60 protein-coding genes, 3 pseudogenes, 1 riboswitch and 1 other annotated feature (1 of these 65 running past the window's edge) are annotated in these 55,928 nt (G+C 48.8%); of the genes and pseudogenes, 33 read left to right on the top strand and 30 right to left on the bottom strand.

The features are described 5' to 3' along the window. Positions 1 to 91 precede the first annotated feature (91 nt). Positions 92 to 1,414: a hemolysin family protein gene (locus tag BBB58_RS01265; protein ID WP_074035003.1), complete on the bottom strand. Its 1,323-nt coding sequence runs from the start codon at positions 1,412 to 1,414 to the stop codon at positions 92 to 94. Between the two features lie 189 nt (positions 1,415 to 1,603). On the opposite strand from BBB58_RS01265, the gene BBB58_RS01260 reads away from it, so the two are divergent. Beyond that, positions 1,604 to 2,401 carry a glucose 1-dehydrogenase gene (locus tag BBB58_RS01260; RefSeq protein ID WP_015880438.1) on the top strand — a complete coding sequence of 266 codons (798 nt, stop codon included), beginning with the start codon at positions 1,604 to 1,606 and terminating at the stop codon, positions 2,399 to 2,401. 33 nt (positions 2,402 to 2,434) lie between these two features. On the opposite strand, the pseudogene BBB58_RS15595 reads toward BBB58_RS01260, so the two are convergent. Further along, positions 2,435 to 3,841 (bottom strand): annotated as a pseudogene (locus BBB58_RS15595) (HAMP domain-containing sensor histidine kinase). Positions 3,842 to 4,579: 738 nt separating this feature from the next. Here BBB58_RS15595 and BBB58_RS01250 point away from each other — a divergent pair. Together BBB58_RS01250 and BBB58_RS01245 are read left to right on the top strand one after the other, a co-directional pair. Next, positions 4,580 to 4,900, top strand: a complete 321-nt coding sequence (locus tag BBB58_RS01250) for a PadR family transcriptional regulator (protein WP_074035001.1) — start codon at positions 4,580 to 4,582, stop codon at positions 4,898 to 4,900. Continuing rightward, on the top strand, positions 4,897 to 5,928 hold the full coding sequence (locus BBB58_RS01245) for a DUF4097 family beta strand repeat-containing protein (protein WP_074034999.1): 1,032 nt from the start codon (positions 4,897 to 4,899) through the stop codon (positions 5,926 to 5,928). Before BBB58_RS01250 ends, BBB58_RS01245 begins: the two co-directional genes overlap by 4 nt. Before the next feature lie 36 nt (positions 5,929 to 5,964). Here the strand turns inward: BBB58_RS01245 and BBB58_RS01240 are convergent, their stop codons facing one another. The 4 genes from BBB58_RS01240 to BBB58_RS01225 all read right to left on the bottom strand — a co-directional run bounded on the left by BBB58_RS01240 (position 5,965) and on the right by BBB58_RS01225 (position 10,309). Then, on the bottom strand, positions 5,965 to 6,657 hold the full coding sequence (locus tag BBB58_RS01240; protein WP_074034997.1) for a LutC/YkgG family protein: 693 nt from the start codon (positions 6,655 to 6,657) through the stop codon (positions 5,965 to 5,967). After that, positions 6,657 to 8,057, bottom strand: a complete 1,401-nt coding sequence (locus BBB58_RS01235; protein ID WP_074037851.1) for a LutB/LldF family L-lactate oxidation iron-sulfur protein — start codon at positions 8,055 to 8,057, stop codon at positions 6,657 to 6,659. Before BBB58_RS01235 ends, BBB58_RS01240 begins: the two co-directional genes overlap by 1 nt. A 2-nt stretch (positions 8,058 to 8,059) precedes the next feature. After that, positions 8,060 to 8,797: a (Fe-S)-binding protein gene (locus BBB58_RS01230; RefSeq protein ID WP_074034994.1), complete on the bottom strand. Its 738-nt coding sequence runs from the start codon at positions 8,795 to 8,797 to the stop codon at positions 8,060 to 8,062. Between the two features lie 228 nt (positions 8,798 to 9,025). Continuing rightward, on the bottom strand, positions 9,026 to 10,309 hold the full coding sequence (locus BBB58_RS01225; RefSeq protein ID WP_074037850.1) for an NCS2 family permease: 1,284 nt from the start codon (positions 10,307 to 10,309) through the stop codon (positions 9,026 to 9,028). Between the two features lie 245 nt (positions 10,310 to 10,554). Between BBB58_RS01225 and BBB58_RS01220 the strand changes: the two genes are divergently transcribed. The 5 genes from BBB58_RS01220 (at position 10,555) to BBB58_RS01205 (ending at position 13,363) form a co-directional block, all read left to right on the top strand. After that, positions 10,555 to 10,788 (top strand): hypothetical protein, encoded by a 234-nt coding sequence (locus tag BBB58_RS01220; protein ID WP_015880447.1) that lies wholly within the window; start codon positions 10,555 to 10,557, stop codon positions 10,786 to 10,788. A 9-nt stretch (positions 10,789 to 10,797) separates the two neighbouring features. Further along, the gene (locus BBB58_RS01215) at positions 10,798 to 11,757 is read left to right on the top strand and encodes a LacI family DNA-binding transcriptional regulator (RefSeq protein WP_074034992.1); all 960 of its coding nucleotides are present in this window, start codon (positions 10,798 to 10,800) and stop codon (positions 11,755 to 11,757) included. A gap of 67 nt (positions 11,758 to 11,824) precedes the next feature. Then, on the top strand, positions 11,825 to 12,106 hold the full coding sequence (locus tag BBB58_RS01210) for a HesB/YadR/YfhF family protein (RefSeq protein WP_074034990.1): 282 nt from the start codon (positions 11,825 to 11,827) through the stop codon (positions 12,104 to 12,106). A 97-nt stretch (positions 12,107 to 12,203) separates the two neighbouring features. After that, a complete protein-coding gene (locus BBB58_RS15540) occupies positions 12,204 to 12,338 on the top strand; it encodes a hypothetical protein (RefSeq protein ID WP_015880450.1) in 135 nt (44 codons plus the stop codon). A gap of 95 nt (positions 12,339 to 12,433) precedes the next feature. Continuing rightward, positions 12,434 to 13,363, top strand: coding sequence for a manganese-dependent inorganic pyrophosphatase (locus BBB58_RS01205; RefSeq protein ID WP_074034988.1), 930 nt, complete (start codon positions 12,434 to 12,436; stop codon positions 13,361 to 13,363). Positions 13,364 to 13,453: 90 nt separating this feature from the next. Here BBB58_RS01205 and BBB58_RS01200 read toward each other — a convergent pair whose 3' ends face one another. Genes BBB58_RS01200 through BBB58_RS01190 form a run of 3 tightly spaced genes read right to left on the bottom strand, consistent with a single transcriptional unit; the run spans position 13,454 to position 16,821 of the window. Next, complete coding sequence (locus BBB58_RS01200) at positions 13,454 to 14,578, bottom strand: DUF418 domain-containing protein (protein ID WP_074034986.1); 1,125 nt, start codon at positions 14,576 to 14,578, stop codon at positions 13,454 to 13,456. Between the two features lie 20 nt (positions 14,579 to 14,598). Next, a complete protein-coding gene (locus tag BBB58_RS01195; RefSeq protein ID WP_074034984.1) occupies positions 14,599 to 16,152 on the bottom strand; it encodes an ABC-F family ATP-binding cassette domain-containing protein in 1,554 nt (517 codons plus the stop codon). Between the two features lie 60 nt (positions 16,153 to 16,212). Then, positions 16,213 to 16,821: an NAD(P)-dependent oxidoreductase gene (locus tag BBB58_RS01190; RefSeq protein ID WP_074034983.1), complete on the bottom strand. Its 609-nt coding sequence runs from the start codon at positions 16,819 to 16,821 to the stop codon at positions 16,213 to 16,215. A gap of 126 nt (positions 16,822 to 16,947) precedes the next feature. Then, positions 16,948 to 17,049, top strand: a riboswitch (purine riboswitch). Positions 17,050 to 17,125: 76 nt separating this feature from the next. Between BBB58_RS01190 and BBB58_RS01185 the strand changes: the two genes are divergently transcribed. Genes BBB58_RS01185 through BBB58_RS01170 form a run of 4 tightly spaced genes read left to right on the top strand, consistent with a single transcriptional unit; the run spans position 17,126 to position 20,079 of the window. Next, the gene (locus BBB58_RS01185; protein ID WP_074034982.1) at positions 17,126 to 17,707 is read left to right on the top strand and encodes a xanthine phosphoribosyltransferase; all 582 of its coding nucleotides are present in this window, start codon (positions 17,126 to 17,128) and stop codon (positions 17,705 to 17,707) included. Then, positions 17,704 to 19,008: a nucleobase:cation symporter-2 family protein gene (locus BBB58_RS01180; RefSeq protein ID WP_074034981.1), complete on the top strand. Its 1,305-nt coding sequence runs from the start codon at positions 17,704 to 17,706 to the stop codon at positions 19,006 to 19,008. The genes BBB58_RS01185 and BBB58_RS01180 overlap by 4 nt, the downstream gene beginning before the upstream one ends. Before the next feature lie 34 nt (positions 19,009 to 19,042). Continuing rightward, positions 19,043 to 19,690, top strand: coding sequence for an NAD(P)H-binding protein (locus BBB58_RS01175; protein ID WP_074034980.1), 648 nt, complete (start codon positions 19,043 to 19,045; stop codon positions 19,688 to 19,690). Then, complete coding sequence (locus tag BBB58_RS01170; RefSeq protein WP_074034978.1) at positions 19,687 to 20,079, top strand: RDD family protein; 393 nt, start codon at positions 19,687 to 19,689, stop codon at positions 20,077 to 20,079. The genes BBB58_RS01175 and BBB58_RS01170 overlap by 4 nt, the downstream gene beginning before the upstream one ends. A gap of 21 nt (positions 20,080 to 20,100) precedes the next feature. On the opposite strand, the gene BBB58_RS01165 is transcribed toward BBB58_RS01170, so the two are convergent. Continuing rightward, complete coding sequence (locus BBB58_RS01165; RefSeq protein ID WP_074034977.1) at positions 20,101 to 21,366, bottom strand: purine/pyrimidine permease; 1,266 nt, start codon at positions 21,364 to 21,366, stop codon at positions 20,101 to 20,103. A 73-nt stretch (positions 21,367 to 21,439) separates the two neighbouring features. On the opposite strand from BBB58_RS01165, the gene BBB58_RS01160 reads away from it, so the two are divergent. Further along, the gene (locus BBB58_RS01160) at positions 21,440 to 22,144 is read left to right on the top strand and encodes an alpha/beta hydrolase (RefSeq protein WP_074034976.1); all 705 of its coding nucleotides are present in this window, start codon (positions 21,440 to 21,442) and stop codon (positions 22,142 to 22,144) included. A gap of 35 nt (positions 22,145 to 22,179) precedes the next feature. Here BBB58_RS01160 and BBB58_RS01155 read toward each other — a convergent pair whose 3' ends face one another. The 3 genes from BBB58_RS01155 to BBB58_RS01145 all read right to left on the bottom strand — a co-directional run bounded on the left by BBB58_RS01155 (position 22,180) and on the right by BBB58_RS01145 (position 25,947). After that, positions 22,180 to 23,358 carry an MFS transporter gene (locus BBB58_RS01155; protein WP_074034975.1) on the bottom strand — a complete coding sequence of 393 codons (1,179 nt, stop codon included), beginning with the start codon at positions 23,356 to 23,358 and terminating at the stop codon, positions 22,180 to 22,182. A gap of 117 nt (positions 23,359 to 23,475) precedes the next feature. Beyond that, complete coding sequence (locus BBB58_RS01150) at positions 23,476 to 24,267, bottom strand: endonuclease/exonuclease/phosphatase family protein (RefSeq protein WP_074034973.1); 792 nt, start codon at positions 24,265 to 24,267, stop codon at positions 23,476 to 23,478. A 51-nt stretch (positions 24,268 to 24,318) separates the two neighbouring features. After that, entirely contained in the window at positions 24,319 to 25,947 is a 1,629-nt protein-coding gene (locus BBB58_RS01145; protein WP_074034972.1) for a PTS transporter subunit IIBC, read from the bottom strand. 221 nt (positions 25,948 to 26,168) lie between these two features. Between BBB58_RS01145 and BBB58_RS01140 the strand changes: the two genes are divergently transcribed. The 3 genes from BBB58_RS01140 (at position 26,169) to BBB58_RS01130 (ending at position 28,030) form a co-directional block, all read left to right on the top strand. Beyond that, positions 26,169 to 26,933: a TrmH family RNA methyltransferase gene (locus BBB58_RS01140; protein WP_074034971.1), complete on the top strand. Its 765-nt coding sequence runs from the start codon at positions 26,169 to 26,171 to the stop codon at positions 26,931 to 26,933. Further along, positions 26,905 to 27,450 carry a GNAT family N-acetyltransferase gene (locus BBB58_RS01135; RefSeq protein WP_074034970.1) on the top strand — a complete coding sequence of 182 codons (546 nt, stop codon included), beginning with the start codon at positions 26,905 to 26,907 and terminating at the stop codon, positions 27,448 to 27,450. The genes BBB58_RS01140 and BBB58_RS01135 overlap by 29 nt, the downstream gene beginning before the upstream one ends. An 88-nt stretch (positions 27,451 to 27,538) precedes the next feature. Further along, positions 27,539 to 28,030, top strand: a complete 492-nt coding sequence (locus tag BBB58_RS01130) for a TenA family protein (RefSeq protein WP_074034968.1) — start codon at positions 27,539 to 27,541, stop codon at positions 28,028 to 28,030. Positions 28,031 to 28,056: 26 nt separating this feature from the next. Here BBB58_RS01130 and BBB58_RS01125 read toward each other — a convergent pair whose 3' ends face one another. Next, positions 28,057 to 28,554 carry a hypothetical protein gene (locus BBB58_RS01125; protein WP_074034967.1) on the bottom strand — a complete coding sequence of 166 codons (498 nt, stop codon included), beginning with the start codon at positions 28,552 to 28,554 and terminating at the stop codon, positions 28,057 to 28,059. A 110-nt stretch (positions 28,555 to 28,664) separates the two neighbouring features. On the opposite strand from BBB58_RS01125, the gene BBB58_RS01120 reads away from it, so the two are divergent. Beyond that, complete coding sequence (locus BBB58_RS01120; protein WP_074034966.1) at positions 28,665 to 29,321, top strand: TVP38/TMEM64 family protein; 657 nt, start codon at positions 28,665 to 28,667, stop codon at positions 29,319 to 29,321. A 30-nt stretch (positions 29,322 to 29,351) separates the two neighbouring features. On the opposite strand, the gene queF is transcribed toward BBB58_RS01120, so the two are convergent. Genes queF through queC form a run of 4 tightly spaced genes read right to left on the bottom strand, consistent with a single transcriptional unit; the run spans position 29,352 to position 31,646 of the window. Further along, positions 29,352 to 29,840 carry a preQ(1) synthase gene (gene queF / locus BBB58_RS01115; protein WP_074034964.1) on the bottom strand — a complete coding sequence of 163 codons (489 nt, stop codon included), beginning with the start codon at positions 29,838 to 29,840 and terminating at the stop codon, positions 29,352 to 29,354. A gap of 11 nt (positions 29,841 to 29,851) precedes the next feature. After that, entirely contained in the window at positions 29,852 to 30,562 is a 711-nt protein-coding gene (gene queE / locus BBB58_RS01110) for a 7-carboxy-7-deazaguanine synthase QueE (protein ID WP_031424381.1), read from the bottom strand. Beyond that, a complete protein-coding gene (gene queD / locus BBB58_RS01105) occupies positions 30,544 to 31,002 on the bottom strand; it encodes a 6-carboxytetrahydropterin synthase QueD (protein WP_015880475.1) in 459 nt (152 codons plus the stop codon). Before queD ends, queE begins: the two co-directional genes overlap by 19 nt. Continuing rightward, positions 30,999 to 31,646, bottom strand: coding sequence for a 7-cyano-7-deazaguanine synthase QueC (gene queC, locus BBB58_RS01100; RefSeq protein WP_074034962.1), 648 nt, complete (start codon positions 31,644 to 31,646; stop codon positions 30,999 to 31,001). Before queC ends, queD begins: the two co-directional genes overlap by 4 nt. Before the next feature lie 271 nt (positions 31,647 to 31,917). On the opposite strand from queC, the gene nhaC reads away from it, so the two are divergent. The 5 genes from nhaC to BBB58_RS01075 all read left to right on the top strand — a co-directional run bounded on the left by nhaC (position 31,918) and on the right by BBB58_RS01075 (position 36,743). Continuing rightward, positions 31,918 to 33,294: a Na+/H+ antiporter NhaC gene (nhaC, locus tag BBB58_RS01095; RefSeq protein WP_074034960.1), complete on the top strand. Its 1,377-nt coding sequence runs from the start codon at positions 31,918 to 31,920 to the stop codon at positions 33,292 to 33,294. An 84-nt stretch (positions 33,295 to 33,378) separates the two neighbouring features. Next, the gene (locus BBB58_RS01090) at positions 33,379 to 33,963 is read left to right on the top strand and encodes a DNA-3-methyladenine glycosylase (protein ID WP_074034959.1); all 585 of its coding nucleotides are present in this window, start codon (positions 33,379 to 33,381) and stop codon (positions 33,961 to 33,963) included. 82 nt (positions 33,964 to 34,045) lie between these two features. Next, on the top strand, positions 34,046 to 34,558 hold the full coding sequence (locus tag BBB58_RS01085; RefSeq protein ID WP_026824537.1) for a type 1 glutamine amidotransferase domain-containing protein: 513 nt from the start codon (positions 34,046 to 34,048) through the stop codon (positions 34,556 to 34,558). Positions 34,559 to 34,723: 165 nt separating this feature from the next. Continuing rightward, positions 34,724 to 35,794 carry an MFS transporter gene (locus tag BBB58_RS01080; RefSeq protein WP_074034958.1) on the top strand — a complete coding sequence of 357 codons (1,071 nt, stop codon included), beginning with the start codon at positions 34,724 to 34,726 and terminating at the stop codon, positions 35,792 to 35,794. Positions 35,795 to 35,909: 115 nt separating this feature from the next. After that, positions 35,910 to 36,743, top strand: a complete 834-nt coding sequence (locus BBB58_RS01075; protein WP_074034956.1) for an undecaprenyl-diphosphate phosphatase — start codon at positions 35,910 to 35,912, stop codon at positions 36,741 to 36,743. A gap of 161 nt (positions 36,744 to 36,904) precedes the next feature. Here BBB58_RS01075 and bshB2 read toward each other — a convergent pair whose 3' ends face one another. From bshB2 to pdxK, 3 genes are read right to left on the bottom strand one after another with little or no spacing between them, the layout of a single operon-like run. Continuing rightward, complete coding sequence (gene bshB2, locus BBB58_RS01070; RefSeq protein WP_074034954.1) at positions 36,905 to 37,555, bottom strand: bacillithiol biosynthesis deacetylase BshB2; 651 nt, start codon at positions 37,553 to 37,555, stop codon at positions 36,905 to 36,907. Beyond that, positions 37,552 to 37,923 (bottom strand): YojF family protein, encoded by a 372-nt coding sequence (locus tag BBB58_RS01065; protein WP_074034952.1) that lies wholly within the window; start codon positions 37,921 to 37,923, stop codon positions 37,552 to 37,554. Before BBB58_RS01065 ends, bshB2 begins: the two co-directional genes overlap by 4 nt. A gap of 55 nt (positions 37,924 to 37,978) precedes the next feature. After that, complete coding sequence (gene pdxK / locus BBB58_RS01060) at positions 37,979 to 38,803, bottom strand: pyridoxine/pyridoxal/pyridoxamine kinase (RefSeq protein WP_074034950.1); 825 nt, start codon at positions 38,801 to 38,803, stop codon at positions 37,979 to 37,981. A 186-nt stretch (positions 38,804 to 38,989) separates the two neighbouring features. Between pdxK and cbpA the strand changes: the two are divergent. Then, positions 38,990 to 39,624: pseudogene (gene cbpA, locus BBB58_RS01055) on the top strand (cyclic di-AMP binding protein CbpA). Between the two features lie 12 nt (positions 39,625 to 39,636). Here cbpA and BBB58_RS01050 read toward each other — a convergent pair. The 3 genes from BBB58_RS01050 to BBB58_RS01040 all read right to left on the bottom strand — a co-directional run bounded on the left by BBB58_RS01050 (position 39,637) and on the right by BBB58_RS01040 (position 41,633). Further along, positions 39,637 to 40,176 carry a GNAT family N-acetyltransferase gene (locus BBB58_RS01050; protein WP_264093167.1) on the bottom strand — a complete coding sequence of 180 codons (540 nt, stop codon included), beginning with the start codon at positions 40,174 to 40,176 and terminating at the stop codon, positions 39,637 to 39,639. 63 nt (positions 40,177 to 40,239) lie between these two features. Beyond that, positions 40,240 to 41,124 (bottom strand): diacylglycerol/lipid kinase family protein, encoded by an 885-nt coding sequence (locus tag BBB58_RS01045; protein WP_074034946.1) that lies wholly within the window; start codon positions 41,122 to 41,124, stop codon positions 40,240 to 40,242. Between the two features lie 134 nt (positions 41,125 to 41,258). Beyond that, a complete protein-coding gene (locus BBB58_RS01040; protein ID WP_015880488.1) occupies positions 41,259 to 41,633 on the bottom strand; it encodes a hypothetical protein in 375 nt (124 codons plus the stop codon). Between the two features lie 159 nt (positions 41,634 to 41,792). Between BBB58_RS01040 and BBB58_RS01035 the strand changes: the two genes are divergently transcribed. The 4 genes from BBB58_RS01035 (at position 41,793) to BBB58_RS01020 (ending at position 45,679) form a co-directional block, all read left to right on the top strand. Continuing rightward, positions 41,793 to 42,224, top strand: coding sequence for a MarR family winged helix-turn-helix transcriptional regulator (locus BBB58_RS01035; RefSeq protein WP_047795835.1), 432 nt, complete (start codon positions 41,793 to 41,795; stop codon positions 42,222 to 42,224). Positions 42,225 to 42,343: 119 nt separating this feature from the next. After that, on the top strand, positions 42,344 to 42,979 hold the full coding sequence (locus tag BBB58_RS01030) for an FMN-dependent NADH-azoreductase (RefSeq protein WP_074034944.1): 636 nt from the start codon (positions 42,344 to 42,346) through the stop codon (positions 42,977 to 42,979). A gap of 80 nt (positions 42,980 to 43,059) precedes the next feature. Then, positions 43,060 to 43,737, top strand: a complete 678-nt coding sequence (locus BBB58_RS01025; protein ID WP_074034942.1) for a uracil-DNA glycosylase — start codon at positions 43,060 to 43,062, stop codon at positions 43,735 to 43,737. A 143-nt stretch (positions 43,738 to 43,880) separates the two neighbouring features. Next, positions 43,881 to 44,074 (top strand) — a binding site (T-box leader). A 45-nt stretch (positions 44,075 to 44,119) separates the two neighbouring features. Further along, positions 44,120 to 45,679: an aromatic amino acid hydroxylase gene (locus BBB58_RS01020; protein ID WP_074034940.1), complete on the top strand. Its 1,560-nt coding sequence runs from the start codon at positions 44,120 to 44,122 to the stop codon at positions 45,677 to 45,679. Between the two features lie 49 nt (positions 45,680 to 45,728). On the opposite strand, the gene BBB58_RS01015 is transcribed toward BBB58_RS01020, so the two are convergent. Both BBB58_RS01015 and BBB58_RS01010 read right to left on the bottom strand, forming a co-directional pair. Further along, positions 45,729 to 46,727: an alpha/beta hydrolase gene (locus BBB58_RS01015; RefSeq protein ID WP_074034938.1), complete on the bottom strand. Its 999-nt coding sequence runs from the start codon at positions 46,725 to 46,727 to the stop codon at positions 45,729 to 45,731. A gap of 30 nt (positions 46,728 to 46,757) precedes the next feature. Beyond that, entirely contained in the window at positions 46,758 to 47,579 is an 822-nt protein-coding gene (locus BBB58_RS01010) for a Cof-type HAD-IIB family hydrolase (protein WP_074034936.1), read from the bottom strand. 129 nt (positions 47,580 to 47,708) lie between these two features. On the opposite strand from BBB58_RS01010, the gene BBB58_RS01005 reads away from it, so the two are divergent. The 4 genes from BBB58_RS01005 to BBB58_RS00990 all read left to right on the top strand — a co-directional run bounded on the left by BBB58_RS01005 (position 47,709) and on the right by BBB58_RS00990 (position 51,628). Further along, the gene (locus tag BBB58_RS01005) at positions 47,709 to 48,401 is read left to right on the top strand and encodes a response regulator transcription factor (protein WP_015880495.1); all 693 of its coding nucleotides are present in this window, start codon (positions 47,709 to 47,711) and stop codon (positions 48,399 to 48,401) included. Then, entirely contained in the window at positions 48,398 to 49,777 is a 1,380-nt protein-coding gene (locus BBB58_RS01000) for a sensor histidine kinase (RefSeq protein ID WP_074034934.1), read from the top strand. The genes BBB58_RS01005 and BBB58_RS01000 overlap by 4 nt, the downstream gene beginning before the upstream one ends. A gap of 64 nt (positions 49,778 to 49,841) precedes the next feature. Further along, the gene (locus BBB58_RS00995) at positions 49,842 to 50,207 is read left to right on the top strand and encodes a DUF1499 domain-containing protein (RefSeq protein ID WP_074034933.1); all 366 of its coding nucleotides are present in this window, start codon (positions 49,842 to 49,844) and stop codon (positions 50,205 to 50,207) included. Then, positions 50,204 to 51,628: a dihydrolipoyl dehydrogenase family protein gene (locus tag BBB58_RS00990; protein ID WP_074034932.1), complete on the top strand. Its 1,425-nt coding sequence runs from the start codon at positions 50,204 to 50,206 to the stop codon at positions 51,626 to 51,628. Before BBB58_RS00995 ends, BBB58_RS00990 begins: the two co-directional genes overlap by 4 nt. Before the next feature lie 33 nt (positions 51,629 to 51,661). Here BBB58_RS00990 and BBB58_RS00985 read toward each other — a convergent pair whose 3' ends face one another. The 3 genes from BBB58_RS00985 to BBB58_RS00975 all read right to left on the bottom strand — a co-directional run bounded on the left by BBB58_RS00985 (position 51,662) and on the right by BBB58_RS00975 (position 53,479). Further along, on the bottom strand, positions 51,662 to 52,441 hold the full coding sequence (locus BBB58_RS00985; protein WP_074034931.1) for a flagellar motor protein MotB: 780 nt from the start codon (positions 52,439 to 52,441) through the stop codon (positions 51,662 to 51,664). Beyond that, complete coding sequence (gene motA / locus BBB58_RS00980; RefSeq protein WP_074034930.1) at positions 52,419 to 53,201, bottom strand: flagellar motor stator protein MotA; 783 nt, start codon at positions 53,199 to 53,201, stop codon at positions 52,419 to 52,421. The genes BBB58_RS00985 and motA overlap by 23 nt, the downstream gene beginning before the upstream one ends. Before the next feature lie 86 nt (positions 53,202 to 53,287). Beyond that, positions 53,288 to 53,479 (bottom strand): hypothetical protein, encoded by a 192-nt coding sequence (locus tag BBB58_RS00975; RefSeq protein ID WP_224862903.1) that lies wholly within the window; start codon positions 53,477 to 53,479, stop codon positions 53,288 to 53,290. Between the two features lie 200 nt (positions 53,480 to 53,679). Between BBB58_RS00975 and BBB58_RS00970 the strand changes: the two are divergent. Both BBB58_RS00970 and BBB58_RS00965 read left to right on the top strand, forming a co-directional pair. Continuing rightward, positions 53,680 to 55,059 (top strand): annotated as a pseudogene (locus tag BBB58_RS00970) (TrkH family potassium uptake protein). A 153-nt stretch (positions 55,060 to 55,212) separates the two neighbouring features. Beyond that, the gene (locus BBB58_RS00965; RefSeq protein ID WP_074034928.1) at positions 55,213 to 55,497 is read left to right on the top strand and encodes a hypothetical protein; all 285 of its coding nucleotides are present in this window, start codon (positions 55,213 to 55,215) and stop codon (positions 55,495 to 55,497) included. 69 nt (positions 55,498 to 55,566) lie between these two features. Here BBB58_RS00965 and BBB58_RS00960 read toward each other — a convergent pair whose 3' ends face one another. Next, positions 55,567 to 55,928, bottom strand: partial view of an SDR family oxidoreductase gene (locus tag BBB58_RS00960; RefSeq protein ID WP_074034926.1) — the 3' portion only. 709 nt of this gene lie beyond the right edge of the window; only the last 362 of its 1,071 coding nucleotides appear in the window; its start codon lies off the right edge, out of view; it ends in the stop codon at positions 55,567 to 55,569.

The following is a 55,928-nucleotide window of genomic DNA, read 5'->3' as shown; positions in this document are numbered from 1 at the left end:
ATATCACGGGAAGAGGCGAAAATATAGCGACAGTTCGGTGCAAACGTGAAAAACCCTTCTCCATATTTCGGAGAAGGGTTTAAAGAAAGCATCATTCAGATAATGGTTCTTCCTCTTCGTGAGAGGCGAGAATCAAGTCGACAAAGACGATGCGGTGGTTATCGACTTCACTGACAATCAGTTCATGGTTGCCAGGTAAAAGGAAGCGCTCGCCTGTTCGGGCATTCGCTTTTTGTGATAAAACGAATCCACCGACCGTATCGACGTCATCTTCGATTTCGATGCCGAACCGCTCTTCGAGTTCTTGCGTTAAAACGAGTCCCGAAAGGCGATAATGTTTCGGAGCGACTTCTGTAATTTCAGCCTGTTCGTCTCGATCGAACTCGTCTCGAATCTCGCCGACGATTTCTTCTAAAATGTCTTCAATCGTCAACAGTCCTGCCGTCCCGCCGTACTCATCGATGACGAGACACATCATCGTCTGCGCGTTTTGCATTTTCACCATCGCTTCTTGAAGTGGCGTGAACTCGGTGACGAGCGGCAATTGATGAATGAACGACTCGAACGGTGCATCATTTTTTGAAAGTTGAGCAGTGAAGAGCTGTTTCGCATTCACGAATCCGAGAACGTCATCGCGATCGCCATCTCGTGTGACGGGATAGCGTGTATACTGATGCTCTTCGACAACGGCAATGATTTCTTCAATCGTATCTTCTTCATCGATTGTCACCATGTTCATTCGTGGGACCATGGCATCTTTGGCGATCCGTTCGTCAAAGGAGAAGATATTTTGTACATAAGCCAACTCGTTTTCATTGATCTCACCGCTACGGAAACTTTCCGTCATGATGATTTTCAGTTCTTCTTCCGAGTGTGCCGTTTCTTGCGCTGTCGTCTGTACCCCGAATAAGCGAAGTGTGATTCGAGCCATACTGTTCAAGGCCCGAATAAACGGATAGAAAATTTTTGTGAAGACGTAGAGCGGACGTGCGACGAGGAGCGTCAGTTTTTCCGCTTCATGTACTGCAAGTGTCTTTGGCACGAGTTCACCGATGACGACATGGACGAACGCAATCAATAAGAAGGCGATCAGAAACGACAAGAATGTCACGAGAGAAGGCGATATGTTCAATTGTTCGACCAATGTGTGGATATACGTTTCGATTTGATCGGCACCAATCCACCCAAGACCGAGTGCAGAAAGCGTGATTCCGAACTGAGAGGCAGAAAGGGAGTCGTCGATATTCTCGATGACTTTTTTCGCGCTGACTTCTCTCTTATTTCCTTCGAGCACGAGCTGGTCGAGTCGAGCGCCACGCACTTTCACAATTGAAAATTCGGCTGCCACAAAAAAGGCAGTCAAAAAGATTAAAAGTGCGACGACGAGTAAGCTGAGTAACATGGGACTGTCCAACAATTCCCCCTAAAATCGGGGAGTCACCTCCATTGAGTATAAGATCAAACGTCTTTCAGGCGTTTCCTGAAAACGAATAGTTTGTTTCAGTATAGTTGATTTGTTTCAAATATTCAAAATGCAGCCAATCATGTTTCATGAAGAGGGGAATGCGGGAACTAAACCCGAGAAGATGAAGGAGGAATTGACATGGCAAACTATCCAGAGTTAAAAGGTAAGGTCGCGGTCATCACGGGCAGCTCGAAGGGGCTCGGTCGTGCCATCGGGGAACGTTACGCAAAAGAAGGGATGAGCGTTGTCCTGAATTACCGCAGCAGTGAAAAAGAGATGGAGGAAGTCATCCGTGGCATCGAGGCAGCTGGTGGGAAAGCCGTCGCCGTGAAAGGGGACGTCGCGGAAGAAGGACTCGCGGAGAAGATGATTGAGAAAGCCATCTCTGAGTTTGGAAAGATGGATATTTTCGTGAATAACGCCGGCGTTCAAGTCGAGGCAAAAACGCATGAGATGGAGTTTGATAACTGGAAGCAGATTATCGATGTCAACTTGAACGGGACGTTCCTTGGTGTCCGTGCTGCTTTAAAATACTTCGTGGAGCATGAAATCGAGGGGAACATCATCAATATGTCTTCTGTTCACGAAGTCATCCCGCGTCCAGGTTATACACATTACGCAGCCAGCAAGGGTGGCGTGAAAATGTTCACGAAATCCGTCGCACTCGAGTATGCACCGAACCATATTCGTGTCAATGCAATCGCACCTGGGGCGATTGATACACCAATCAACGAAGAGACGATGAGCGACCCGGAAGAGAAGAAGGGATTAGAAGCGCTCATCCCATCTCACGTCATCGGGAAGCCGGAACAAATCGCAGCCGTTGCCGCTTGGCTCGCGTCGGATGAGTCGTCCTATGTGACGGGGACAACCATCTTTGCGGACGGTGGGCTTTCGCTCTATCCGTCATTTGGTCCAGAGAACAAAGTCCAATAAACAAGAGGGTGCGATGATGCACCCTCTTTTCGTTTAGCTACTCATTTGATTGGTCATATCCGACTTGGGAAGGCTGACAGTGAAAATGGAGCCTTTGCCGATGTTTGAGGTAGCGTGAATCGTTCCACCGTGACCTTCAGCGATTTCTTTACAGATTGCGAGACCGAGACCGGTCCCTCCGATTTTTCGACTGGCTTAATTGTCGACGCGATAAAACTTGTCAAACAATTTTGGTAGCGCGGTTTGGGGAATCCCGATACCGTGATCTTCAATTGAAATGTCAATCCAATCCGGTCGTTCACATGTGACACGGACATGGATTTCGCCACCACGAGGCGAATACTTCACAGCGTTGTGCAGTAGGTTCATGAAGAGTTGATTGAGTCGCGTCCGGTCTCCGTATACATAGACGTCTTCCGTGCAATCAAACGTGATGTGATGATGTTGGCTTGAGCCTTGATGCACCGAGATCGCTTGCTCAAGAATAGCGGACAGACGCTCTGGTTCGTTATGGTACGTCTGTTGTCCAGACTCCATCCGTTGTACATCGAGCAAGTTCGAAATCAAGTCTTCAAGACGCAATGTCTCTTGATGAATCATTCCTAAATATTTTTCGGAACGTTCAGATGAAAGCTTTCGGAAACGAAGGAGTTCAGTGAATCCAATGATACTTGTGAGCGGAGTCCGGAGTTCGTGAGAGACGGTCGAAACGAGTTCGGTTTTCAGACGGTCGACTTCGGTCTCGTGCGTCACGTCACGGAAAACGAGCATCGTTCCATGACGTGTTCCTCGCAAGTAAATCTTCTCCGCATACATTTGAATGAAGCGCTCTTCCTGATTCATCGAGAACGTGACGCTCTCTTCTTTACACTGTCCATCGAATGAACGTTCCATGAACGCGAAAAAGGCATCCTTTTGATCGACCTGCAGTCCGAGCTCCTCAAGGCTAGCGTCTAAACGATATAAATCGACTTCATTTCGCTTCGTAATTGGTTGATTGAATAAGACAAACAACGCTTGGTTCGCTACTTTCTCACTTGTTGCGTGTTCGACATAGATGACGGCATCGCGAATCGAGTGCAGAAGGCGCGCTGTCTTCTCACGTTCTTCTTCAATCCGATAGCGTTGTGTCGTGAGAGATGTAGCCATCTGTCGGAACGATGTTGTCAATTGCCCGACTTCATTTTTAGATTGGGCTGCCGCCGGTGTGATTGGCTGTCGTTCTCCGGCAAGGCGCTTACTGTTTTCGATCAACTCCTGCAGTTGACCAGTTAAGCGTCTCACATATGGACGGGCGACGATAAAGAGAATGAAGAGAACACCGAGTAAAGAGAGGAGCCAAAGAGCTTGTGCCCACTTCGTATGGGTCGCAAGCTGAGCACGGAGCCCATCCTCTTCTGCGTTCAGTGAGTTCCGGTATTCCGTGAAGACGCTCTCCATATCGACGATGCTCGCACTCATATCCGCGGCACTTTTCGAATTGATTTTGAATTTACGATCTGCCGGTGGGTCTTTTTGAGGATTCACTTTCCCGAGCGTCGGCATCTTTAAGAAGGGTTCGGTTACACTACCGTCCCGTTTTCCTGCTACATAACGTTCGAGGCTCGGCATGACACGTTCCTGATACGCGACAAACAGCGTACGCGCATCGCTCGCGTACGTTTTTTCTTTCTCGGTTACGGCATTCTGCTCGAACCAAGTGGTCTGTTCGTCAATCAAGACTTGTTTATCTTGCACACGTTCTAACATCGCGTCATCCCCAAGGAGGACATATCCGCGCATTTCATATTGCATCGACTGCCATGTCTCGAACAATTCGGTCGCATTCGTGCGCCGTTCACTGATGTTCTCGAGCGATGACGTCGTCTGTTCGATTTGGTTTTCCGTATACACATATACGGCAAGCGACGTGAGGAGGATCAGTCCGATGAATAAGTAGAAGACGAATAAAAATTGTCTCCCGATCCGTTGGTCAATCCATGACTTCATAAAGACCGTTCCTTCCTAGAATGATGAACATTCCGACTGTGACTAATATCCTACGAGTGTCGTTCTTTCATTGTACAGATTCAACTCTTCAGATGCTAGATATTGAGAAATCAAGGAAATGAACGCTATTATTTATTGAACAGTAGTAGATAGTATGCTATTGTTCTATGTATAGTAGGGGGTGGGATGATGAATCCTCAATTCAAAAAGGGCGTACTTAACCTGTGTGTGTTAGCACTCGTCGCGGAACAAGACCGCTATGGGTATGAGCTCGTTCAGGCGATTTCGGCCAAAGTGGCCATTTCAGAAGGTGCGGTCTATCCGTTGTTGCGTCGATTGACGACAGAGGGCTATTTCACGACGTATTTAATGGAGTCTGGAGAAGGCCCTCCACGGAAGTACTATCAAATTACGGAACAGGGCCGCAAACACTTAGTTGAACTGCGAACGGAATGGGATGTATTCACGAACGGTGTTAATGACTTAATCCGAGGGGGAGACGACAGATGAATGAAGAACAGTATTTGTCAGAGCTCGAACAGCTATTGATGGACGTGAAGGTGAAAGATCGGCTTGATATTTTACGAGACGTATCGGAATATTTCACGAGTGGTCGATTAGAAGGAAGAAGTGACGAAGAATTGGCACGTGAGTTAGGGGAACCGAGCATACTCGCATCGGAATTGCTCGCCTCTGTCGATATTGAAGAATCGGTCTCGACGCGACCGCCTGCGGTTGTCAAAAGCTCGGCGGTAGCCTTCCAAAGCGTCCTCATTCAAGTTCAAAATGCGCAAGTGTTCGTCACCCCATCACAAGACGGTTATGCGTATGCGACGCTTGAGACGGAGACTGATCATGGGGTCGTCATGGATATCGTGGGGGACACTTTAGAGATACGGATTGAATCCGAACGTCGTTTCGGTCTTTCGGACCTGTTCTCATGGTTTGGGTCAAAGGCACCTGTACTTCGGGTTGAATTGCCTCATCACGCCTATCATCAGATTCAATTAAAAAATCGTCACGGTTCGAGTGATGTACAAGATCTCCAAGCGGAACGGTTCCACGTGGAGAGTGAGAACGGTCGAATCGTCGCACATCACATTCAAGCACGTCATGGTGTCCTGCGCACATCGAACGGAAAAGTGCTCGCATCAAGCTGTCACGGTCACGATTGGGAGCTTCATTCCTCAAACGGTCGTGTCGAAGCGAAACATTCTCAGCTCGAGCGGATCAACATCCATTCCTCGAACGGTCGAATCGATGTCGATCACGTCACGGGAGCGGTCGATGCCAAAACTTCTAATGGACGGATAGACTGTTCCGTACAAGCGATTCAAGCACCGATTCGCTTGAAGACGAACAATGGGAAGATTGACTTACATGTCGATGAACGTCCGGAAGATGTGACGATTCGTGCGAAGTCACGAAACGGGAAAGTTGATGTGTTTGGAGAGCGGTCGAAAGAGTGCGTATTTGGAGACGGATCGATTGAAGTGAAATTAACGAGCTCAAATGGGAGCGTCACCGTATCAGGATGAATATAGCCCCTCCATCGATCGATGGAGGGGCTATACTTATAAATCATGTACCAACACATAGGCGACTCTAACAGGACCATGAACGCCGACGATGAGGTTCATCTCGATGTCGGCCGAGTTCGAGGGACCAGAGATGAAATTGACACCGTTCGGGGAATGGAGACCGTCTCGGTCGAGTGTGGCAAGTTGTTGTGCCGTTTGCGTCATACGTGGAACAAGGACAGATTTCGGGATGATTGCAATATGGTCTTGCGGTAACAGACTGATTGTCCGTGATCTACCAGGCTTCGCATATTGGACGATTGTCGCACTTTCCGCAAATGCCGCATCCGCAATCGTGATGCCAATGTCCGCTCGAATGGCCAGCTCTCGACTCGCTTCGGGTTGTGACGAATCCCACCAATCAAACGTCTCACTTGTTGCAGGTGCCCAAGCGGAAATTCGCTCATCGTTTTCTGCGAGAATCCGTGCGCCATGATAGCGTTCAATCAAGAGGCGAAGCGTATCATCAAGCTTCGCAGATTCACATTCCACCAAATCGGTATGGATTCGGGTCGCGACCATGCGGAACGTCTCGAGCAGCTCTTCTTCACTCGCGCCTTTCAACACCTCATCTTGCGGACGATGTGTATATTCCCGTTTTGGCGGCGTGAGCTTGACCTCACGACCGAGTTGCTTGGCGATTCGTTGTAGAAAGTCCTCACGGTTTGTGATTGTACCAGGATTCATCAGGCATTCCCCCGTTTCTTGAACCAATCTCGGACGGTCTGTTTGTTCGGCTGCGGCAAGTCTTTCGAGTCCGTCCAAGCCGGTAGCCCTTTCTCAATCTGACCCGAGGTGGCGAACGGTGATGTCGCAAACGGTGCGACATGTTCCGCTGCTTCGAATAAGAATGGACTCGAAGCCGTGACGGCAAATCCTTTCATCGCAATCCGCTCCACGAAAGGTGATTGCTTTTTCTCCTCTACGATGACGCGTCGATGTTCAATCAACAGCTCATGCAGCGGAATCTTTACAGGACACGCCTCCGTACAGGCGCCACAGAGACTCGACGCATAGGGGAGTTCTTTATAGTTCTCGTATCCGTCAAGAAGCGGAGCCAAGACGGCACCAATCGGACCTGGATAGATTGACCCGTACGCGTGACCACCGATATGGCGATAGACGGGACAGACGTTGATACAGGCCGCGCAGCGGATGCATTGCAACACCGATTGGAACTGTGTCCCGAGAATACCAGAACGCTTGTTGTCGACGATGACAAGATGGAACTCTTCTGGTCCATCGACTTCACCGACCGCGCGCGTCCCGGCGAATGTCGTGATGTATGACGTGAGTCGCTGACCGACCGCGCTTCGACAAAGCATGTTGACGAGCACCTCGAACTCTTCATAAGACGGGACGACGCGTTCCATGCCCATGACAGAGATAACCGTATCAGGAAGCGACGTCACCATGCGTCCGTTCCCTTCATTGGTCACAAGCCCGACGGCTCCACTCTCTGCGATGGCGAAATTGCAGCCGGTGATGCCGACTTCTGCCTTCAAAAAGTCTTTGCGCAGTTCTTGACGCGCATAACGACCGAGTTCAGTCGGATCGTTTGAACCGGTATAGCCGTGAGTAGTGAACGTCTCATGGACAGCGTCGCGGTCTTTGTGCAGAGCCGGGGCGACAATGTGAGACGGTGGGTCTTCGTCGAGTTGCAAAATCCATTCACCGAGATCGGACTCGACGACGGTACATCCTTCTTCCTGAAGTGCTTCGTTCAAGCCGATTTCTTCCGTGACCATCGATTTCGATTTCACGACATGTTTGGCTTGCTTCGACCGAACGACTTCCCGGATGTAGCGGTTCGCTTCTTCCGGTGTCTCCGCGAAAAAGACGCTTCCACCACGTTTTGAGACATTCTCGCTCAATTGATATAAGTAATAATCCAGATGTTCCAGCACATGTTGACGAATTTCTTCCGAATGGTCGCGAAACGATTCCCAGTCCCCGAGTTCACCTGCAGCATTTAACCGGCCATCCCGTAGACGGTTTTGAGCCGAACTGACGGCCTGCCGCATGAACGCATCTTCGATTCCATCTTTTCGTCGATCTTGAAACTTCTCATCCAATCGAATCCCCATGCTCATGCTTGCTTCACTCCTTCGTTCAAGACTTCGGCAATATGCATCACTTTAATCGGATGTCCCTGTTTATGAAGACGTCCGCCGATGTTCATCAGACATGACGCATCCGCTCCGATCAACACCTCTGCGCCTGACTGTAAGATGGAATCGACTTTTTCATCTACCATTTGTACCGACACGTCTGGCATCTTGACGGAGAACGTCCCGCCGAACCCACAACAGTTATGTACGTTCGCGAGGGGAACCATCGTCAGTCCATCGACGTTTCCGAGCAACTTACCGGGAGCCGCTTCGATTCCGAGGAGGCGAGTCATATGACAAGACGCGTGATAGGTCGCTTTGGCGGGAAACTTGGCACCGACATCTGTGACTTCGAGCACATCGACGATGAACTGCGTCAGTTCGAACGTTTTGGCGGCATGCGCTTCAGCGCGAGGACCCCATACTGGATCATCTTGGAACAAATGAGGGTAGTCGCGCATCATCATGACACACGACCCCGATGGTCCGACGATATATTCTGCATCTGCTTGTTCAAACGTTTCAATCATGTGCTTGGCAACCTTTTTAGTCTCCTCATGATAGCCGCTGTTGTAGGCAGGCTGCCCACAGCATGTCTGCTCAAAGGGGAACGTCACCTCGCACCCTAAATGTTCGAGTAGTTCGACTGTCGCTTGTCCGACGGATGGAAACAACGTATCAGATAAACAAGTGACGAATAAAGCTACATTCGGCATAGCCATTCCTTCTTTCTTCTGATGATAGCGATTTCAACGTCATTATTTCATAAAGCGTAGGAAAGTAAAAAAAAAATGGGGAGAAAAACTGATTTATTTGTAAAATCCTGTCTAATTGATAACGTATCTCACTGAACAGATATTCATCTCTTTTCTGATATAAAACAGCTAAGGAGAACGTATAACAGAAAAAGATCCTCGACACATGACGAGGATCTTCTGTCTAACTTATAGGAAGAACATTTCCAAGATGAAGAGTGCGCCGAACAAGTAGATGAGCGGGTGAACCGTCTCTTTGTTCATCGCTTTGAAGATCGGGTACAAGATGAACCCGAAGGCTATGCCGCGTTCGATGCTTCCTGACAAAGGCATGATCAAAATCGTCATGAAAGCCGGGAAGTATTCGCTGAAGTCGCTCCAGTCGATGTACCGGACGTTCGTCAACATGAGTGCCCCGACGATGATGAGTGCAGGAGCTGTGATTGCCGCTACGCCAGAGATGGCGCCGATAAGTGGGCTGAAGAAGAGTGTCAATCCGAACAATCCGGCGACGACGGCCGTTGTGAGCCCCGTACGTCCACCTTGCGCGACACCGGCAGCAGACTCGATGTATGCCGTAGACGGGCTTGTTCCGACGAGTGATCCACCCATTGTGGCAAGTGAATCGGCAAAGAGTGCACGGTGACCATTCTCAATTGTTCCATCCTCTTTTAAGAGACCTGCCTGTTTTCCGACACCGACAAGCGTACCTGTCGTATCAAAAAGCGTGACGAGGAAGAACGAGAGGACAGCACCGAACAAACCGTATTGAATGACATCACTAAATGCCGTCACGGGGTTGACCATGAGTCCCTCGGGAAGCGTCGGCATCGCCGTGACACCATCGATTTTTAAGATGTCCATGAAGTATGCTGCGATCCCAGTGAGTACCATCCCGATGAGTAAAGAACCGGGTACGTTTCGTGAAAAGAGAAGTGCCGAGACGATCAAACCACCGAGTACAAGTAGTACTTCTGGAGAAGACACGTCACCGAGACGCACCAAGTTTGCTTCATCAGCAACGATCAAACCTGATAGTTTTAATCCGAGTGAAGCGATGAAAAGACCGATTCCGGTCGTGATGGCATGCTTCAACGAAGTCGGAATCGCTTGAATCAACTTCGTCCGAATTGGAGAGAGCGACAAGATTAAAAAGAAGACGGACGAGACGAAGACGACGCCGAGTGCGGCGGACGGGGCAATCTGTTCTTGAGCGACGAGCGTGTAAGCGAAGAATGCGTTGAGCCCCATTCCTGGCGCCACGGCGATTGGTAAGTTCGCATAAAACGCCATCAAGCCTGTCCCGATGAGGATGGCAATGATTGTCGCTGTGAATGCTTGTGCGAACGGAATCCCTGCGTCGGATAGAATCGCTGGGTTGACGACAGAGATGTACGCCATCGTCACGAACGTTGTGATCCCAGCAGTCACTTCCTGTTTAACATTCGTTCCATGTTGTTTAAATTGAAAAATATTCATCGATAAAACTCCTTATTTCGGTCTATTTCCGAACATTAATTGAGAAAAATGCTTAAATTAACGTTATCAACTTGATGACTATACAAAAATGTTTGATTCCCGTCAATTGTTTTGAGTAAAAAACATGAAAAATGAAAGTTGAAGACAAATAATGTTCGGAAATAAATTTTTTTAAAAAAGATTCTTGCTCTGAAACGCGTTTCAGAAGATACGGTATAGACAAAGGGAGGGGAACCGATATGAAACCGACAACGTGGAAGACATGGTGCAGTGGAATCGTATACGAGCTCGTCATCAATCAGTTGTATACACCGTTTGGAAAAATGTTGTGTACCCGTTTCCAGGAAGAGTTTCTTCATTTACCGTTAGAGGAGCGCTTCCGTCTCGTTCAAGCGATTCGTTGTCAAGTCGTCGAAAGAGGTGACAGTCAGCAAGCAGAGTGGGTACACTATATGCAAAGACTGACAAGTTGAGGTGGTCGAATGGCAAACATTCGAGATATCGCGAAGCACGCTGACGTATCGGTGACGACGGTCTCGCGTGTGTTGAACGAGCATCCGTACGTATCGAAGGAAAAACGGACCCGTGTCCATGCGGCGATGAAAGAACTCGGGTATTTGCGAAATCAACAGGCGTTGACGTTGTCGACGGGGAAAACACAACGTGTCGTCGTCATCTTACCTTATATGGATCACCCGTATTACGGTCTCTTCGTCAATGGACTCGCCAAGGCGGCGCTCGAGCACGATTACCGGCTCGTCATGTGGCAGACGGAGTATAAGCTGAGTGAGGAACGACAAGCACTCGATTTATTGAAACATCGCGAAGTCGATGGGGCGATCGTCTTATCGCATGAAATGTCCTTTAAGGAAATGGAGACGTATCGTGCGTACGGGCCAATCGCTGTGGCGACCGTCGGCGCACCGGAGACGATCTCATCGATCCATGTCGACCATTACGCGTCGTTCGTATCAGGTATTCATGTGCTACAGGAGCATGGATATGAAGAGATTGGTATCATCTTGTCAAGAAGCCATAGTCCGAGTTCCCTTGCGCGTCAGCAAGCCTATTTCGATGAAGTAGCGCATGCGCGTGAGCAATGGATTTGGACCGGCTATTTGACGAGTGAGGACGGTATTCGGCTAGCTGAAACGTTCCTCTCTCAAAAAGAGCGTCCTCGAGCGCTCTTTTTCTCGTCTGATTATGTCGCCCTCGGATTTTTAGGAGAGATGCAACGGCGAGACATCAAGATTCCTCAGGAAGTCGCCATGCTAGGCTTTGACGGACATCCGATCGGTCATGCATTCGGACTGTCGACGATGCTCTCACCGAATGAAGAAATCGGGCGACGCTTATTTGAAACGACGCTCGCTGAAATGAATGGTGCGCAACCGGAAACGCATGGCATGACGGTGAGCTATCAAGTTGGCACGACACTTTAGGCAACTTCCTCGCTCGACTCTTTTGAAACGTTTAGAATGAAAGGAGTAGTCGAGAGGAGGAGATGTTATGAAGATTCAAGTAACAGAAGAAGCGCTCCAATGGTTTAAAGAAGAAATGGAAGTCGAAGCAGGCCAAACGGTTCGTTTGTTTGCCAAATACGGAGGTTCGACAGACTTGACGCACGGTTTTTCTGTCGGGGTCATCACAGAAGACGTGAACAATGCGGCTGTTGAGACCGAAGAAGACGGCATTCGTTTTGTCGTGGCGGAACAAGATGAGTGGTTGTTCCAAGGACAAGACGTGAAAGTCGAACTTCGCGGAGAAGAAATCGTCTTCGTGCAGGCCTGACGTTTCAGTTTGTTTACGTTTGATGAAATGTCGTTTGACGAAATCGAGCTAGGGGAACAGATTACGACAAGTCGGATTTTCGAAAGGATGACACCATATGTCAGACAAAGAAAAGCGTGAACAAGAAGAAAAAGAAAAGTTGAAGCGAGATCAGCCGGACATCTCCCATGAAGAAGATTCAAAAGGAGATCATTCTGACCTCGAAGAGACAGATGAAGATGAACAAGCATAAGAGCCGAGACACGGCTCTTTTTGTTTGTTTTTTGAAAGAAATGCCGTGGGCGTTATAATGGATAAGGGAAAACTATTTAGTGAGGAGAATGAGACATGAGTACAGTACTAGTCTTTGGACATAAAAATCCAGATACCGACACAATCACGTCAGCGCTCGCTTATGCCGAGTTGAAAAAGAAATTAGGGATGGACGCAGAGGCGGTTCGTCTCGGTGAAGTGAACGGTGAAACACAATATGCGCTCGATCACTTCCGTGTGAAAGCACCACGCTTGATTGAAAGTGTGAAAGGTGAGGCGGAAGAAGTCATCTTGGTCGACCATAACGAGTTCCAGCAAAGTGCGGATGGCATTGAAGATGTGCGAATCCTTGAAGTCATCGACCACCACCGTATCGCAAACTTCCAAACGGCAGACCCGCTCTACTATCGTGCGGAGCCAGTCGGGTGTACGGCAACGATTTTGTTGAAGTTGTATAAAGAGCATGGTGTCGAAATTGCTGCGGATATGGCCGGCTTGATGCTGTCAGCCATCATCTCGGATTCGCTTCTCTTCAAATCACCGACATGCACAGATGAAGACATCAAAGCAGCGAAAGAACTTGCGGAGATCGCTGGCGTCGATGCGGAAGTATACGGACTTGAGATGCTCAAAGCCGGTGCGGACCTTAGCCAAAAAACGATTGAAGAGCTCATCTCACTCGATGCGAAAGAATTCGCGATGGGCGACTATCGTGTCGAAATCGCACAAGTGAACACGGTCGATGCGAACGATGTCTTGAACCGGAAAGCGGAAGTTGAAGCCGCAATCGCCAAAACGGTTGCAGCGAAAAACTTGGACTTGTTCGTATTCGCCATCACGAACATTTTGACGAACGATTCGGAAGCCGTCGTTGTCGGACCAAAACCAGAACTCTTCGAACAAGCGTTCAACGTGACGCTTCAAAACGGATTGGCGACACTTCCTGGCGTCGTCTCACGTAAGAAGCAAATCGTGCCATTCTTAACGGAAGCGGCAACAAAATAAAAACTCGAAGCCGTGGCCTCGAGCGGAACTGCAGACGTATGCTCGTCTGCAGTTTTTATTTAAAAAAAGACCGGACAATGAAGTCCAATCTTAGGATGATTTTGTTTGTCGTCCGTATGTTCCGAGACGCCATAGTTTCTCAAACGGTCCGTAACGGTGATTCTTTAGCCACCACATCGAGAAGAACGACTGCGCAATCAAAATGGCGATGCTGAGGAATAGACCTTCGGTTAAGGAAAGCGCACCGTACGCCCCGAGTGCGATCACTGGCAAGACAATGATCAACGTATGTGTCAAATAGTTCGTGAGTGCCATTCGTCCGAGCGCTTGAAGCGGGGCGAACGTGCGACCTTTTCGAACGGCGATGGTGAACAGGCAGATGTACGTTGTGGCGAGTAGTTTTCCGGAGACGAGAACGGCCGCAGAGTTCGTCGCCGAATATTCGGCACCGCTACCGTAGTGATGCCAAATAATGACTGCGAAGAACGGTAGGGCGGTTACCGTACAGATGATAGCTGTCTGCGTCAGTCCTTGGATGCTCCAAGTGAGGAGTTTCCGTTCCCGTCCGATATAAAGGCCGAACAAGAACAGACTTAGAATTTCAACCCCGACAAAAAATGAGTTTTGGAACATGTCAAAAATCTCTTCATCTAGGCGATAGTCGAACCATGGGCCGAATCCAGAATTGAAGACGGCCGGGAAAGGATCCCCATTAAACCTAAATCCGAGCGACAATTCTAAGTACATGGATGACACATAGAACAGTAAAAAGCTCCCAATCAATAAACTCCATGCCCACGTCAAAATCGCACGGTTACTCAATCCGTAAAAGAGAGGAAGCAATAAGCCCCACATGGCATACGTATGGAGGATATCCCCTGACCAAATCGCCAGGTGTGCCAGACCGAACAAGAAGAGAATCAAAATCCGGCGTATGTAACGACTGACCGATTCGCCTCGGGCGTATGAGCGCTCGAGGAAAATCGAAAAGCCGATCCCAAATAGGAGGGAGAAAATCGTATAAAACTTCGTTTGCACGAACAAGTCGAAGAGGGTGCGAACGAACAGGTCACTCCCGTAATAGTCGGGACGACCGGACATCCAGTCGCTCCCGAGCATACTCGGGATATTGACGAGGAAAATGCCGCAGAGGGCAAACCCTCGGATAATGTCATACAAGATAATCCGTTCATTCGTTTGAATTGGGCCAGCCATACGACACGTCCTTTACTGAATTAAAATACTTTCGTCGTCCACGACTCACAGTTCCAGACATCTGTGACGATATCCTCATAGAATTCTGGTTCGTGACTGATGAGGAGGACACTTCCTTTGTACTCTTTCAACGCACGCTTCAACTCTTCCTTCGCGTCGACGTCCAAGTGGTTCGTCGGCTCATCGAGTAAGAGCAAGTTCGTTTCGTTGTTTAAGAGTTTACAAAGACGTACTTTCGCCTTTTCCCCACCACTGAGGACAGAGATTTTACTTTCAATGTGCTTCGTCATGAGACCGCATTTCGCGAGCATCGCGCGCACCTGTTGTTGGTTGAGTGACGGGAACTCACTCCAAATCTCTTCGATACACGTGTTGTTGCTTGATGCTGCTTCCTGTTCGAAGTACCCCATTTCGAGGAACTCACCGCGTTCGACTGTCCCTTCAAGAGGGTTGATCAAGCCGAGTAAACTCTTCAAGAGAGTCGTCTTCCCGATTCCGTTCGCTCCGACGAGGGCAATCTTTTGACCGCGCTCCATCTGAAGGTCGAGCGGACGTGAGAGTGGCTCATCGTATCCGATGACGAGACCTTTCGCATCAAAGATGAGTCGTCCTGACGTACGAGCCTGTAAGAAGCGGAATTCTGGCTTCGGACGTTCCGCACTCAATTCGATGACATCCATCTTATCGAGCTTCTTCTGACGTGACATCGCCATGTTTCGTGTCGACACACGCGCCTTATTACGGGCGACGAAGTCTTTCAAGTCGGCAATCTCGGCCTGTTGACGCTTGTAGGCGGCTTCAAGCTGTGAGCGTTTCATCTCGTACACTTCCATGAACTTGTCATAATCTCCGACGTAGCGGTTCAACTCTTGGTTCTCCATATGATAGACCAAGTTGATGACGCTATTTAAGAACGGGATATCGTGCGAGATCAAGATGAAGGCATTGTCGTAGTTTTGAAGATAGCGTTTCAACCATTCGATGTGCACTTCGTCCAAATAGTTGGTCGGCTCATCGAGGAGTAAGATATCTGGCTTCTCGAGAAGCAATTTTGCAAGCAATACTTTCGTACGCTGTCCACCTGACAAGTCCGTGACGTCACGGTCGAGACCGACGTCTAAAATACCGAGACCGCGTGCCACTTCTTCTACTTTCGCATCAATGATATAAAAGTCGTTCGAATCGAGCGTCTCTTGAAGCTCACCGACCTCCGCGAGCATATCTTCCATCTGTTCCGGTGTCGCGTCACCCATCTCCATGTAGAGTTCGCCGATGCGCGTCTCCATGTCAATCAAGTATTGGAAAGCACCTTTCAAGACGTCCCGAATCGTCATTCCACGCTCGAGTACCGCGTGTTGGTCGAGGTAACCGACACGGACATTTTTTGCCCATTCGTTTTTCCCTTCATCCGGTTGCAGTTTGCGTGTGATGATGTTCATGAACGTCGATTTTCCTTCACCGTTCGCTCCGACGAGACCGATATGCTCTCCTTTTAAGAGGCGGAAAGAGACATCGTTCAAAATAGCGCGGTCACCAAAGCCGTGGCTCAAGTTTTGTACCGTTAATATACTCATAATTCGTTTTCGTTCCTTTCAAAGTAAACTACCCGATATTGTAGCATGAATTGAATCAAATTAGTACGCCAGTCCGACCGACTCTCGTACGTGTTCCTGTTCTTCAATCGTATGAAGCATGAACTGGGCGACGTCTGCCCGTGAGATGTGCTTCCCGTTCTCTGGCACTTCATCGATGGCCGTGCGATATGTCGAGGTGCGAGGACCGTCCGTCAATTGCATCGGTCGTACAATCGTATAATCGAATGACGAATTTCGCCATAAGTCCACGGCTGCCCGATGATCACGGAGCGGTTTCCGGAGCATGAACGTAATGGCTTTCCCCGCAAGGCCCGGAATCTCATTGTCAATCCCCGCTGAAGCGAGATAAATGATACGTGAAACATTGTTTGCCTTCATCGCAGGGACGAGCTTGTCCGTGACACTCGCTAAAAAGTCTGGGTCGCTCAAATCCGTTCCGAGACAACTGACGACCGCATCGTGACCATGCATCGCTTCCGTCAATGCGTCGACATCATATAAGTCGCCTTCAATGATTTCGAGTTGTGGCGTCCGGATCAACTTTTTCTGTTCACGGACGAACGCGGTGACATCATGACCGTGCTCGATGGCTTGATCGATGAATTGATGTCCGGTCCGACCGGTTGCGCCTAATACGAATAACTTCATAAGGGCAGGGCTCCTCTCTCATATCCAATATCTACAGTATACAGCAGTTTAAAAAAAATCGAACATTTCACCGTTTGATTCCAACCTATTGCATTTCTCGTCAGCTCGTCTACAATAAGGTCTATCTTATATAAATAGATTCGCACTCGTATATCAGCGGAAATATGGTCCGCAAGTCTCTACCGAACTACCGTAAATGGTTCGACTACGGGTGGCGCTTGTCGTATGCTATCGTTGATTTCCATGCGGTTCGTTGCCTCCCGATGAGGGGTGACGAATCGCATTTTTTATTGGAGGGTAAACAATGAAGCAGTTAGAAGACAAAATCCGTGAAGAAGGTCGGGCCCTTTCCGACCAAGTGTTGAAAGTCGACGCTTTCTTGAATCATCAGGTCGACCCGGTACTCATGAAAGGCATCGGCAAAGAATTCGCAGAACGTTTCAAAGACGCTCAAATAGACCGCATCGTCACACTCGAATCGAGTGGGATTGCGCCGGCGATGATGACGGCGCTTGAGATGGGCATCCCGTTCGTATTCGCGCGTAAACGAAAATCGCTGACACTCCAAGACGACCTCGTGGAAGCGGACGTTTATTCGTTCACAAAACAAGAGACGAACCGCATCAGCTTGAGCCGACGCTTCGTCTTACCAGGCGAACGTGTTCTTGTCATCGATGACTTCCTCGCGAATGGGGAAGCGGCACTCGGACTGACACAACTCGTGGAAGCGGCAGGTGCAGAGGTCGCGGGCGTTGGGATTGTCATCGAAAAGTCATTCCAACCAGGGCGCGATAAATTGATCGAGCGTGGCTATCGCGTCGAATCGTTGGCACGCATTGCGAAATTAGAGAAAGACCATATCTCGTTCGTGGAGGTCGTTCGATGAATACGTTCAAGACAGCTAGTCTAGGATTCCAGCATCTACTTGCGATGTACACGGGAGCGGCAATCGTCCCACTCATCGTCGGTGGTGCCATCGGGCTTGGTCCAACCGAGCTCGCCTATCTCGTCGCAATTGATTTATTCATGTGTGGGGTGGCGACGCTACTACAAGTATGGACGACACGCTTCACTGGTGTCGGATTGCCGGTAGTCCTCGGATGTACGTTCACTGCGGTCGGTCCGATGATCGCCATCGGAAGCGCGAACGGGATCACTGCCATTTATGGCGCGTTGATTGCGAGCGGGCTCATTGTCATCCTCATTTCTGGATTTGTCGGGAAACTCGCGCGCTTCTTCCCGCCGGTCGTGCTCGGTTCGGTCGTGACGATCATCGGTCTCTCGCTGATTCCGGTCGCCGTCAATGACATCGGTGGCGGGATGCCCGGTGAACCAGGGTTCGCATCGATGCAGAATCTCGGATTAGGTGGTTTAACGATTCTACTCATTCTCGTCTTGAACCGTGTCGGGACCGTCTTCACGCGTGCTGCTGCCGTCCTCTTTGCCGTATTGGTTGGAACAGGGGTAGCCGCTTCGCTCGGTCTCGTCGATTTCAGTCCTGTTCGTGAAGCAGGATGGTTCCAAATGGTCCAGCCGTTCTACTTCGGGATGCCGACATTCGACCTGTCTGCCATCCTCGTCATGACGCTCGTCGCCATCATCTCGATGGTTGAATCGACAGGGGTGTTCTTGGCGCTCAGCGATATCACGAAACAACCAATCGGTGCGAAAGAATTGACGAAAGGGTATCGTGCGGAAGGCGTCGCAACGATTCTTGGAGGGATTTTCAACAGTTTCCCGTACACGACGTTCAGTCAAAACGTTGGACTCGTTCAATTGTCAGGTGTGAAATCGCGTCGCGTCATCTTTTGGACAGGCGGATTGCTCATCTTGCTCGGATTCCTCCCGAAAGTCGCTACGTTCACGACATTGATTCCGAAGCCTGTGCTTGGGGGAGCGATGCTCGTCATGTTCGGAACGGTCGCTGCTTCTGGCATTCGTATCCTCAGTCAAGTCGACTTTTCGAAAAACGAGAACTTGATTACCATTGCGCTCTCAATCGGTGTTGGGCTCGGTATTACCGCCAATCCAGCCATCGTCGCAAACATGCCGGAGTGGCTGCAGTTGTTCACGGACAGTGCTATCGTGGCAGGCTCATTCACGGCGCTCGCATTGAACGGATTTTTCCGTATGATGGACCGATTCCGTCCCGGGACAATCATTGCCGAGGAACGGCAAGTCAGCTAGACTGAAGGAAATAGTAGTCTAGGAGGAGTCACGAATGGGGAAAACTGCACTTGTTGTAGGCGCGACTGGCTTGATTGGCCGCGAATTGGTTGAACAGTTGTTAGAGAGTGACCGTTATGATGCGGTCTGGATCGTTGTCCGTCGCTCGAAGCGTTGGAGTCATCCGAAGTTACATGAGGTCGTCGGGTTCGAGGAGATGGATTCATCCCTTCCACAGATCGACGACGTGTACTGTGCGCTCGGCACAACGATTGCAGTCGCCGGCTCGCAAGAAGCGTTCAAACAAGTTGATTTAGAATTACCACTTGAAGTCGCCCGTGTCGCTAAGGCACATGGTGCGACGCGCTATGCGGTCGTATCGGCACAAGGCGCATCATTGCGTTCGACGTTCTTTTACAACCGTGTGAAAGGGGAGCTTGAGAACGCGTTACGTATTTTCAACTTCCATCACTTGATTATCGCGCGTCCTTCTCTGTTACTCGGAGAGCGTGATTCATTCCGCTTCGGGGAGAAAGCGGCCGAGGTCATCAGTCGACCGTTCCAGTCAATCTTGCTTGAGAAGACACCGGAAGTCGCACCGATTCAAGCGCTGCATGTCGCTCGTGCCTTGATTATGGCGTCTGAAGAAGGCGAAGGAATCGAAGTGTTGACGTCAGGGATGATGCAGAGGATGAGCCGATGAATCCATTAACAAAAAAGCGAACCAAAGCAGTCATGATTGACAGTGTCATTGCAGGTCTTGTCAGCGTGGGCGTAGAACAGCTCGTGCGAAAGAAAGTAAAGAGCGAGTTTGTGCATGCGGTCATCACACCGACACTACTGACATATGCCATGGAAGCCTGGCAAATGAGTCGAGGTGGACAAACAATCGGTTATAAACTGATGGGACTTGAATTGAAAAACGATGACGAAACGCCTGTCACGGCAAAACAAGCGCTACAACGCGCCCTGCATCGTGATACTTCGTCAGTCGTTCGTTATTGGAAAGACCGTGCGCATTTCGAACAAGAAGAAGGCGCTGTTTTACCGCACGATGCCCGTTACCATATGCATGTACGTGAAAAGAACTGACCGATATGGCCAGTTCTTTTTTCAATCCTTGATTTTACTTAAGATGGCAGTTGTTAAGGCGACAATCGTCCCGAGGACGAGTCCGTTAGAGAAGACGGTCGCAAGAAGCGGTGGTAACTCATTCATTGATCCGGGTGGCAGAAGCATCGCCCCGGCACCGATGACGAGCGGGAGTCCGACCGTGAGAGATGCCGTGGACTGCTTCAATTCAAAGGCCGCCTCATTGATTCCGATGATGATCATCGTTGCAATGAGTGGTGTCACGATTGCATAACCGACAGCGGCCGGGATGCTCGCAATCAACGAGACGAATGGACCGATGAGTGCTAACGACATCATGAGGGCGTGGGCAATCAAATGCGGGGTACGCTGGACGCTCTCCGTCGAAGAGAGAAAACCAGCTGTCCCGGAGATGGCGACAGGACCCGGTGTACCGAACAGACCGGCCACGATTTGACTGACGCCACTGGCGACACCCGATGCGGGAACGTTCCCTTTGATTTCTCGTTTTTCGCGAGAACTGACGATGCGCTCAATCAACTTGATGTTCGCAAGGACGTTCGTCATGAGAAGCAAGGTGATGACGAAAGCCGTTGGCAACAAGTTCCAATCCCATACCCAATTTCCGAACGGAAGAAGTTCCGGTACGAGGAAGAAAGATTCTGAACGAACGATTGGATTTCCAAGGTCGAGTAAATGGAATAAGCCGAACCCGACGAATAGTGTCATGACGAGCCCATATTGTTTAAAGCGACTTTGCTCGAGCGTGAGTGCGAACAAGACGAGACCTGCCGTCGCCACTGCCTGAACGACGTTGATTCCGTCTTCCGTCACCCCAAAGCCACCTTTAATGACGGCCCCTGATAATTGAAGGACGAGCAAAATCATATAGACGCCGAGCACTTGCGGTGTAAACAGGGCGAGCATGCGTCTTAAGATACCAGTGACGGTCAACAACACACCAAGGATTCCACTAAAAAACAGCATGAATCCGAGTGCTTGCAAGGTCTCTTGCTGACTTCCGTATAGAGCGGGACCGATGGAGGCGTATAAAGTGAAGACACCCCACCAAATGCCGGCAGGTCCTTCGAGTATCGGGAGGCGATGGCCGAGCAACGTTTGGATGATGCTGAAGAGTGCGAAGATGAAGAGTGAGCGGGAGATGAAGGTCATCGTCTCATCTGGCGACAGTTCAAACAAGGCGGCGATGGAGAGTGGTGGTACAATATTTGTAGCTAAAATAAAAATAAACCACTGAATCGTCGTGGTTACATTACTTCTGGTCATGGTGTCCCCCTGATCATGCTTTTTCTTATTATTGTAACGTTATGATGAAGTGGATGCAAACGGAGGCTATATAATGAAGAAATTCTTCAAGTGGGCCGCACTCTCAATCGTAGGATTGCTTGTTGTCGCGGTAGCAGGCTTTTTGATTTGGACGCAGTTCACGTACGGACCAACCGATGAAGCGACACAGTATGCGGAAGAGGGGAAAGTGGTCGACAACCGTCTCGAGTTCGGAGATACGACGAGCGAGATCGGCATCATTCTTTATCCAGGAGCAAAAGTGGAGAAAGAGGCGTATGCGTATTACGGAACACGTTTAGCCGAGGAAGGGTATTTCGTCGCCATTCCGTCGCTTCGTCTCAACTTAGGCATTTTAGATATCGACGCAGCCGATCCAATCATCGAAGCACATCCCGAGATTGAACGTTGGGTCGTGGCCGGTCATTCACTCGGAGGTTCGGCGGCATCGGGTTACGCGCTTGAGCATCAAGAGGCGGTGGAAGGTGTCATTTTCCTCGCATCATATCCGATCAGCTCGATGGTCGATAGTGACTTGCGCGTGCTATCTATCTCGGGTGAGTTGGATGGATTAGCTGTCCCAGAAGACATCGAGGCGAGTCGAAGCGACCTTCCTGACGATAGTCAATTCGTACAAATCGAAGGCGGGAATCATGCAAATTTCGGAATGTATGGTCCTCAAAAAGGCGATCAGGAAAGTCCGCTCACATCGAAAGAACAACTCGACGAAGTCCTATCCGCGATTCTCGAATGGTTATAAAAAACGTGCGCACCTGCATCGAGGTGCGCACGTTTTTAACGTTGGTCGAGCGAATAACTGACTGCGGTCAACCCGGCTGTGACGAGGGCGACCAAGCCGCCTACGAGCGCGAGCATCATGATAGGGCTTGTCGCATAGACGACACCACCGAGAGCGGAACCGAGTCCGATTCCGACGTTACTCGCCACGGGCATGAGTGACGAGGCGAGACCTTTGGCGTTCGGATTAAATTTCTCCGCCAAGTCGATCAAATAAATCTGTGTCGACGTCGTCAATAAAATCGCCATGAACGACATGAGGGCGATATTGAAGAGACCGAGCGTCATATTCGACGTCGTCATGAACAACGCGGCCAAGACGAACGCTTGGACGAGAAAGACGAATCGTAAGCGTCCGATCGGATTGTGACTGGCGATCTTTCCAGCAGCAATATTACTGAAGATCGAGATGAATCCGTAGGCGAATAAAATCGGACTGACCCAAGCGACCGGTACACCGAGTACATCTTTTAAAATCGGTACGAGATACGTATATACGACATACGTCGCCCCAAAACCGAACGCCGGAATCAAGAAGGCAATCAAGATGCGCGGATTCGTCAGGAGTGCCATTTGTTCACGGAGTGATGCTTTTTCTTGAGACAATTGATTCGGCAAGACACGATAAATGGCAACCCAGGCGACTGCACCGAGTGCGGTCGTTAACCAAAATGTGGATTCCCAGCCTGCTTGTTGTCCGATGAATGTTCCGATTGGAACACCGAACACGTTGGCCATTGTAAAGCCACCAAAAATAAAGGATACGGCTACCCCTCGTTTTGCCGGAGGGACGCTTTCGCTAGCGACGAGCATAGCAAGCGAGATCAACACACCTGTGACGACGGCCGTCAACATGCGTAAGGCGAGTAACCACTCATACATGGGAGCGAGACTGCTCAACAAGTTCAATAAGGTGAAGAGAATCGTCAAACCGAGCATCAATTTGCGTTTTGGAAGATGGCTCGTCAAGGACATCGTGATTGGCGTACCGACGGCAAAGCTGATGGCGAATGCCGATACGAGACTTCCAGCCGTTGCGATGGAAATGGATAGACCGCTTGCGATATCAGGCAAAATGCCGACAATGACAAATTCACTCGTTCCGAGAACGAAGGTTAATAAGGATAGGGATAAAACTAAAGTCCAGTCGCTTCGACTGAGCGAGCTTGTCTTCATGTTCAAACACTTCTTTCTATTTCATTCATTAGTAGTTAGACATCAGTCTTTTATCACGTTACAAGATTTTTCCAAAAAAATTAACCCTTTTCTCCCAAGTCGGAAGAAAAAGGTGCATCAACGCCAAAACACTGTGGCTTCGACACCGGCGTGGTCGGAGACGACAGGTCCGTTTTCGCCGTCGAAGACGACGGCATGACGGGAGACGTGAATGGGTGCATTCGTCAACATCAAGTCGATGCGTAGCGATTTCTTGTTTTCATCCCATCCAGCGATTTTCCCTTGGACGGTCGCATCGCCTTCGCGTTCCGTTGCGAGATGGAACAAGTCTTGAAGCCCACTATCCATCAAATAATCGTATCCTTCGCCTCGAATGAAAGCATCGTTGTTGAAATCACCGAGTAGGAGTGCATGGTCGTCATGCTCCACGCGACGCAGGAGCTCGTCGAGTTGATGCTTCACTGGCTCCTCTTCGTCATGCCACCATCCGAGGTGACACGAGTAGACGGTCGTCGGCGTTTCAGGACCTTCAATCACGGCTTTGACGATTTTACGGGACTTGTAATTGTCAGGGTCCGTCGTCTTGGATACGAAGAATGATTCGGTCGATAGAAACGGTGTCCGTGACAAGATGGCGACGCCTTCCTCGTAAATGTCATATCCGTAATGGGCAAAGTCCCATATCATGTGATAGTGAAGATCTAACTCTTTCAGGCGCTCGACGAGGACGTGTGCGAAGTTGTTCTCACGGATGTTCCCATAGATGAGGGGGGCCTCTTTATGTTGATTGACTTCTTGGAGCGCGATGAAGTCATACTCTTCGCTTGCGATACGTTCGACAATCGCATCGATTTTCTCTTGTTGACGGTCTTCTAACCAGGCATGACAATTGAGCGTTAAAATATTCACGATAGTCCTCCTTTAGAAAAAGGCCAACTCTCGAGCGAGTTGGCCAGTAGATTATGCACCGATGACGTCTTGAATGTCTGATTTCAATACGTCGGCTTTCGGGCCATAGATGGCTTGGACTCCACGGTCTTTCACGATAAGACCCATAGCGCCATTTTTCTTCCATTCTTTTTCGTCAGAGACGAGTGTAACGTCTTTAACGGTCACACGAAGACGAGTCATACATGCGTCGACATCCTCAATGTTTTCTTCCCCACCGAGAAGTGCAATAATCCCCATGACTTGTTCGTTACCTGTAACGGATGATTTTTCTGTCTTTTTTTCCATGTAGTTCCCGTTACGTCCTGGCGTCGGTAGGTTCATCTTCTTAATGAAGAAGTTGAAGACACCGAAGTTGAGGAAGAAGAACACGACAGCGACGAGCACGAAGTTGATCAAGTCTTGAAGAAGTCCTGCTTTGACAATCATCGGAATGCGCGTCAAGAGTTCGATTGCACCGAAGGCGTGTACTCGTAAGTCGATGATATCTGCCAATGCGAAGGCAGCACCGGCCATGAGTGCGTAAACGACATAAAGAACTGGTGCGACGAACATAAACATGAATTCGATCGGTTCTGTGACACCTGTCAAGAAGACAGCGAGTCCGGCTGATAAGAACATCGGCTTGTATTGTGCCTTCTTATCCGCGTCGACGTTGCGGTACATCGCATACGCGGCACCAATCAATGCAGCGAATGACAAGATGACTTGGCCGACTTTGAAGCGTGCTGGAACGACATCAGCGAGAAGCGCGTTGTATGCGGCCGTATCACCAGCAGCACGCAAGTTGACGAGGTCCGTCACCCATGCCAACCAGAGTGGGTCTTGACCGGCAACGACCGATCCAGCTGTCGCACCTGTTAAAATCGTATACGTTCCACCGAGCTCTGTGTAGTTCATTGGTACTGTGAGCATGTGGTGTAAACCGAACGGCAAGAGGAGACGTTCGAGCGCACCGTAGATGAACGGTGCGAGGACAGGCGCCGTGTTACGTGATGTGGCAATCCATTCACCAAAGCTGTTGAGTGCACCTTGGATGGTTGGCCATAGAATCGATAGAACGATGGCAGCAACGACTGAACCAAGGATAACGACGAATGGTACGAAGCGCTTCCCGTTGAAGAACGAGAGAGCGTTCGGCAACTTGTTGAAGTTGTAGAAACGGTTATATAGTGCACCACCGAGGAAACCGGCGATAATCCCGACGAACACACCCATGTTGAGGGCAGGTGAGCCGAGTACAGATGTGAAGTAATCAGCGACGACAAGGTTCGCACCGAAGAGTGACTCGATTGTCGCTTCCGGATCTTGAAGCATGGCACCGTTGACACCGAAGATGGCACCTGTGACACGGTTGATCAAGATGAAGGCGAGAAGTGCTGCGAATGCACCGCCTGCACGATCTTTTGCCCACGAACCACCAATCGCGACTGCGAAGAGGATATGTAAGTTGACGATGATGCCCCAACCTAAATCTTCAATGATACGAGCTGTTGTTAATAAGATACCGACATCTCCGGCTGACATTCCAATCAATTTTCCGATGGAAATCATCAAACCGGCAGCCGGCATGACGGCGATGACGACCATCAAGGCCTTACCGAGTTTCTGCCAGAAATCGAATGAGATCAATTGTTTCATGCTATACGCTTCCTTCCTGTGAGGGAGTTTTATCTATTTTTGTGTTTGCCAATAGTGCAATCGCTTGCATAAATGATTGTAATCGATTGCATAAATTCATGCAACCGTTTTCGCTATTTTCATTTGTTTTCATTTCCGAAGTGAGAATAGCAGATGTGAGGCGAACTTGTCAGTCGAATCGAATCTAGATACAATATGATAGGTTGAAGGGAGCGAGAAAGATGGGTTGGAGACAGACGACATCTGCTTTGACGAAAGAAGAGCAGATTGAATTAAAAGAAGAGTTGTTGCAGAAGGGTGTATTGCAGGAAGACGATCTTCCTCTATATGAGATGCTCATGCCAGATCGCATCAAACGGATGTATGAAGTATTGAATACACGAACGAACCATATCACGATTTTGACGGAAGGTGTGGACGATCCGCATAACCAATCTGCCGTATTGCGTTCGGCCGATGCGTTCGGGGTGCAGACGCTGCACGTCGTCGAAGGGCGTGCGAAGTTCAAACCAAACTCGATTATCGCCAAGAGTGCCGACCGCTGGGTGGACGTCGTCGAGCATGGCTCCATTGAAGAGGCGATTGACGCTTTAAAAGAAGACGGTTATCAAGTATATGCGACGGCATTGAGTGAGGAAGCAATTCCGCTCGAAGAAGTGGATGTGTCGAAGCCGACAGTTCTTTTATTCGGGAATGAACATAGTGGTGTGTCGGAAGCGGCATTGAAGAAGGCGGATGGAAACTTTGTCATTCCGATGCAAGGATACGTTCAGAGTTTGAACATCTCCGTGGCGGCGGCAATTTCCTTGTACGATGTCACGACACGGTCGCGACATATCGTGACGGAGGGCTATGAACTGCCTGTCGAGGATCAGGCACGTATTTTTAAAGACTGGATGGTCAAGAGTTTGCCGAAACGTACGCTCGGACTTTATAAACAAAAAGGTGTCACGGCTTTTGAACGGGAGACAGGAAATTCAGAATGAACGGCGAAATGAACAGACGTACGGAATCTTTGTCCAGAAACTGAAAGGGGATGGCACGATGAGTACGACGAGTTCATTTATCGTAAAAGATGTGACAAACAACTTTAAGGATTTTGAAGAGGACTTTTTCCGACTGTATCGCACGTTATATGGCGACCTCGATCAGTTGCGTTTTAAAGAGCGTTTATATCGGCACGCCAATCCGCTAGTGTTACTGGCTTTCTCGGAAGAGGAACTGGTCGGCTTTAAAATTGGCTATGAGGCGGAGCCTTATCGATTTTACAGCTGGGCGGGCGGCGTACATCCGGACTTCCAAAAGCATGGCATCGGTCGCAAGCTGATGGATACGCAACTCGAATGGGTCGAAGCGCAAGGGTTCCATTCGATTCGGACGAAAGCACGCAATACGAACAAAGGGGTCATCATTTTGAACCTCCTTTGCGGATATGACATCATGGGCGCCTACACAGAAGATGGCGAGCCACGCATCATGATGGAGAAACAACTGAACAGTTGAATCGATGCCGCGGTCGTGTGATCGCGGTTTTTTTGTTGAAACCTATTTTAATATGTGAGCATACAAAAAAAAAAAGGGGGAGTTTGAAATGATAGTATTTGGATTTGGCGGGGATCCGTTCGATAGCTCGATAGGGGACTCATTCTTTAGCGGACTATTTGGTGTGTTTCCAATCATTTTCATGGTTGTGTTCGGTCTGATTATATTTGGATTTATCAAATCGGGAGTGAGCTACTCTAAAACATCAAATACATTGAAGGACTTACAACACTTCGCCTCACAGCTTGCAGATGATCCAGCCGACGAGACGGCCGAGCGATTGGCAGACTATTTACGTGGCGTCGATTCCTTCTCGATTGAACGGACACGCATGGAACCGTTTCGTGTCGCGCTCGGATGCTACCAATTGGTGATGGAGTCGAGCACTGTTCGCGAAGAGACAAAAGAGCGGGTCGGTCGTCAATATAAGCGTCTCGGGATTTTGGACGGAGAAAAATTTGCTGATGAGGCACCTCCACGTCGACGTTCTTCTTCATCGAGTCATCATGATATCCATCACAATCACCATGACCATATGTAAAAAAGCGAAGGAATCCCTTCGCTTTTTTACATATATCGTGATGCATCAAATTCAATGTCAGTCTGATAACGGACGGCCTGAATGGCACTTTCGATTCGAATGGCACGCTTCTTAATATCGCGTGCTTTTAAACGATATAGTTCGGGGTCATATAAGGCGTGTTTGATCACGGTAACTCCGTGCACATAGTCTTTCTTCGGACGAAGCGATAATTTCTCATAAAGTCGTGCCTGGACACGTAACTGAATGGCGAGCTCGATTGCCTCGACGAGCGGGAGCGGACCGTCATGCGTCTCAACGACGGCTTGGACGTTCGCCTCTTGAATGAGACGGTCGAGCTGACGTAAGTCTAGACGAATGTGTTCAAGTTCCATCTCGATGTCTTGAAGGGAACGGGACTGAATGGTCGGAATGGATTCATTCGCTTGAAGCGAGATGAACGCCACATGCTCAATCTCTTCGGTCAATGTATCGATTTGCTCATGGAGCAACTGTTTCAATGTTAGGGCATCTGCAAGGTTCATATCGATTTCCTCCTTCTGCTTTTTCTAACCGTACCACATCGAGATGGCTGAAAAAAGGTGGATGACATCCTCGATTACGGGAATAAAAGCAAATAGAGAGGAGGAGGACGATGAAGAAGTGGAAGATACAATGGATGGTTGCACTCATCCTACTCCTGTTCGGGACGGCGACATTCCTTTATCAGTGGATTGACGTAAGCCCAGGCGATATTCGGGACTACATCATTCAATTCGGATGGTTGGCTCCGCTCATTTACATTTTATTGTTCACCGTTCGTCCGCTCATCTTGTTTCCCACGTCCGTCTTGTCGGTCGCCGGCGGCTTGGCGTTTGGGATGTTACCGGGCATCATCTATACCGTCATCGGGGCGACATTGAGTGCGCTTGTTGCGTATTATGTGGCAATTTATTTCGGCGATCGTTTCTTGCATCACTTCGAATCAACGAATTACGAAGCCATTCAGCATAAAATCGAAGAAGATGGTTTCTTTTACGTCCTCATCTTACGTCTCATCCCGCTCGTCAATTTCGATTTGGTCAGCTATGCTTCTGGTTTGGCAAAAGTAAACGTACTCGCCTATCTGTTTGCGACCGTCGTTGGTATGATTCCCGGGGCGTTCGCGAACAATTTTCTCGGGAGTAGTATCGCCAGTGGGGATTGGACGCTCATCGCCTTGGCATTTGGGATCATGCTCGTGTTGACGCTCGTTGCGACCGTGTTCCGCGAACCGATTAAGCGACAGATTCATCGCTATCAAAAAAAGTAGGCGACTCCAGATGGAGCGCCTACTTTTCAATTAACGGTTGTCAACCGTCTCTGGATACAGGTCATGGTTGAACAGACGATGCTCCGCCATTTTTTCGTTTTTTGTACCCGGTTTTCCGTAGTTGTAGTACGGATCGATCGAGATACCGCCACGTGGTGTGAATTTCCCCCACACTTCGAGATAGCGCGGTTCCATCAATTTCACGAGATCTTTCCCAATGACGTTGATGCAGTTCTCGTGGAAGTCACCGTGGTTACGGAAGCTAAACAAGTACAACTTCAACGACTTCGACTCGACGAGTTTCTCATCCGGGATGTATGAGATGTAGATGGTTGCGAAGTCCGGTTGGTTCGTGATCGGGCATAACGATGTGAATTCTGGTGCGTTGAATTTAACGAAGTAGTCGTTCTCAGGATGACGGTTCGGGAACGCCTCCAGAACGTCTGGTGTGTATTCAAAAATATAAGGGACGCTCTTCTGTCCGAGGAGCGAGAGGTCTTGTAAGTCTTCTGGTCTCATGTTCATTCTCCTTACACGCCACGTTCGTTGGCGTACAGTAATGTGTGTAGTTGCGGTAGGACGCGGACGCTTTGCCATGACGGATCACGTGCAACGTCTTCCCATAGTTGTTTCAAACGACGGAGCTGGGCATCGGTGATGTCGCCGTCTGCACCGGGCTCCGGGTTACCAGCCGACAAATACATGACGTCCGGTGAGTAGCGCTGCTGCACTTCTTTCGCGTAGGCAAGGTCCACTTCATCAAAGACAGCAACTTTGAATGTCGTCTGCTCCGGGCGCAACCGTTCGACGATAGCGTCTAGTTGCTCCCAGTTCGTTTTCATACCAGACGATGGAGGTTTTGGACTGAGGGTCACGTCATCGATTTGTGTGAGCCAGTCTTGATAGCGGCTGCCTTGCGTCTCGACGGCGAGTGTGACGCCTCGTTCTTTCAACTTCTCGACCAGGTCTCCCATAGCCGCGATAAGGAGTGGATTGCCACCCGAGATGGTGACGTAATCGTACATACCAAGTGCATCCAGGCGAGCAATCACCTCATCGGCTGTCAGCATGTCCGGTTTTTCTGAACCGTCCCACGTAAAGGCGGAATCGCACCACGAACAGCGATAATCGCAACCGGCGGTCCGAACGAACATCGTCTTTTGTCCGATGGCGCGTCCTTCTCCTTGAAAGGTCGGTCCGAACACTTCAAGAACAGGGATTTTCACGATTCCACCAACCATTCACGGCGGAACTCAGCGTAAGACGTTGGCGTTTCATACAGACGGACGAACTCGACACGGACGTCGCGTTCATTTGGCAAGTGTGTCGCCAGTTGTTCAAAAATCCAATAACACATGTTTTCTGCAGTTGTATTCATATAAGGGAGTGACTCGTTTAAATAGCGATGATCGAGATACGGCTCAAGCTCTTCTTTGAAGATCTTTTTCAAATCACCAAAATCGAGTGTCATGCCGCGATTGTCGAGAAAGCCGCTGACACCCATCTGGAGCTTATACGTATGACCATGAAGGGCACGACATTTGCCGTCATAGTCAAAGAGATGGTGCGCCGCGTCGAACGTTACTTCTTTGACGATTTGAACGCGATGCGGACAGTAGATGAGCGATCCTTCTTGCTTTGATTCGACACTGGTCGGAGCGAGGAATGGAGCATGTTTCATACGCGCACCTCCTCGTAAGCTGTAAGTCCGTTTTGACGAAGCTTACACGCCGGACATTCTCCACAACCTGAACCGATGACACCGTTGTAGCAAGTAAGCGTGCGTTCTTTGACATAGTCAAAGGCACCGAGTTCGTCGGCGAGAGCCCACGTTTCTTTTTTATCGAGCCACATGAGCGGTGTGTCGATGACAAATGGATAATCCATCGCTAAATTGAGTGTCACATTGAGTGATTTGATGAATTGGTCTCGGCAATCCGGGTAACCTGAAAAGTCCGTTTCACATACACCGGTCACGATGTGATGCATACCGAGTTGTTTGGCCATGACGGCTGCAAACGATAAGAATAGATGGTTGCGTCCATCGACGAACGTGTTTGGGACGTCCGCATTGTCGATGTCGAGATCGTGTCTCGTGAGCGCGTTTGAAGTGAGTTGTCCGAGTAGGGACAAATCGAGGATGTGGTGTGGGACATCGAGTTCTGTCGCAATTTCTTTGGCGACTTCGATTTCCGCATCATGGCGTTGACCATATGCGAACGTCACCGCCTCCACATGAGAGAATTGTTGTTTTGCCCAAAACAGGCAGGTAGTTGAATCTTGGCCACCACTAAAGACGACCAATGCTTTTTCGTGTTGCGGCAGGTAGTTGAATCTTGGCCACCACTAAAGACGACCAATGCTTTTTTTTTTTTTTATGAAGCACACTTCCTTTTCGCTAGTTTTGATGTCGGAGGAGGTTACGAACTCCGGAGGTCACCCTCAAGCATATAATTTATCATAAAAAGACGTTTGACAGGGAGAAAGGAAGCGAGTATAGTAAAAAACATCACTGACATGCTTTTGTGCATAAAAGCGTTTAAGCGGTTAGGCGAAATAATAAATAAAGAAGATATAACGAAAGGAGGGGACGTCGATGCAGATGAAAGGAAAAGAAGCTGTATTCGTCGTGTTGATGAGCGGGATTACCTTGCTCGCACTGATGTTTTTGGCCAAAGCGTCGCCACATATGGCGATTTTTGGCACAATGTTAATAGTAGGTGGATATGCGTATTATCGTTCACGCGACTTCAAACAGATTGAAACGGCGATGATCAACGGAATTCGTGAAGCGATCATGCCGGTGTTGATTTTGTTGTTGATTGGGATGCTCATCGGAGTATGGCAAATGTCCGGGACGGTCGCGACGATCCTCTCCATCGGTCTAAATACAATCTCTGCTGAATGGTTCTTGCCGAGTGTCTTGTTGATCACGATGATCGTCTCGACCTTCACAGGAAGCGCCTTTACAACCGTCGGAACGGTCGGTGTCGCCTTATTTGGAATCGGGACGGCACTAGGCATCTCGCCAGCGCTCGCTGCAGGTGCCATCGTGTCGGGTGCCCTCTTCGGAGACAAGATGAGCCCGTTGTCGGATACGACGAACTTTGCGCCGGCAGTGGCGGGGGTCAAACTGTTCGACCACATTCGCTTCATGATGGGGACGACGATTCCAGCGTTCATCATCACGTTGATTTTATTCACGTTCCTCGGACGTAGCGGTCAAACTGCCGACACGGCACAAATCGCAGAGGCGCAAGCCGCGCTCAGTGGACGTTTCGACCTCCCATGGCTCACGTTGATTGCCCCTGTGCTCGTCGCAGTGCTTGCGTTCCGTCGGATGCCGGTCTTACCGACGATGCTCGTTGGGATGTTCGCGGGTGTGTTGACGGCCGGTTTTGTTCAAGGAAACTGGAGCATCTCGAACTGGCTCGGTGTCATGCAGTCGGGCTTCAAATCAGGTGTCGAGAATGAAACGATTGCGACGGTACTCGATCGTGGTGGTCTTGAGTCGATGCTCTGGTCGGTCAGTCTCGTCTTGATCGCCCTCGCGTTCGGTGGCTTGTTACGTGAACTCGGTGTCTTCCAAGCCATCGTTGAATCGTTGCTCGAGCGTTTGAAATCACCAGGGAGCTCGGTCCTATCAGTCGTCCTCAGCTCGATTGGGGTCAACTTGCTCGCGGGAGAACAGTACTTGTCGATTCTCTTGCCGGGTCAGGCGTTCAAGCAAGGGTTTATCGATCGTGGGATCGACCCGCGCTACTTGTCACGGGCACTTGAAGATGGCGGGACCGTCATCAACCCGCTCATTCCGTGGGGAGTTTCTGGCGCATTCTTCGCAGCGACACTCGGCGTACCTGTATTGGAATACGCACCGTTTGCCTTCTTCCTCTGGCTCAGCCCGGTCTTCTCCATCATTTTGGGATACGTCCGATTGGGAAAGCAACGTGAATCGCTCAAAATCGCATCATAACGTCCAGGTGTCCTGCCATGCAGGGCATCTTTTTTGTGTGCAAGCTACGATTTTTGAGAAAATGAAACAAATGGAGGTGGAACCATGAAGCGACTCGATTTAGCATTTTATGAACAACCGACACTTGACTTGGCGCGTGCCTTACTCGGGCAATATTTGGTGAGGCGACATCCAGAAGGTGACATCATCGCGAAGATTGTCGAGACGGAAGCTTACCTCGGTGCCATCGACCGAGCAGCGCATAGCTTCGGAGGGCGTCGGACGAAGCGAACGGAAGTCATGTTTGGGAAACCGGGGCATGTGTACACCTATCAGATGCATACGCATACGCTCTTGAACGTGGTTAGTGGACCAGTCGGCACACCAGAAGCCGTCTTGATTCGAGCTGTCGAACCGATTCAAGGCCATGAATGGATTGCAACGAATCGTCCTGGGGTGAAGCGATATGACCAGACGAACGGCCCAGGGAAGTTGACGAAAGCACTCGGAATCACGATGGATTTATACGGTCATTCCTTTCAACAAGACCCACTCTATATCGTGGAGGGTGAGGCTGGAGTAGTGATTGAGGCGGGTCCACGCATTGGCATCCCGAACACGGGCGAGGCGCGTGACTATCCGTATCGATTTTTTGAACGCGACTATCCGTACGTCTCGAAGTTCCGTTGAATGCTCCTGAAGATGTTTAATTGATTCATGCCAGTGGAACAGTCCCTATGTGCATAAAACAAACAGAGGGAGTGTTTAGAACATGGCAAAAGTAGCAACGCTCATTACAGATATGTTTGAAGATGTAGAATTCACGGGTCCCCGTGACGCATTGGTGGATGCGGGACATGACGTCGTGACAATCGAGAAGAAAGCTGGCAACACGGTGGAAGGAAAGCAAGGAGAGGCGAAAGTGAACATCGATCAATCGATTGATGATGTATCGCCGGAAGATTTTGATGCCCTTCTTTTACCTGGCGGGTTCTCCCCTGACTTATTGCGAGAAGACGAGCGTTTTGTTTCGTTCGCCAAAGCCTTCATGGATGCGAAGAAGCCTGTCTTTGCAATCTGTCACGGACCACAGCTGTTGATTACGGCGAAGACGTTAGAAGGTCGTGACGCAACCGGCTATAAATCGATTAAAGTCGATATGGAGTATGCCGGAGCGAAATATGCGGACAAAGAAGTCGTTGTCTGTCAAAATCAGCTTGTGACGAGCCGTCAACCAGATGATATTCCGGCATTCAATCGTGAGATTCTCAACTTATTAAAATAACACGTCGACCACGAGAGGAATCTCGTGGTTTTTTTGTTTTTTTTTGAATAGACAAGTAAGGAGGAGATTTAAAAAAAAAAACGAGCACGTTCACCGAGTTAAGTTCGTCGAAACATTGTTTGGTTAGGGTGGATTCGTTGGTTTGAAGGGCTGATTCCCGCATACGTGATTGAACGGTTGTTTTGGGAATCGCGAGGCATCACCATTCAAGAAGTCGTCTACTTGGAGATGATCTATGCGCTCATCATCGTCTTGTTCGAGGTGCCGACCGGCGTGTGGGCGGACCGAACGACACGGCGTCGGCTGATTCAGGCAGGTGTAACCTTGGAGTGGTTATCGTTTTGGATCTTGTTATACTCGTTCACCTTCAGCGGATTTTTTGTCGCCATCTGCTGTTCGGCCATTGGGTCGGTCATTCGAAGTGGGGCAGAGAATGCGCTGCTATACGAGTCATTACAAGAAAGTCATGAAGCGTCGTCGTTCGAACGGGTTCTTGGAAAACTGAACGCGATTGGGATTATGGCCGCTGTGACGGCAGCATGGAGTGGCAGTATGTTGGCTCAATACCTTCCATTGGAGTGGAACTACAGACTTTCCATTCTCAGTTTATTGATGGCGACCGTGTGTAGCTTATTTCTCGTTGAACCCGTTCACGGCGAAGGAGAAGACCGATTGACGTGGCGGCACTTGTTGAAAGGATTTCAATTTGTGTGGTCTCACACATCCCTTCGTAACGTCACCATCGGATTTTTGGCAGCCGTGTCCGCATTCAATTTCATCGATGAGTTCTGGCAACTGTATGCACGTGATGTATACATCCCGATCTATTGGTTCGGTGCCATTTCAAGCGTCCTGCTTTTGATTCAGTTACCTGGTCAACTTTTTGCGGGGACATTTATACGATTTGCGTCATCCAAGCGTTGGTTAAACGGGTTCGGTTGGTTAATGGGCGGTGGATTTCTCCTAGTCGGGTTGTTCCCGAGTCCGATTGGAATCGGGGTGATGGGACTCCTAGCTCTATTGTATGGTGCGATGGAGCCACTCTATTTTGGGCTCTTGCATCATCAGGTGCCTTCCGATATCCGAGCGACGACGGAATCATCTGTCTCGATGCTATGGCATCTCGGTATCCTCGTGTTGGGGCTGGTCTTTATTGTAGGAACGATAGTGTCGCTATTTTTGGCGTTCATCTTAATTGGGCTTGTCGTTTGGTTCGTTCATGCGACCGCCCGATAATTTTTACAGACATGGGTCATAAGCCATGTCTGTTTTTACGTCTTAAGACGGACGAAAGATTGTGCCGAGAAGTGTATGATGAGAACAATCTTAACGAGTCAATAGGAGAAACAACGTGGAATGGTATGAATTATTTGTAGGATTTTTGTTAGGTGTCGTCGAGGGATTGACGGAATTTGCCCCAGTCTCGTCGACCGGTCATATGATTCTCGTGGACGGTCTCTGGTTGAATTCGAGTCAATTTTTAGGTCAGGAAGTAGCGAACACGTTTAAAATCGTCATTCAATTAGGGTCGATTTTAGCGGTCGTGGTCGTCTTTCGGGACCGGTTCAAAGCGTTACTGAATCCGAAGTCTTTGCTCACCCTAAGACAAAGTGGAACCGCGCGCCAATTCAATCTCGTACATATTTTGATCGGATTGTTGCCTGCTGGCGTCCTCGGTGTACTGTTTGAGGACTACATCGATACACATCTCTTCTCGGTCAAGACGGTGTTGATTGGGTTAGTCATTGGGGCATTCTTTATGATTGCTGCAGATTTATCCGGTGTGAAGCGTCAGACGACCGCTACGCTCGATGACATCACGTATAAGCAAGCACTTGGTGTCGGCTTGATTCAATGTTTTTCGCTATGGCCAGGGTTCTCACGGTCCGGTTCAACGATTTCTGGAGGGGTTCTCCTCGGAATGAGTCACCGGGCAGCGGCAGATTTTACGTTCATCATGGCGGTACCGATCATGTTTGGAGCGAGTGCATTGTCACTCTATAGCAAGTGGACGTATTTCACGCTCGATACGCTACCCGTGTTTGTCGTCGGCTTCGTCAGCGCGTTTTTATTCGCGCTTCTTTCGATTAAGTTCTTTTTGAAATTGATCAACAAAGTAAAATTGATGCCGTTTGCGGTCTATCGAATCGTATTGGCCATCGTGATTTACGTTCTTTACTTCTAAAAAAACACGTGCGAATAGCACGTGTTTGAAACCAATGAATGGAATTGTTCGTAAAGTCTAGAAGAGGTGAAAACATGGGACAAATCGTTGTAGTATTCGGAACGTTAATCGGTCTTGGGACCGTCGGGGCATTGCTTTATATGACCCGTCTAGCCTATGAATCATGAGAACGGATAATGATAGAAGCGCTCACGTTGGAGTAACTCCATGACGTGGGCGTTTTCTGCGTTATCGATCGCACGAAGCAGACCTTCCGTCTGAGACCGGTGGGCAAACAGGGCATCTTTCTTTTGTTCGCTCTCTTCCGTTACATCGACGATGACGTGAGGTTGTCCGAGTTCGTCTTCTGTGCGGCGGTCAAAGGCGACACCTAAGAACTTAGGGCGCGTCTCGCCCATCTCTTGAAGCGCTCGTACGACGGCACGGGCTGTCGCTTCATGGTCCGGGTGGACGGCATATCCTGGATAGAATGAGATGACGGTTTCCGGCTTCACTTCGTCAATCAATGCGCGGAAGCGACCAGCGAGCTCGGCCTCGTCCTCAAATTCGACGGTCTTGTCACGAAGACCCCACATACGCAGGTCCTCGATGCCCATCATGCGACATGCTTCTTCGAGTTCATGTTTTCGAATTTTCGGTAGTTCTTCACGTGTCGTAAAGATTGGAGAACCCATATTACGTCCCATTTCACCGAGCGTCAAACAGACATATGTGACGGGTAGTCCTTTTTGACGATGTTGTATAATCGTTCCGGCCGAGCTGAACGCCTCATCGTCCGGGTGTGGGAATATGACGAGTAACGGTCCATTCATTGATTCTCCACCTCCGATGCGCCTTGTGGGAGCGGCTTGATATCGATGTGCAGCGCACATGCGAGACGACCGAGACGATCGTGACCAGCGAGTAACAACTGTTCTTCGTGCATTTCATAGTCGGTCAATCCCTCGACATAGAGCCAACCGTGATCGAGTTTTAAACCGACACGATAGGGACCATTTCCTTTAATTTGACCGATGCTGTATTCGATTTTGGCATTACGGATAAACATCCCGGCGTTATGAAAGTCCGGGTCATTATGTGTCGCGTAGGCACCGTTCGTCGTCTCGACATGGACGAAAAGTGGTGTCGCGACGTGATTGTCTAAATAGTGCTGAATGTGATCAGGTTGAATCGCTTTCACGTCTGTCCCTCCAATGGAAAGGATGACCCGAAACACGTAGTTCCGGGTCATCTGTTTACGATTGTGTTGCTAATTTTTTACGGTATCCGGTATGGTTCGTCGGTCCAACGTATTGGTTGAGACGGAATGAATGACGAACGGCTTCTGTGATGAACTCTTTTCCGATTTCAATCGCTTCTTCGACCGTGTGACCGTTGGCGAGTGAGGCTGCGATGGCAGAAGAGAACGTACATCCGCCGCCGTGTGTGAACGCAGGCTCGATTTTTTCACTTTCAAGAAGGCGGAATTCGTTTCCGTCGTACAAGACGTCGAATGCTGTATCGAATCCGAGTTTGCCACCGACTTTGACGATGACGATCTCTGCGCCGAGTTCATGGATTAAACGAGCGGCTTCTTTGATTTCGTCCATCGTTGCGGGTGTTTTATCAAGGCCAGCGAGCATACGCGCCTCGAATAAGTTCGGTGTGATGATTTTTGCGACTGGTACGAGGTGTTGACGCATCGCGACCGCAACGTTCGGATCAAGAATCTCATCCGCACCTTTACATGCCATGACCGGATCGACGACGGCATTCTGGATTCCGTATTCTTTAATCTTCCGTGCTGCGAGTTCGATGATTTCAGGTGTCGGGAGCATACCTGTCTTCACTGCATCGACTCCAATTCCAGCGAGCACCGTATCGATTTGTTTCTCGATCAAGGTCGTGTCGATTGGAAAGACTTCGTGATTCCATGCGTTATGTGGGTCTTGTGCCACGATGACAGTCAAAGCTGTCATACCGTATACACCGAGTTCTTCCATCGTTTTGAGGTCGGCTTGGATTCCCGCGCCGCCGCTTGTGTCAGAACCGGCAATCGTCAATGCTTTTTTCATCGTCATTATCGTCCATCCCCTTTGTCTGTTTGGATAGTTTCACTATAACGACTTTTTTGAATTCCGACAAATGCAAGGATTACGAGAAGTGTTCATAACTTTTCAGAAAAAGTATGCAGGATATTCATCATATTTGGGGAATAATAATGAATAGGGTGTAGACCACTTTATTATTGGCTGGGAGGAAAACGCATGTTAGTGCATAGCTTATGTATCCCGAAGAAAGATGTTGTCACCATCAGTGAAAAGGCAACATTGCGGGAAGCGCTTCATACGCTTGAAGAAACAGGATACCGTTGTGTACCTGTTTTAGACGAGACGGGGAAATTTTTCCGCGGTAACATTTACAAGATGCATATTTATCGTCATGGAATGAACGGGGAAAACATGGACGATAATGTGATGACACTCATCAAGAATACACAAAAGTACGTCCATGAGTCAGATGGATTCTTTGAAGTATTTTTCTCAATCAAAGAGTTGCCGTACATTGCTGTATTGAAAGATGAGAGCAATGAATTTTATGGCATTCTTCCCCACGGTAAGATGCTCGGGATGCTCGAAGAAGCATGGAGTCGCGACACGGGTAGTTACGTCTTGACAATCGCCTTGAGCGAACAGGCTGGGGCACTTGAGAAAATCACGAAAATCGTGAACAAATATACATCAATCGCGAGCTTGATGACGCTCGATGCGAAAAGTAAAGTATTGCGACGGGTACTCGTGACACTACCACCAGACTGTGAAGAAGACAAAAAAAACAAGGTTGTCTCTAAGCTTGAAAAAAAGGCTTCCGGATTGTCGAAGTTGAGAACTTAAAGAACTAAGTCAAAACCCTTTCACTTGGCGTGAAAGGGTTTTTCGTCGAGTCGTTTTTCCATCCGAATATCGGACCAAAATTGACCGTCCCAGTAGGTGAAGTGCTCGATCCGGCCGATTTCTTGATATCCACATTTCGTATAGAGACGATGGGCCGCATGGTTGAAAGCGAATACGCCAAGTTCCATACGAGGTGTTTGTTTGGCTCGCAATTGCTCTTCTAACAAACGAAGAGCTTCTGTGCCAACGCCTTTTCCGCGACCTACAGATTCGCCGATGACGAAACCGAGCCAAGCTGTACCGGGTTCTTGTCGATATAAATGAGGCGGGTCATACATGACGTTCATTTCTCCGACGAGATGGTCATCTGCATAGATGAGGAAAATATCGTGCGTTAAGAGTCGTTCTTCTAAATCGTCAACCGTCATCTCATAATGGGCGGTCAATTCTTCTTTAGAGCGGCTCGGGCGAATAAGATGGACGATCTCAGGATCGTTATTCCAACGATTGAATGTATCGACGATGTCGCCGGATGCGACTGTTAATGGAACAAGTGAGATATTGATAGGTCATTCTCCTTTCTCGCTTGAACACATTCGATTCAATCGTCAAAATTCCTGCTCTTATACCGGCTTTAATACGTTTAAGTGGCTCGGCAATACTTCAAAGGTGAGCGGTAGCTTGCCGCCTGTGTCCCCGTCAGCATTTACAGGAAGCGCATCAGGCGAGGTCACGTTCACCCGTGACGTACAAAATGAGGTGACGCTATCCGTTTCCTTCAACTTTCCTGTAAAGAGGGCGGGTGTTAATTGAAGTGCGTCCTTTAACCCGAGCTCTTCAAAGATATAGACGTGAAGAAGACCATCATTAAGTCGCGCGTCCGGTTCGAAGTTTTCAAATCCTCCGACCGAGTTCGTCAAGGCGATGACGACGAGATAAGCCTCGCCATCAAACTCCCCGTCTTTACTGTCAAGCGCCAACTCATAAGGACTATGTTCACGAAACGCTTTTACACCCTCAATCAAGTAAGCGAACGGTCCCCATTTCGTCTTCTCTTCCACACTTACTTCGTCGACAGCTTCGGCAATGAGCCCGATGGCGATGACGTTCATGAAATAACCGTTCTCATACTTTCCGATATCCATCGGTGTCGGTTCAGCGTCGCGGAGAGCCTCGATTGCTTGTTTAGGGTCACTTGGGACACCGAGTGCACGGGCGAGGTCGTTGACCGTCCCAAGTGGAATGATGCCGAAGTCAGGTCGATGAGTAGCCTCGGCTAGACCGGTCACCGCTTCGTTCAAGGTTCCGTCCCCACCCATCGCAATCACGGCCTGATAGTGCTTTTCTGCCGCTTCACGTGCGAAGTTCGTCGCATCCTGTTCCTTTTCAGTGAAGCGGACATCGACGTGTCCATATCGTTCGCGCAACACCTCTTCGGCATGTGTTGCGTGTTGTTCCCCCAACTCTTTCCCTGAGGATGGATTGACGATTAACATGACTGTGTCCATTCCAACATGTCTCCTTTTCAACTCGAATACTGTCCTTTATTCCCGTCAAAGAAAGCAGATACTCCTAAAAAATCCCCATGTCGATTAGCTATCTCGCTCTAATCTTCAAGGGGATGCGTTGGGCATTCGATTGTTTAATAATGACGGAATGCGGACATATCTAAATGACTTGCTTCCGACTCGTCCACGGCAAGTTCGATGCGCAAATGTTCATTGAACGGGGAGACGAGAGCCCCCATACAGGCGACCGGTTCATGATCGGGGACCGGTGATTTACGTTTCGTTTTGACGAATAAATAGTCCGATCGTTTCAACGTCAATAAGAAACGTTCCACGGCATGCGGTTCACGGGTCACGTTTGGCCAAGGTAAATGATTGAATAATAAAAAGACCGCGCCTTCTTTTTCGAGCGCATAGTCCGGTGCGATGCCTTCCCGATTCAACAAATCGATGACAGCATGCAAAAACTCCCGTTTAATCGTCAATGAAATTTCGTAATACTCACGCATACGGTCCACCCTTTCTTAAAATCACAATACTACCATTCTAAACGTTTCCGACATGGGCGACAATGAAGAAGTTCCTTGACGAAGTATTTTTCTCGGCTTTTACTGCATAAGTCCTGCTATACTAGTGATATATGATGAACGAATTGAGGTGAAACCGACATGATTGAATCCCTTGAATTGAAGGCGTGGGTCGTTCTTGCGCGTACGATGGATGCCATCAGTGATCGTGTGAAAGAAGATTTACGACGCCACCAGTTAAATTCAACAGAGTTCGGTGTTTTATCCGTACTGTATAAACGAGGAGACACCCCGTTGCAACAAATTGGGGATCAGATTTTGATTACGAGCGGTAGCGTGACATATGTGATCGATAAGTTGGAGAAGCGAGGGCTGATTGAACGAATCGCCTGCCCGTCTGACCGACGTGTCACATATGCTTCATTGACAGACGATGGAAAGGCGCTCATGGACGTCGTCTATCCGCAACATATTGAAATCTTCAAAGATATATATGGACCGTTAAGTGATGAAGAGACGGAACAATTGATTTCGTTATTGAAACGAGTCGGTTATAACGCAGCGGGCAAATAAAGCCCGTTGCTTTTTTATTCAATATTTTGAAATTAAAATAATTGACGATGAGATATACAGATGATATAGTTCTAACTGTTATTGAAAAATTAGAGATTACACAAATGGAGGATTACACGATGACTAAAGTATTATATGTATCGGCTAACCCGAAACCAACTGAACTTTCATACAGCAAACAAGTGGCAGAAACATTCGTTTCGACACTCCAAGCAGAAAATCCATCAATCGAAGTGGAAGCAATCGAACTCTACGATGTTGATGTTCAAGAAATCGACGGAGATGTGCTCAGTGCATGGGGCAAATTCGCTTCAGGCGAAGCGCTCACTGATGTAGAAGAAAAAAAGGTAGGCACAATGAGCGGCATGCTTGAGAAATTCATGGAAGCGGACCTTTACGTGTTCGCGACTCCAATGTGGAACTTCTTCTTCCCAGCACGTATGAAAATGTTCCTCGATAGCGTGCTCATGGCAGGTAAAACGTTCCGTTACACGGAGCAAGGTCCTGTCGGCTTGCTTGAAAACAAACAAGCGATCCACATCCAAGGGACAGGCGGAATCTACACAGGAACTGACCTTAACTTCGCAGACGCATACCTTCGCCAAGCGCTCGCGTTCGTCGGTGTATCTGAAGTGACGACGGTAGCGGTCGAAGGGATGAACCAATACCCAGATAAAATCGAAGAGATCGTTGCAGACGCGAAAGCGAAAGCTGAAGCACTTGCGAAAGAAGTTGCAGGCGCAGTAACGGTATAACCTAGAGAGACGAGTCGATTGACTCGTCTTTTTGTATGCATTTATTTTGGGTATGATACAAAGGGAAAGGGGAGTATGCAATGGCAGATCAGTTATCGAGTCGACTACTTGGAGATTGGACGGATATTGTCCAAGAAGAGATGAAACGACCTTATTTTCAACAGTTGAAGCAATTCGTCGACCAAGCTTATGAAGAAACGATCGTTTACCCGGCCCGAGAAGATATTTGGAACGCATTTATTCATACAAAATTTAGTGAAGTGAAGTGCGTCATTTTAGGGCAAGATCCGTACCACGGACCGAATCAAGCGCATGGACTCAGTTTTTCGGTGCAGGATGGGGTTCGTTTCCCACCGTCTCTACGAAACATCTTTCAAGAACTAAAAGATGACGTTGGATGTGATCTCCCGAAGAGTGGCAATCTCGAGAAATGGGCGAAACAAGGCGTCCTTCTCTTAAATACGGCACTGACGGTTGAAGCGGGAAAGGCGGGCTCTCACCGTGGAAAAGGATGGGAACAGTTCACTGATTCCATCATTGAGCGGCTCGGGAGTCGTGAGGAACCGATTGTATTCATCTTGTGGGGAAATGATGCGAAGAAGAAAATGAAATGGATTGGAGACCAACATAAAGTGCTCACGTCGGTACATCCAAGTCCTTTGTCATCCCATCGTGGATTCTTCGGTTCTAAGCCATTCTCCAAAGTAAACGATACATTGAAGGAGTGGGGAAAATCTCCGATTGAGTGGTGTCTCTGACAGTTTGCGAAAATTCGCAGGCTGTTTTTTGTTGACGCTTTTGTTTAGCTTTGGTACAGTAACTAACAAGACGTCACTTTAGTGCTTAAAAGCATATATGCATAACAGCATAACTGTAGAAAAGATAAAGAATTGGATATGTAAGAAAAGCGAAGAAAGAACCGAAGTAGAGACATCTTCCCTGGCCCAGAGAGCGTGTGGTGCTGCGAACACGCCCAAAAGATGAATCGAATTACAGTTCCTGAGCTCTCATCATTGAGCGGTCCCCCGTTATCGGATCAAGCGGCTAGAATCTTTCTAGCAACCAGGGTGGTACCGCGGCTTTGTCGTCCCTATCGATTCAATCGATAGGGATTTTTTTGATTTTAAATGAGGACTTCACATGTTGACACAATCGATTCCAAAACACCTAGCCCCACATATTTCACCGCAGTTCTACAATGAATACACACCAACAGATCATGCCGTTTGGCGTTTCGTGTTGCGGTTGAACTTGCACACGTTAGAAGGGAAGGCGCATCCGTTTTACATCGAAGGATTGAAACGGACGGGAATGGGACCGGATCGATTGCCGAACGTCGAACAGATGACGGATGAGATGCAGGCGGCAGGATGGTCGACGGTCGCAGTGGATGGGCTCATCCCCGGCGTTGCCTTTTTTGACTTCCAATTAAACGGGATGCTCCCGGTCGCGACAGACATTCGGAAAGTCGAGAATATTTTATACAGTCCAGCCCCTGATATCATTCACGAGGCGGCGGGACATGCGCCAATGTTGATGGACCCGACGTTTTCGGCAATCGTCAAACGCTTCGGTCAATTAGGGGCCAAGGCGTTTATGAACCGAGAAGAACATGCCTCGTTCGCCGCATTGAAACGCTTGACGATTGTGAAGGAGAATGCGAATTCGACCGAACAGGATATCGAGGCGGCGGAGAAAGCCGTACATGAGGCGAAAGCGCAAGTGACTGGCTTTTCTGAAGCACAACAGGTCGCGCGTATCTTTTGGTGGACCGTTGAATTCGGATTGATTGGTGACCTCGACAATCCGATGATTTACGGGGCAGGCCTCTTATCATCGGTAGGAGAGAGCCGTCACTGTCTGACAGATGCGGTCGTCAAACATCCATTCGACTTGGAGCACGCGCTACAGACGAAGCAAGACGTGACAAACATAAAAAAAGAGCTATTCGTTATTCCAAACTTTGAGACGCTCTCTTCTGTCTTAGATGAACTAGAGGGAAGAATGGCGATTCGAAAAGGTGGGATTGAATCTGTGGCGAAAGCGTTGGCGTCAGGAAGTCAATCGACGATTCGACTTGAAGATGGATCAGAACGTGTCGGCATCGTTCGTCACATGACGGAGTCGAAAGAACATACGCTCATTCAATGGGATGAATGTTCAATTGTACAACATGGACAGCTCACGCAAAAAGAGCGACACGGGCTACTGATCGCTCATGACACAGAGTCCGCGCTCGATCGCGATGACCTCTTTGAGGACGGGACGAGCATTCGGCAAGCATGTGCATCCGGTGCACTCGAAGACGTGACGGTTCACCTAGAAGGACGGACGATCTCACTCGACTCGCTAGAAGTACGCGTCGATTCGCTTCCATCAGTTTTCCCAGGAACAACGGTAGACGAGCTGATGATGATTGAAAAACCGGTGATCATCGAACGGGATGAACGTGTATGGACGAACGATGATCCGATGTTCAACCGCATCCATCTCATGCGTGAGCGGGGAGAATCAATCGATGGTCTCATCCCAGAGATTTTAACGAACCACCCTGACGCCTGGTTATTACACATCGAGTGCCTGGAGTTGGTGAAGGATGAAGGACTGAAACAGACATTGATTGAACGTCTTGAAGCATTGCGTCAAACTTCCCCATCCCGAAATGAATTGATTGGTCGCGCGTTCGAACTATTGCGCTAACGAAAAGAGGCGACGTTTTCCACTGTAGGAGAACGTCGCCTCTTTTGCATTATACAGATTGATTTGTCGTTTCACGTAAGAACGTAATCAAACGACGATACGTGGAATTAGCCGCTGGGCGGTCCATTTCGAAGTAATAGTTATGGCCAAGCTCGTGCTCGTTCCGATCATAAAAGACAGTCGTGACATCCGTACGTCCTGAAAGAATCGTTGCAAATTCCTTGGCCTGCTCCTCAAAGGAATGATCATTCCCGTCCGCGATAAACGTTGGGACGAATGTGGCCGGTACATTGACGAGTGGCGACGCTTCAGCAACGACCGGGAGAGTCTCCCAATTGTATGTGCCGAAGTATGCCCATCCGATTCGTTTGAACAAGAAGCGGTTCACTGACTTCGATGATTCGAGCCATGTGCGCTTCAAGTCGAGCGGTGCAGACAAGAGGATGGCACCGAGGATTGAGGATTTTGGTACGACTTGTCCCACTTCAGCAGAAGGCGAATAGTCGTCATTCAACTGGATCCCGACAAACTGTGCAGCGAGCTGTCCACCATTCGAATCACCTGCAAAGAAGACGCGGTCTAAATCGAGACGGAAGCGGTCATTGTTCTCAGCGATGAACGAGTACGCTTCTTCGATTTGTTTGAGCGGGGTCGGGTACATCACGTCAGGTGCGAGTGCGTAATTGATACTGACGACGTTGTAGCCGTTACTCGCAATTGAAGTGGCGTATTTTAACACATCCGATTTATCCCCACCGACGAATGATCCGCCATATACCCAAAAAATGGTAGGGACCGTGCGGCTATTTCCTTCATAACGGATCAAATCAAAGGTTCCATTGTCATAAGAAGACAAGTAGTCGATGTCTTTTCGGACAGACGTCTTTTGAACGACTTCCTCGAATCCCTTCATCTCCACTTCGTTTCCCCCCGCAAACGAAGTTTTGATTAAACGTGTGGCTGGTTTCGGTGAGAGGAACACATAAGCCGCTCCTGCGACCGCAGTTCCAATCAATCCGACTCCAGCTCGTTTCAACCCTTTATTCATCTTCCTTCCTCCCTTTCTACAATCAGAAGCTTATTGCGTAACGAGTACGTCCGCCATGTACGTTTCGATGACATGAGCGATTCCGTCTTCGTTGTTTGATTTTGTTATGAAGTCCGCTTTTCCTTTGACCGTCGTGTTAGCATTTCCCATCGCGACGCCGAGGCCGGCCCATTCAATCATCGTCAAATCATTGTTTCCGTCACCGCAAGCGATGACTTCTTTTTGTGCGATGCCGAGTTGATCTGCAAGGAAGGCGAGACTCGTTCCTTTTGTGACACCGGCTTCAGTAAACTCAAGGAAGAACGGTTTTGAACGGGCTACAGCCAATTTCCCGGCCAATTCTGTTTGTAGCTTCGTTTCGATTGGAGCGAGTGTGTCGCCATCCGCAAGCATCAAACATTTGACGACCGGAGCTGTCACGGCATCTTTAAAGTTGTCGACATGAATGACCGGCATTCCCGTCAATTCACCTTCGATATCCGTATAAGGGTTCGGGCGATCGGTTACGATTTCGTTACCGACGTACGTATGAATCGCGATTCCTTCCCGTTCACTGATATCATGGAGATGGGCGACTGTATCCGGCTGGAGCGTGCTCGAGAAAATCTCCTCGTTTGTCGCACAATTGATGACCGAGGCACCGTTGAACGATAAGATGTAGCTTCCGTATTTCGCAAGTTCTAATTCACGGGCTGCTTCCCACATCGCAAACGTTGGTCGTCCGCTCGCGAGAACGACTTTATAGCCGCGCGCCTGTGCATCGAGAAGTGCTTCTTTTGTCTTAGGGGAAATCGTATGGTCGCTCGTGAGGAGCGTATCATCCATATCCAATACAATCATCTTGTAACTCATAGTAGTAGGGGGTCCTCCTTCAGAATCTAATGACTCCATCCTAAACCTTTTTAAGGTCAATTGACAACCTTGTCACAAAAACGTAACTATAATGTAGAGAAGTGAACTCTAGAAGAGGTGGAAATCGATATGAATCGAATTTTAGTAGCTGAGGATGAACATGCGATTCGCAGCTTCATTATTGTCAATTTAAAACGAGCCGGATTCGACGTCTTTGAGGCGACGAACGGTCGAGAAGCGGTCACCGCATTTGACCGTGAACCGTTCGATGTCGTCTTATTGGATGTCATGATGCCGGAAATGGACGGATTCGAAGCATGTGCTGCCATTCGTGATCTTGACGAAAATGTAGGGATCATCATGTTGACGGCACGGACGCTCGAAGAAGATAAAATTGAAGGGCTTGGTAAAGGTGCAGACGACTACATCGCCAAACCGTTCAGTCCAGGTGAATTAGTGGCGCGCATCCAAGCGTTGTTGCGCCGTGTCGAAAAAGTGAAACGAAAAGATTCGAAACGCTTGAAGTCGGGACCGTTCGCAATCGACCTCGCCGCAAAACAAGTGACGAAGTATGGACAGTCGATCGATTTGACGCCGACCGAGTATGACTTGATCTGTCATCTCGTCCAAAACGAAGAGATCGTCTTGTCACGTGATGCGCTACTCGATGCTGTATGGGGCGTCAACTATTTCGGTGACCGAAAGACAGTCGACGTCAACATTCGTCGCTTGCGTCAAAAAATTGAAGATGACCCGAGTCATCCGGTCTACATCGAGACGTTGTGGGGTCACGGATATAAATGGCGGAGACATGAGGCATGAAACAACAGTTAGTCATTCGCATGATGATTGTCGTGACGATCGTCTTGCTCTTGCTCGTCAGCATTTTGTCTTACGGGACGTATCGCTACTATTACGAGTATGAGTCGGAAGCGTTACTAGGTCATGCGACAACGAGTGCATATCTATACCCTCAAGCCCAAGTTGGGTTTGAAACGCCGAGCGCCTTTTCAGTCCTCGTCCGAACATTCGGATATCCTGGAACTGATTTGACGATTGTCGACCGGAGCGGTTCGATTGTCAAAACGACGGGACAACGAACAAGGCAGGCCTCTTTCTCTCAAGAACAGTTACAGCAACTGTCGCAAGGAGAGTCCGTCGTGCAGGACTATGACGTCGGGGATGAACATTACTTATCGGTCACGAGTCCCATTATGACGAACGATACGTCCGAGTTTGCCATCAGTTTCACGCGACCGCTTGAAGACTTGGACACGCTCATTCGCGAAATTTGGATGACGGTCGTCATGATTGGCGTCTTGATCTGGTTGCTCGCCCTATACACCGTCATCCGGATTGCCGATCGCTTCGTCAGACCGATTCGTCACATCATCGAGGCGGCCGATGAGATGGCTCAGGGCGACTTCGATGTATCCGTTGAGTCAAATGAGAAACATGAGCTTGGAGCCTTGGCTCGAACGCTCACGTATTTAGGCGCGAAAGTCCAGCAGCATCAGTCGACACGTAACGAATTCCTCTCGAGTGTATCGCACGAACTCAGAACACCACTCACATCGATTAAGGGATGGACCGAGACGATTCGGGGTGGTGATGAGAAACTATCTGAAGAGACGGAGCTCGGTTTAAGCATCATCCATTCGGAGACAGAGCGCATGATCGGTCTCGTCGAACAGCTTCTCGACTATACAAAAATTGAGGAGAGTCGGTTGGTCTTGTATCGCCAAGAACTGGACCTGGTCTCTTTGTTACGTCAAGTGACTCTGCAATTAAAACAGTCACTTGAAGACAAAGGCATCACACTCATCGAACGCTATCCTCAAAAATCGGTCGGACTATTTGATGAGAATCGTTTGAAACAAGTGTTCTTAAATATCCTCGAGAACGCGATTCGTTTCTCGCCAGACGGAGGAACGTTGACCATCCGCTTCGTGCAATCGGAACGTGTTGCCTTCATCTCGATTATCGATGAAGGTCCCGGCATTTCACGAGAGCATTTGCAGCGCATCACCGAGATGTTCTATCAGGCTCATGTCACAGAAGGTAGTAGCGGGCTTGGACTTGCGATTTCAAAAGAGTTGATTGAAGCGCATGAAGGCAAACTCGTCATCGAGAGCGAGGTCGGACACGGAACGACGGTGACCGTTTTATTGCCACTCGACCCGAGTGAACTACATTAATAGGATTAAACCTCCCGAATTCAGGCTACATATAGATGTATGTAGACTGAGGGAGGTTTTTATAATGGCCAATCAATCTTTGAAGCCGTTAAAAGGAAGTCCGAATGCTGTGTCAACCCAAACTTCAATTGAAGAATTGCGGATGGACCCACTGCCGTATGCAGGCAGTCGCGGGCAATCAATTGAAGCCATTAAGATGGCGATGAATCAGTTGCCGCGGGCTGAACTGGCGAAGGAAACAGATGAAGGACTTCATTATGTAGTGACTTCTAAAGTGATGCGATTTAAAGATGATGTCGATTTTTTATTTGATGTCGCTACTCAACAAGTCGAGTTTCGATCTGCGTCGCGTGTCGGCTATTCAGACTTTGGCGTGAATCGAAAACGAATGGAAGATGTGAGCGAACGATACCGGAGGTTGATTCGATGAAGGACTATCAGTTGATTGTCATCGGTGGCGGTGCTGCCGGGATGACGGTGGCCGCAGGGGCTGCGAATTTAGGTGCAAAGGTCGCACTTGTTGAAAAGAACAAACATTTAGGTGGTGACTGTCTGCATGTCGGATGTGTGCCATCGAAAGCGTTGATTGCCGCTTCAAAAGAAGCGAATGCGATGATGCGCGCGGCCCGAGTTCTCGGAACCGAGTTCAATGGACAAGAGCATTATCAAATGTCAAAAGCGCGTGTCGACAAAGCACGTGCCATTATTCAAGACCATGACGGGACAGAACGTTTTGAAAAGATTGGCGTCGACGTCTATATCGGAGAAGCCTCGTTCCAGAGTCCGCACGAATTAAAAGTAGGGAACGAGTTATTGATCGGGAAAAAATTTGTCATCTCGACCGGATCGAAACCGACAGTCCCTCCGATTGATGGACTTGATCAAGTCCCATACTTAACGAACGAAACGGTCTTTGAAGAAGAGACGCTCCCGGAGAGCCTGATTGTCATCGGCGCCGGAACGGTCGGACTTGAATTGGCCCAGTCCTTTGTCCGACTCGGCTCACAAGTGACCGTGCTAGAGGCGCAGGATGATTTCCTACCTAAAGAAGACGAGGACGTCGCCACCTATTTAAGATCTCAACTCGAGATGGCGATGCGCCTAAAAATCGGTGTAAAGGTCAATCGAGTCGATGAAGTCGATGGCCGCATTCGTGTCACGACAGAGGTGAACGGCGAAACGGTCGAATATGAAGCGGATAAATTGCTCATGGCGACAGGTCGTGTTCCCCGAATCGATGCGCTCCGTCTCGACCGGGCGAACGTTCAGGTGACGAAAGGGTATATCGATGTCTCGTCGTCATATCGGACGTCACAATCTCATATCTTTGCGATTGGCGATACGATCAAGACGCTCCCATTCACACACGCCGCTGGAGAAGAAGGGAAGGCGGTTGTCGCGAACGCGCTCTTTGGATTATGGAACAAGGTCGACTATAGTAAGCTCCCGTGGATCACATTCACAGACCCTGAGGTGTTCCACGTCGGGATGACGGAGAGAGAAGCGCGCGAGCGTTACGGTGACGACATTGAGACGTATGAAGCGAAACTGTCCGAAGTGGACCGTTTCATTGCTGAACGCCAAGAAGCAGGCTTTGTCAAAGTGATTACGAAGAAAAATGAAAAAATCATCGGAGCTCATGCAGTCGGTGAATCGGCGGGGGATTGGATGCAAATTGTCGTTTATGCGATGCAACGTGGTGACAAAATCGGGAAGCTGTCTCGTATGATTTACCCGTATCCGTCGCGAAGTGAGGCCGTGAAGAAAGTGACAGACCTTTACTGGCGGAAACGATTGTTCGAAAGCCCACTCACCGAACTGGCGAGACGCTACTTTAAATTGATGCAATAACACAAATCACCCACTCGAACGAGTGGGTGATTGTTAGTTTGGTAAGGTGATGGTTTCAATCATCTTTGGTTCGCCCTCAGAAAGGTCGACGAGTGGTTTGATCAACACCTCGACACGTCGGTTTTTAGAGCGACCTTCTTCTGTATCGTTCGTCGCGATCGGTTTAAACTCACCGTAACTCGCGAGCGTGAATTGAGCCGGGTTCAAGGCATCATTTGCCAAAAGGCCACGCATGAAAGCGGTCGCACGTGCCGAACTGAGTTCCCAGTTTGACGGGAAACGTGCTGTATTGATTGGAATGTTATCCGTATGGCCGGAGACGACAATCTCTCGCTTGCCCGCCTTCTCTAAAATTTGACTGATGTTTTGTGCGACGTTACGAGCATCAGCATCGAGAGTCGCCTCTCCTAAGTTGAACAGGGCACGGTCTTGAATCGTCAAGACGAGACCACTTGAATTGATCGTCGCTTTGATTTGGCTTTCGAGACCGTTCTTTTTAATGTATTTGTTTACATCTTCTTTTAACTCGTCAAGTTGAGCCAATTCATACGTCCGTGGGTTGGCGGTCGTATTGGTTTTGTCTGTGCGACTGATGTCACTGTTTGAGGCAGTCGAAGCTTGAAAGACGCTGACGCCTCCAGAGAACACCTGGTTGAAAGACTGTGACATTTTCTCAAGCTTTGTCTGGTCGATGTTACTCGATGCGAATAGTACGATGAAAAGCGCGAGCAACAGTGTCAACAAGTCGGCGTAAGGAATCAGCCAGCCTTCGGGAATATGTTCTTCATGATCATGCTTCTTTTTGCGCTTCATTTTCAGCTCGCTCCTTTGGAGACAAATACACAGACAGTTTATCTTCTAGCGTTTTTGGAGATTCACTACTTTGAATCGATAAAATCCCTTCAATCATCATTTCCTTGATGATGACTTCACTCTTCGAATACTGCTTCAACTTGTTTGCAAACGGGAACCAAAGCACATATCCGGTAAAAATCCCGAAAAGTGTCGCGACGAAGGCCGCAGAAATGGCATGTCCGAGCTTTTCGATATCAGATAAGTCTTTCAAGGCAGCAATCAATCCGATAACGGCTCCGAGTACCCCAAGTGTCGGGGCATATGTCCCGGCTTGAGTGAAGATATCGGCGTTTGCTTTATGACGCTGTTCCATATTTTCGATGTCGCGTGACATGACTTCCGCAATATATTCGGAAGGTTGACCGTCGATGACCATCATCATGCCTTGGCGTAAAAATGGTTCTTCGACTTGTTCAAGTGCCGTTTCGAGGGAGAGGAGTCCCTCTTTTCGGGCTTGGGTCGACAAGTCGACGAATTGCGTGAGCAATCCGGACTTGCTTGGGAGTTCTTGTTTTTTGAACAAGATTTTAAACAGTTTTGGAACATTCTGAAGTTGTTCCTTCGATACAGCGATACTGACAGCCGCGGCTGTACCGACGAAAATGATAACCATTGCGGCAGGGTTGATCAGCGGCGCAACACCTGCTCCTTTTAATAGCATTCCACCGACGAGGGTGAGGAACCCGAGTATGAGTCCGACTAACGTAACGACATCCATGTCTTTGTTTTCCACCTTTCCGAAATAAATAAGAAAAAAAAAAGCGAGAGACGCCACTCGTCTCCCGCAACATGCGTTCCCGATGATTAAGCGCCGTTTTCATCAATCAGCATTTGAATGCTGATATTTCGTTCTTCACGCTCTATATCGGTTAATACGTCGTATTTTTTTAACAATGCGTACAATTGATTCACGACTTCTTGCTCGAGTGACCAATTGAGTAACTCTTCTAGCTGAAAATAAAGGTGAGCGGGCATACATTGTGACTGGCGCTCCAACCTTCGTGAGACATCCTCTATCGAATGATCTACCGTACTAGGGTCCACGGTTTCATTCAACCTCCTCAACATTCTTAAAGTCTATCTCCCATAATACCAAAAAATCGAAGAAAGCGTTAGAGATACATTTTCTTGTTGGCATTTATAAAAGCGAGGAGTAACATGGGGCTTAGAATAATAGAAGTGAAGGGGATGTCGTGATGCGACATAGATTGTCAGCGCGTGAGTTGCGCTTGAAACGAATCGAGGTGCTTTACCGAGTCGTATTTGAAAAACCTGCGCGTTTTATCGCGGGAGGATTTTTACTGGCGATTTTTATTGGAGCCACTCTTTTATATATGCCATTTGCGCAAGAAGAATCGGTTTCTTGGATTGATTGTTTGTTTATCGCAACGTCTGCCGGAACGGTCACTGGACTATCGACAGTCGACATCGGCTCCTCGTTTACCCTGTTTGGTGAATTGGTCATTGTCGCCCTCATCCAAATCGGGGGTCTTGGATTTATGACAATCGCCTTGATGTTGTTAAGTGTACTAGGGAAGAAAATCGGATTAAAACAACGAATTTTGTTACAAGAATCATTGAATTTAGCCGGACCGGGGGGGACAGTTCGTCTCGTTCGGAACATCGTCTTCACGACAGTCATCGTGCAGTTTATCGGGATGTTGTTTTTGACGTTCGAGTTGTTTAGTACAGAGAACTATTCTTTTGGAACAGCACTTTATTACGGTTTCTTCCATGCAGTGTCTGCCTTTAATAATGCGGGATTCGCATTATTTCCAGACAGTCTCATGTCATTTGAGCAGAACACAGCCATCATTGTGACCATCGCCCTCATGATTATGATTGGAGGTCTTGGATTCACGACGATTGCCGATGCCACGGAAGTGAGAGGCTGGAAACGTCTCGCCCTCCATTAAAAAATCATGATTTTGTCACTCTTGGTCATCAATGGTGTCGCTTGGTTCGTCCTCATGATGTTTGAATGGGTATCGAACGAAGGGGTATTGTATGGTCGCTCCCTCGGTGAGGCGTTACATGTGACGTTCTTCCAAGCCGTGACGACAAGGACGGCCGGCTTCAATTCCATTGATATCGCGACCATGGCTCCAGCCTCGATCGGTTTGATTTTGATTCTGATGTATATCGGGGCAGGAGCGGCTTCGACCGGGTCGGGGATCAAAGTGACGACGCTTGCCGTTATCTTTGCGGATATGTGGGCCTTCATCGCAGGTAAGAAAGAAACGGTCATCATGGAGCGCACGATTGATGCGTTTCAAATCAAAAAGGCATACGTCGTCGCCATCTCAAGTTTCTTGTTCATTATGATGATCACGACACTCGTCATTTTGTCGAACGGCCACATTCCGGCGACTGCCATTCTATTCGAGACGGTCTCGGCGTTTGGGACAGTAGGGTTATCGCTCGGCATCACAGCGGAATTGAATGATGCCGGGAAGGGGCTGATCATGTTCATGATGCTTCTCGGACGTGTCGGATCGTTGACCATTCTCTTTACCGTCGCACGTCAAGCCGACCGGAAGATTCGCTATCCGAAAGAGAAGATTTTGATTGGTTGAACATGTATTGTAGGCTGCATTCCTCATGAAGGAGTTGCAGCCTTTTTTGAGGTATCTTAGTCAAGAGCGACACAGATTTTTGATGGTCTTCATCGTATGCAATAATTGGTATATAATGGGTTAGGTAATGAATCGTTAAAGGAGGATTTGGACTTGTTATCTTGGCTCGGTATGACAAAAGGGGAGAAGGTAGGGCGCCCGTTCTTCGGGGATGTGTCGAAACGAGCGGTAACGCTTGTGTTACTCTCCTCGTTGATGTTGATGTATGGTGTGAAGTCGCTATTGGTTTACCTGATTCCAACTGCATACTTGGAGGATGCAATCGTTGCGGTTCTTCCTGGTATCGTAGGGCTCCTTGTGGCATTGGTCTATATCCTCGTCCTCGAGCGTCTGCTTCACGATCAAGCGGTGTCTCGTAACGACGCGGATGAGATATAAACAAGTGTACGATGATTCACGGCGTATACTTGTTCATTTAATTTCAATCATAGTTGAAGCCCTGACGAATCAGGGCTTTTTGTGTGCCATATAATAATGGACAATCTCAGGGAGGTAATCCTGGAGGTCTGGACATACGATGCCCGTTCCGTCGAGTGCCCGTATCGTTTGTGTCGTGTCAAAGTGAACAGGATGTTTAAAGTACTCCAATAGTTCGTGAGGAACCTCGAGCCGCTTTGCACCATTCCAAGCAGTAAATGCCGCGTCAGCAACGGCATGAGGAACGGTTCCGCGAGGAGAACGCTGAAACATCGTCTCATGCAACATACGATATACCTCTCGTGCGCCATGTGGGAATGGGTCCGTCAAATGAAATGTCCGCTTCAGGCCGTTTGGAGAATGAGCTAGGAAAGCGGTCGCTTCTACTACAT

This window comes from Exiguobacterium profundum (assembly GCF_001909285.1).
GTDB classification, from domain to species: Bacteria; Bacillota; Bacilli; order Exiguobacteriales; family Exiguobacteriaceae; genus Exiguobacterium; species Exiguobacterium profundum.
This window is presented reverse-complemented; position numbering and strand designations above follow the sequence as displayed.

Coding starts and splice junctions, on each gene's coding strand:
- BBB58_RS01185 (WP_074034982.1), top strand. CDS start 17,126: ATGAAGCAGTTAGAAGACAAAATCCGTGAAGAAGGTCGGGCCCTTTCC.
- BBB58_RS01260 (WP_015880438.1), top strand. CDS start 1,604: ATGGCAAACTATCCAGAGTTAAAAGGTAAGGTCGCGGTCATCACGGGC.
- BBB58_RS01200 (WP_074034986.1), bottom strand. CDS start 14,578: ATGGCTGGCCCAATTCAAACGAATGAACGGATTATCTTGTATGACATT.
- BBB58_RS00985 (WP_074034931.1), bottom strand. CDS start 52,441: ATGAAGCGCAAAAAGAAGCATGATCATGAAGAACATATTCCCGAAGGC.
- BBB58_RS01245 (WP_074034999.1), top strand. CDS start 4,897: ATGAATGAAGAACAGTATTTGTCAGAGCTCGAACAGCTATTGATGGAC.
- bshB2 (WP_074034954.1), bottom strand. CDS start 37,555: ATGAATGGACCGTTACTCGTCATATTCCCACACCCGGACGATGAGGCG.
- BBB58_RS01045 (WP_074034946.1), bottom strand. CDS start 41,124: ATGGACACAGTCATGTTAATCGTCAATCCATCCTCAGGGAAAGAGTTG.
- BBB58_RS01085 (WP_026824537.1), top strand. CDS start 34,046: ATGGCAAAAGTAGCAACGCTCATTACAGATATGTTTGAAGATGTAGAA.
- BBB58_RS01015 (WP_074034938.1), bottom strand. CDS start 46,727: ATGAATAAAGGGTTGAAACGAGCTGGAGTCGGATTGATTGGAACTGCG.
- BBB58_RS01170 (WP_074034978.1), top strand. CDS start 19,687: ATGAATCCATTAACAAAAAAGCGAACCAAAGCAGTCATGATTGACAGT.
- BBB58_RS01205 (WP_074034988.1), top strand. CDS start 12,434: ATGAGTACAGTACTAGTCTTTGGACATAAAAATCCAGATACCGACACA.
- BBB58_RS01220 (WP_015880447.1), top strand. CDS start 10,555: ATGAAACCGACAACGTGGAAGACATGGTGCAGTGGAATCGTATACGAG.
- BBB58_RS01180 (WP_074034981.1), top strand. CDS start 17,704: ATGAATACGTTCAAGACAGCTAGTCTAGGATTCCAGCATCTACTTGCG.
- queD (WP_015880475.1), bottom strand. CDS start 31,002: ATGAAACATGCTCCATTCCTCGCTCCGACCAGTGTCGAATCAAAGCAA.
- nhaC (WP_074034960.1), top strand. CDS start 31,918: ATGCAGATGAAAGGAAAAGAAGCTGTATTCGTCGTGTTGATGAGCGGG.
- BBB58_RS01125 (WP_074034967.1), bottom strand. CDS start 28,554: ATGAACCTTGCAGATGCCCTAACATTGAAACAGTTGCTCCATGAGCAA.
- pdxK (WP_074034950.1), bottom strand. CDS start 38,803: ATGACGATGAAAAAAGCATTGACGATTGCCGGTTCTGACACAAGCGGC.
- BBB58_RS01165 (WP_074034977.1), bottom strand. CDS start 21,366: ATGACCAGAAGTAATGTAACCACGACGATTCAGTGGTTTATTTTTATT.
- BBB58_RS01145 (WP_074034972.1), bottom strand. CDS start 25,947: ATGAAACAATTGATCTCATTCGATTTCTGGCAGAAACTCGGTAAGGCC.
- BBB58_RS01130 (WP_074034968.1), top strand. CDS start 27,539: ATGATAGTATTTGGATTTGGCGGGGATCCGTTCGATAGCTCGATAGGG.
- BBB58_RS01175 (WP_074034980.1), top strand. CDS start 19,043: ATGGGGAAAACTGCACTTGTTGTAGGCGCGACTGGCTTGATTGGCCGC.
- BBB58_RS01210 (WP_074034990.1), top strand. CDS start 11,825: ATGAAGATTCAAGTAACAGAAGAAGCGCTCCAATGGTTTAAAGAAGAA.
- BBB58_RS01235 (WP_074037851.1), bottom strand. CDS start 8,057: ATGGGGATTCGATTGGATGAGAAGTTTCAAGATCGACGAAAAGATGGA.
- BBB58_RS01230 (WP_074034994.1), bottom strand. CDS start 8,797: ATGCCGAATGTAGCTTTATTCGTCACTTGTTTATCTGATACGTTGTTT.
- BBB58_RS01040 (WP_015880488.1), bottom strand. CDS start 41,633: ATGCGTGAGTATTACGAAATTTCATTGACGATTAAACGGGAGTTTTTG.
- BBB58_RS01090 (WP_074034959.1), top strand. CDS start 33,379: ATGAAGCGACTCGATTTAGCATTTTATGAACAACCGACACTTGACTTG.
- BBB58_RS01155 (WP_074034975.1), bottom strand. CDS start 23,358: ATGAAGACAAGCTCGCTCAGTCGAAGCGACTGGACTTTAGTTTTATCC.
- BBB58_RS01195 (WP_074034984.1), bottom strand. CDS start 16,152: ATGAGTATATTAACGGTACAAAACTTGAGCCACGGCTTTGGTGACCGC.
- BBB58_RS01215 (WP_074034992.1), top strand. CDS start 10,798: ATGGCAAACATTCGAGATATCGCGAAGCACGCTGACGTATCGGTGACG.
- BBB58_RS01240 (WP_074034997.1), bottom strand. CDS start 6,657: ATGAATCCTGGTACAATCACAAACCGTGAGGACTTTCTACAACGAATC.
- BBB58_RS01250 (WP_074035001.1), top strand. CDS start 4,580: ATGAATCCTCAATTCAAAAAGGGCGTACTTAACCTGTGTGTGTTAGCA.
- BBB58_RS01000 (WP_074034934.1), top strand. CDS start 48,398: ATGAAACAACAGTTAGTCATTCGCATGATGATTGTCGTGACGATCGTC.
- BBB58_RS01025 (WP_074034942.1), top strand. CDS start 43,060: ATGGCAGATCAGTTATCGAGTCGACTACTTGGAGATTGGACGGATATT.
- BBB58_RS01120 (WP_074034966.1), top strand. CDS start 28,665: ATGAAGAAGTGGAAGATACAATGGATGGTTGCACTCATCCTACTCCTG.
- BBB58_RS01010 (WP_074034936.1), bottom strand. CDS start 47,579: ATGAGTTACAAGATGATTGTATTGGATATGGATGATACGCTCCTCACG.
- BBB58_RS01035 (WP_047795835.1), top strand. CDS start 41,793: ATGATTGAATCCCTTGAATTGAAGGCGTGGGTCGTTCTTGCGCGTACG.
- BBB58_RS01020 (WP_074034940.1), top strand. CDS start 44,120: ATGTTGACACAATCGATTCCAAAACACCTAGCCCCACATATTTCACCG.
- BBB58_RS15540 (WP_015880450.1), top strand. CDS start 12,204: ATGTCAGACAAAGAAAAGCGTGAACAAGAAGAAAAAGAAAAGTTGAAG.
- BBB58_RS01160 (WP_074034976.1), top strand. CDS start 21,440: ATGAAGAAATTCTTCAAGTGGGCCGCACTCTCAATCGTAGGATTGCTT.
- BBB58_RS01005 (WP_015880495.1), top strand. CDS start 47,709: ATGAATCGAATTTTAGTAGCTGAGGATGAACATGCGATTCGCAGCTTC.
- queF (WP_074034964.1), bottom strand. CDS start 29,840: ATGAGACCAGAAGACTTACAAGACCTCTCGCTCCTCGGACAGAAGAGC.
- motA (WP_074034930.1), bottom strand. CDS start 53,201: ATGGATGTCGTTACGTTAGTCGGACTCATACTCGGGTTCCTCACCCTC.
- BBB58_RS01030 (WP_074034944.1), top strand. CDS start 42,344: ATGACTAAAGTATTATATGTATCGGCTAACCCGAAACCAACTGAACTT.
- BBB58_RS01140 (WP_074034971.1), top strand. CDS start 26,169: ATGGGTTGGAGACAGACGACATCTGCTTTGACGAAAGAAGAGCAGATT.
- BBB58_RS00995 (WP_074034933.1), top strand. CDS start 49,842: ATGGCCAATCAATCTTTGAAGCCGTTAAAAGGAAGTCCGAATGCTGTG.
- BBB58_RS01190 (WP_074034983.1), bottom strand. CDS start 16,821: ATGAAGTTATTCGTATTAGGCGCAACCGGTCGGACCGGACATCAATTC.
- queE (WP_031424381.1), bottom strand. CDS start 30,562: ATGGTTGGTGGAATCGTGAAAATCCCTGTTCTTGAAGTGTTCGGACCG.
- BBB58_RS00990 (WP_074034932.1), top strand. CDS start 50,204: ATGAAGGACTATCAGTTGATTGTCATCGGTGGCGGTGCTGCCGGGATG.